The 57,671-nt window shown below is 71.7% G+C and carries 45 protein-coding genes (2 of these 45 cut by a window edge); 17 read left to right on the top strand and 28 right to left on the bottom strand.

Annotated elements, in window-relative coordinates; translation table 11 throughout:
• The 4 genes from ACGWYJ_RS08645 to ACGWYJ_RS08630 form a co-directional block, all read left to right on the top strand.
• A protein-coding gene (locus ACGWYJ_RS08645) for a fibronectin type III domain-containing protein (protein ID WP_395105155.1) crosses the window boundary here: on the top strand, positions 1-1,739 show its 3' portion. The gene continues 235 nt to the left of window position 1, outside the view; 1,739 of the gene's 1,974 nt are visible here — the last part of the coding sequence; its start codon lies off the left edge, out of view; its stop codon occupies positions 1,737-1,739.
• Between the two features lie 189 nt (positions 1,740-1,928).
• Positions 1,929-2,909: an AAA family ATPase gene (locus ACGWYJ_RS08640; protein WP_395105154.1), complete on the top strand. Its 981-nt coding sequence runs from the start codon at positions 1,929-1,931 to the stop codon at positions 2,907-2,909.
• A 5-nt stretch (positions 2,910-2,914) separates the two neighbouring features.
• The gene (locus ACGWYJ_RS08635; protein WP_395105153.1) at positions 2,915-4,114 is read left to right on the top strand and encodes a DUF58 domain-containing protein; all 1,200 of its coding nucleotides are present in this window, start codon (positions 2,915-2,917) and stop codon (positions 4,112-4,114) included.
• On the top strand, positions 4,105-6,264 hold the full coding sequence (locus tag ACGWYJ_RS08630; protein ID WP_395105152.1) for a transglutaminaseTgpA domain-containing protein: 2,160 nt from the start codon (positions 4,105-4,107) through the stop codon (positions 6,262-6,264). Before ACGWYJ_RS08635 ends, ACGWYJ_RS08630 begins: the two co-directional genes overlap by 10 nt.
• A 26-nt stretch (positions 6,265-6,290) precedes the next feature.
• On the opposite strand, the gene ACGWYJ_RS08625 is transcribed toward ACGWYJ_RS08630, so the two are convergent.
• Both ACGWYJ_RS08625 and ACGWYJ_RS08620 read right to left on the bottom strand, forming a co-directional pair.
• Positions 6,291-8,408: a protein kinase gene (locus tag ACGWYJ_RS08625; RefSeq protein ID WP_395105158.1), complete on the bottom strand. Its 2,118-nt coding sequence runs from the start codon at positions 8,406-8,408 to the stop codon at positions 6,291-6,293.
• 168 nt (positions 8,409-8,576) lie between these two features.
• Positions 8,577-9,710 (bottom strand): hypothetical protein, encoded by a 1,134-nt coding sequence (locus ACGWYJ_RS08620; protein ID WP_395105151.1) that lies wholly within the window; start codon positions 9,708-9,710, stop codon positions 8,577-8,579.
• 208 nt (positions 9,711-9,918) lie between these two features.
• Here ACGWYJ_RS08620 and ACGWYJ_RS08615 point away from each other — a divergent pair, with 208 nt between their 5' ends.
• Positions 9,919-10,917 (top strand): hypothetical protein, encoded by a 999-nt coding sequence (locus tag ACGWYJ_RS08615; protein WP_395105150.1) that lies wholly within the window; start codon positions 9,919-9,921, stop codon positions 10,915-10,917.
• Between the two features lie 106 nt (positions 10,918-11,023).
• Positions 11,024-11,479: a hypothetical protein gene (locus ACGWYJ_RS08610; RefSeq protein ID WP_395105149.1), complete on the top strand. Its 456-nt coding sequence runs from the start codon at positions 11,024-11,026 to the stop codon at positions 11,477-11,479.
• A gap of 18 nt (positions 11,480-11,497) precedes the next feature.
• Here the strand turns inward: ACGWYJ_RS08610 and ACGWYJ_RS08605 are convergent, their stop codons facing one another.
• Positions 11,498-12,658 carry a hypothetical protein gene (locus ACGWYJ_RS08605; protein WP_395105148.1) on the bottom strand — a complete coding sequence of 387 codons (1,161 nt, stop codon included), beginning with the start codon at positions 12,656-12,658 and terminating at the stop codon, positions 11,498-11,500.
• Positions 12,659-12,699: 41 nt separating this feature from the next.
• Positions 12,700-14,253, bottom strand: coding sequence for a CpaE family protein (locus ACGWYJ_RS08600; RefSeq protein ID WP_395105147.1), 1,554 nt, complete (start codon positions 14,251-14,253; stop codon positions 12,700-12,702).
• 139 nt (positions 14,254-14,392) lie between these two features.
• Here ACGWYJ_RS08600 and ACGWYJ_RS08595 point away from each other — a divergent pair, with 139 nt between their 5' ends.
• Together ACGWYJ_RS08595 and ACGWYJ_RS08590 are read left to right on the top strand one after the other, a co-directional pair.
• Positions 14,393-16,903: an ATP-binding protein gene (locus ACGWYJ_RS08595; RefSeq protein ID WP_395105146.1), complete on the top strand. Its 2,511-nt coding sequence runs from the start codon at positions 14,393-14,395 to the stop codon at positions 16,901-16,903.
• Between the two features lie 98 nt (positions 16,904-17,001).
• Positions 17,002-20,058, top strand: coding sequence for a hypothetical protein (locus ACGWYJ_RS08590; protein WP_395105145.1), 3,057 nt, complete (start codon positions 17,002-17,004; stop codon positions 20,056-20,058).
• A 31-nt stretch (positions 20,059-20,089) separates the two neighbouring features.
• Here the strand turns inward: ACGWYJ_RS08590 and ACGWYJ_RS08585 are convergent, their stop codons facing one another.
• Positions 20,090-23,392, bottom strand: a complete 3,303-nt coding sequence (locus ACGWYJ_RS08585) for a hypothetical protein (RefSeq protein ID WP_395105144.1) — start codon at positions 23,390-23,392, stop codon at positions 20,090-20,092.
• A 93-nt stretch (positions 23,393-23,485) separates the two neighbouring features.
• The gene (locus ACGWYJ_RS08580) at positions 23,486-24,157 is read right to left on the bottom strand and encodes a hypothetical protein (protein WP_395105143.1); all 672 of its coding nucleotides are present in this window, start codon (positions 24,155-24,157) and stop codon (positions 23,486-23,488) included.
• 78 nt (positions 24,158-24,235) lie between these two features.
• Here ACGWYJ_RS08580 and ACGWYJ_RS08575 point away from each other — a divergent pair, with 78 nt between their 5' ends.
• From ACGWYJ_RS08575 to ACGWYJ_RS08555, 5 genes are all read left to right on the top strand, one after another.
• Entirely contained in the window at positions 24,236-24,814 is a 579-nt protein-coding gene (locus ACGWYJ_RS08575; protein ID WP_395105142.1) for a hypothetical protein, read from the top strand.
• Between the two features lie 75 nt (positions 24,815-24,889).
• Entirely contained in the window at positions 24,890-26,155 is a 1,266-nt protein-coding gene (locus tag ACGWYJ_RS08570) for a hypothetical protein (protein WP_395105141.1), read from the top strand.
• Between the two features lie 21 nt (positions 26,156-26,176).
• The gene (locus ACGWYJ_RS08565) at positions 26,177-26,530 is read left to right on the top strand and encodes a hypothetical protein (RefSeq protein WP_395105140.1); all 354 of its coding nucleotides are present in this window, start codon (positions 26,177-26,179) and stop codon (positions 26,528-26,530) included.
• Positions 26,531-26,554: 24 nt separating this feature from the next.
• Entirely contained in the window at positions 26,555-28,444 is a 1,890-nt protein-coding gene (locus tag ACGWYJ_RS08560; protein ID WP_395105139.1) for a TraM recognition domain-containing protein, read from the top strand.
• On the top strand, positions 28,441-29,013 hold the full coding sequence (locus ACGWYJ_RS08555) for a hypothetical protein (RefSeq protein WP_395105138.1): 573 nt from the start codon (positions 28,441-28,443) through the stop codon (positions 29,011-29,013). Before ACGWYJ_RS08560 ends, ACGWYJ_RS08555 begins: the two co-directional genes overlap by 4 nt.
• Here the strand turns inward: ACGWYJ_RS08555 and ACGWYJ_RS08550 are convergent.
• On the bottom strand, positions 28,958-29,404 hold the full coding sequence (locus ACGWYJ_RS08550; protein ID WP_395105137.1) for a hypothetical protein: 447 nt from the start codon (positions 29,402-29,404) through the stop codon (positions 28,958-28,960). The two genes, ACGWYJ_RS08555 and ACGWYJ_RS08550, sit on opposite strands and share 56 nt — an antisense overlap.
• A gap of 42 nt (positions 29,405-29,446) precedes the next feature.
• Positions 29,447-30,343, bottom strand: coding sequence for a sigma-70 family RNA polymerase sigma factor (locus tag ACGWYJ_RS08545; RefSeq protein WP_395105136.1), 897 nt, complete (start codon positions 30,341-30,343; stop codon positions 29,447-29,449).
• A gap of 458 nt (positions 30,344-30,801) precedes the next feature.
• Here ACGWYJ_RS08545 and ACGWYJ_RS08540 point away from each other — a divergent pair, with 458 nt between their 5' ends.
• Positions 30,802-31,578 carry a hypothetical protein gene (locus ACGWYJ_RS08540; RefSeq protein WP_395105135.1) on the top strand — a complete coding sequence of 259 codons (777 nt, stop codon included), beginning with the start codon at positions 30,802-30,804 and terminating at the stop codon, positions 31,576-31,578.
• A gap of 21 nt (positions 31,579-31,599) precedes the next feature.
• Entirely contained in the window at positions 31,600-32,415 is an 816-nt protein-coding gene (locus ACGWYJ_RS08535) for a hypothetical protein (protein WP_395105134.1), read from the top strand.
• Here ACGWYJ_RS08535 and ACGWYJ_RS08530 read toward each other — a convergent pair.
• Positions 32,342-33,073 carry a response regulator transcription factor gene (locus ACGWYJ_RS08530; protein WP_395105133.1) on the bottom strand — a complete coding sequence of 244 codons (732 nt, stop codon included), beginning with the start codon at positions 33,071-33,073 and terminating at the stop codon, positions 32,342-32,344. The genes ACGWYJ_RS08535 and ACGWYJ_RS08530 overlap by 74 nt on opposite strands.
• 53 nt (positions 33,074-33,126) lie before the next feature.
• Here ACGWYJ_RS08530 and ACGWYJ_RS08525 point away from each other — a divergent pair, with 53 nt between their 5' ends.
• Positions 33,127-33,483 (top strand): response regulator, encoded by a 357-nt coding sequence (locus ACGWYJ_RS08525; protein ID WP_395105132.1) that lies wholly within the window; start codon positions 33,127-33,129, stop codon positions 33,481-33,483.
• Positions 33,484-33,514: 31 nt separating this feature from the next.
• Here the strand turns inward: ACGWYJ_RS08525 and ACGWYJ_RS08520 are convergent, their stop codons facing one another.
• The 15 genes from ACGWYJ_RS08520 to ACGWYJ_RS08450 all read right to left on the bottom strand — a co-directional run bounded on the left by ACGWYJ_RS08520 (position 33,515) and on the right by ACGWYJ_RS08450 (position 52,046).
• The gene (locus ACGWYJ_RS08520; RefSeq protein WP_395105131.1) at positions 33,515-34,966 is read right to left on the bottom strand and encodes an ATP-binding protein; all 1,452 of its coding nucleotides are present in this window, start codon (positions 34,964-34,966) and stop codon (positions 33,515-33,517) included.
• A gap of 193 nt (positions 34,967-35,159) precedes the next feature.
• The gene (locus tag ACGWYJ_RS08515) at positions 35,160-36,350 is read right to left on the bottom strand and encodes a hypothetical protein (protein ID WP_395105130.1); all 1,191 of its coding nucleotides are present in this window, start codon (positions 36,348-36,350) and stop codon (positions 35,160-35,162) included.
• Positions 36,351-36,622: 272 nt separating this feature from the next.
• A complete protein-coding gene (locus tag ACGWYJ_RS08510; protein WP_395105129.1) occupies positions 36,623-37,624 on the bottom strand; it encodes a hypothetical protein in 1,002 nt (333 codons plus the stop codon).
• A gap of 535 nt (positions 37,625-38,159) precedes the next feature.
• Positions 38,160-39,242 (bottom strand): hypothetical protein, encoded by a 1,083-nt coding sequence (locus ACGWYJ_RS08505; RefSeq protein ID WP_395105128.1) that lies wholly within the window; start codon positions 39,240-39,242, stop codon positions 38,160-38,162.
• A 156-nt stretch (positions 39,243-39,398) separates the two neighbouring features.
• The gene (locus ACGWYJ_RS08500; RefSeq protein ID WP_395105127.1) at positions 39,399-40,454 is read right to left on the bottom strand and encodes a hypothetical protein; all 1,056 of its coding nucleotides are present in this window, start codon (positions 40,452-40,454) and stop codon (positions 39,399-39,401) included.
• Between the two features lie 180 nt (positions 40,455-40,634).
• Entirely contained in the window at positions 40,635-41,687 is a 1,053-nt protein-coding gene (locus ACGWYJ_RS08495) for a hypothetical protein (RefSeq protein ID WP_395105126.1), read from the bottom strand.
• A 211-nt stretch (positions 41,688-41,898) separates the two neighbouring features.
• Positions 41,899-42,531 (bottom strand): hypothetical protein, encoded by a 633-nt coding sequence (locus ACGWYJ_RS08490; RefSeq protein WP_395105125.1) that lies wholly within the window; start codon positions 42,529-42,531, stop codon positions 41,899-41,901.
• 268 nt (positions 42,532-42,799) lie between these two features.
• Positions 42,800-43,789, bottom strand: coding sequence for an NlpC/P60 family protein (locus ACGWYJ_RS08485; protein WP_395105124.1), 990 nt, complete (start codon positions 43,787-43,789; stop codon positions 42,800-42,802).
• A 232-nt stretch (positions 43,790-44,021) separates the two neighbouring features.
• Positions 44,022-44,981, bottom strand: coding sequence for an ABC transporter ATP-binding protein (locus tag ACGWYJ_RS08480; RefSeq protein ID WP_395105123.1), 960 nt, complete (start codon positions 44,979-44,981; stop codon positions 44,022-44,024).
• Positions 44,982-44,983: 2 nt separating this feature from the next.
• Positions 44,984-45,751, bottom strand: a complete 768-nt coding sequence (locus tag ACGWYJ_RS08475; RefSeq protein ID WP_395105122.1) for an ATP-binding cassette domain-containing protein — start codon at positions 45,749-45,751, stop codon at positions 44,984-44,986.
• On the bottom strand, positions 45,748-46,647 hold the full coding sequence (locus tag ACGWYJ_RS08470; protein ID WP_395105121.1) for an ABC transporter permease: 900 nt from the start codon (positions 46,645-46,647) through the stop codon (positions 45,748-45,750). The genes ACGWYJ_RS08475 and ACGWYJ_RS08470 overlap by 4 nt, the downstream gene beginning before the upstream one ends.
• Positions 46,644-47,660 (bottom strand): ABC transporter permease, encoded by a 1,017-nt coding sequence (locus ACGWYJ_RS08465; RefSeq protein WP_395105120.1) that lies wholly within the window; start codon positions 47,658-47,660, stop codon positions 46,644-46,646. Before ACGWYJ_RS08465 ends, ACGWYJ_RS08470 begins: the two co-directional genes overlap by 4 nt.
• Positions 47,661-47,663: 3 nt before the next feature.
• Complete coding sequence (locus ACGWYJ_RS08460; protein WP_395105119.1) at positions 47,664-49,250, bottom strand: ABC transporter substrate-binding protein; 1,587 nt, start codon at positions 49,248-49,250, stop codon at positions 47,664-47,666.
• A 146-nt stretch (positions 49,251-49,396) separates the two neighbouring features.
• Positions 49,397-50,971: a hydantoinase/oxoprolinase family protein gene (locus tag ACGWYJ_RS08455; protein WP_285700553.1), complete on the bottom strand. Its 1,575-nt coding sequence runs from the start codon at positions 50,969-50,971 to the stop codon at positions 49,397-49,399.
• Positions 50,964-52,046, bottom strand: coding sequence for a DUF917 domain-containing protein (locus ACGWYJ_RS08450; protein WP_285700554.1), 1,083 nt, complete (start codon positions 52,044-52,046; stop codon positions 50,964-50,966). Before ACGWYJ_RS08450 ends, ACGWYJ_RS08455 begins: the two co-directional genes overlap by 8 nt.
• 90 nt (positions 52,047-52,136) lie before the next feature.
• Between ACGWYJ_RS08450 and ACGWYJ_RS08445 the strand changes: the two genes are divergently transcribed.
• A complete protein-coding gene (locus ACGWYJ_RS08445; RefSeq protein ID WP_395105118.1) occupies positions 52,137-53,597 on the top strand; it encodes a PucR family transcriptional regulator in 1,461 nt (486 codons plus the stop codon).
• Positions 53,598-53,827: 230 nt separating this feature from the next.
• On the opposite strand, the gene ACGWYJ_RS08440 is transcribed toward ACGWYJ_RS08445, so the two are convergent.
• The 4 genes from ACGWYJ_RS08440 to ACGWYJ_RS08425 form a co-directional block, all read right to left on the bottom strand.
• Complete coding sequence (locus tag ACGWYJ_RS08440) at positions 53,828-55,621, bottom strand: feruloyl-CoA synthase (protein ID WP_395105117.1); 1,794 nt, start codon at positions 55,619-55,621, stop codon at positions 53,828-53,830.
• 107 nt (positions 55,622-55,728) lie between these two features.
• Positions 55,729-56,904, bottom strand: coding sequence for a thiolase family protein (locus ACGWYJ_RS08435; protein WP_395105116.1), 1,176 nt, complete (start codon positions 56,902-56,904; stop codon positions 55,729-55,731).
• A gap of 247 nt (positions 56,905-57,151) precedes the next feature.
• A complete protein-coding gene (locus ACGWYJ_RS08430) occupies positions 57,152-57,298 on the bottom strand; it encodes a hypothetical protein (RefSeq protein ID WP_395105115.1) in 147 nt (48 codons plus the stop codon).
• A protein-coding gene (locus tag ACGWYJ_RS08425) for a 2-hydroxyacyl-CoA dehydratase (protein ID WP_395105114.1) crosses the window boundary here: on the bottom strand, positions 57,295-57,671 show its end. It continues 898 nt past the right edge of the window; the window shows 377 of its 1,275 coding nt (coding positions 899-1,275); its start codon lies off the right edge, out of view; the stop codon is at positions 57,295-57,297. The genes ACGWYJ_RS08430 and ACGWYJ_RS08425 overlap by 4 nt, the downstream gene beginning before the upstream one ends.

Genomic DNA, 57,671 nt, shown 5'->3' with positions numbered 1-57,671 from the left:
GGGTCACCTCGGTGGACCTGACGTCCCTGGGCTTCTCCGGCCGGCTGGACGTGGGCACGCGGGGGAGCTTCCATATCGCCCTCAACGACAAGGACGCTTTTCTCATCGACCGGACGAACGGGGAGATCCGCAAGCTCGACCCGGCCACCCTGCAACCGGCGGGGCACGGGCTGCGCCTGCCCGGCCCGCTGGTCGGCGGGGAGTTCGACGGCAAGGGGGAACTGTGGGTCGCCTCACCGGGGCAGGGGACGGCCATCGGCGTCCGCCTGACCGAGGACGTACCGAAGGTGACCCACACGGTCCCGGTCAGCCGGCCCGGCGGTGATCTGGCGTTCACCGTGCTCGACCGGGGCGCGTTGGCGGCCGACCGCAAGGGCGGCCGGCTGGTGGTGGTCGACGGGGAGAAGAGCCGTGAGATCACCTCACCTGTGACGCTGACCGATGCGACCGCGCCCGATCGCACGGAGGGGTCGCTCGCCGCCGTCACCGTGCCGTCCGCGCGTGCCGTGGTGACGATCGACAATGTGCTGAGCGGTGGGACCACGGCGCGGAAGACGTCGGTGCACAGCCGGGTCCCGGGCCCCGCGGTGCCCTTCTCCGGACGGCTCTACGTGCCCGACTCCGAGGGACGCCGGGTGCGGGTGTACAAGCCGGGCGGCGCCCAGGTGAGCGTGATCACCATCCCCGGTGCCGGCAGCCGCGGCGGCGCCGGCCTGGAACTCCGGGTTCAGGACGCCAACCTGTTCATCAACGATCCCGACGGCCCCAACGCCGTCACCGTCACACCGCAGCACCAGGTCAAGGTCGTCGACAAGACAGAGGGGCCGTCCACCATCGGCGGCGAAGAGAAGCGCGACCCCGACCCGCCCGACAATCGCGACACTCCCTCCGGACCGCCGCAGTCGTCCGAGCCCCCACCGGAGACGCCCTCCACGCCCCCGGCGCAGCAGGGCAGTGATCCGCCAGGGGCGCCGGTACCGGTGGTCGCGTTGGCCGGTGACCGGCAGGTCAGGCTGTCGTGGGAGGCGGCGTACTCGCCGGACGCCCCCGTCACCGGCTACCGGGTGACGTGGGACGGCGGTGAGCGCACGGTGGCCGGTGACCAGTTGAGCACCACGGTGACAGGGTTGACCAACGGCCGTGCGTACCGCTTCCGGGTGGCCGCGACCAACCGCTTCGGCACCGGCGCCTTCGCCCAGTCGGGGCAGGTCACACCGGCTGCGGCACGCCTCGACACCCCCACCAGGGTCAGCGCGGAGGTAGTGGCGAACGGTGCCGTCGAAGTGTGCTGGGACCAGGTCACCGGGGCCGACCAGTACGTCATCACCGCGACCAACCACGCGGGCGGCGCGAGCTACCCCTCACGCACCTGGGGCACCTCACCGGTCGTCTACGTCGACGGGCGGCCCAAGGTGCAGATGACCATCGCCGACATGCCCGACGGGTCCTGGACGTTCACCGTCGTCGCCCGTAGCGGCTCCGGAGTCAGCAGCGGCACCAGTGCCCCGAGCAACAGCGTAGTGATCTCCTCGCCGAGGGCCCCCAACCCCGGCGGTGGCACCCCCAACCCCGGCGGTAGTGCCCCCGACCCCATCGAGATCGGCGGTGGGGACACCACCCCCATGCCCGAGAAGACCATCGGTCCCGGGGTCGGTGGTGGGGACGTCATCTCCGTCGACCCCGGCGGTGGTGGCTCCGGCGCCCCCGGGCAGATCCCCGGACACCTCCCCGGCGAGTGATGGTCGACGGTGGCGATCGGCCCGCCGTCTCACGATGGCGGGCTCGGGGGGATTCCGGACGGTCCCACCGTGCCCGGACGGCGCGTGACGACGGGACGGCCGGTCATCGGGACGACAGTGGACGCCCCGCGGGCAGCGGGGCGACGTGAACGCCAGAGTTGGGACTCAGTGAACGACACTTCCAGACCGTTGACTCCGAACGAGGCCGCCATCGCATCCGACGAGGCGGACCGGATCGCCACCGCCATCGAAACGGTCGTCCTCGGCAAGCCCGACGTCGTGCGGCTGGCACTCACCGCACTGTTCAACGAAGGGCACATCCTCTTCGAGGACGTGCCCGGAGTGGGCAAGACGACCCTGGCCCGCGCCATCGCCGCGGTGATGACCGGTACGTGGCGGCGGATCCAGTTCACCCCCGACCTGCTGCCCTCCGACGTCACCGGCGTCACCGTCTTCGACCAGGCGACGGGCCGGTTCGAGTTCCATCCCGGTCCGGTGTTCGCGAACGTGCTGATCGCCGACGAGATCAACCGCGCGTCCCCCAAGACCCAGTCCGCGCTGCTGGAGGTGATGGAGGAGCGGCACGTCACCGTGGACGGCAGGCGGCACCCCGTGCCGAGGCCGTTCCTGGTCGTCGCGACGCAGAACCCGGTGGAGATGGACGGCACCTACCGGCTGCCCGAGGCGCAACTCGACCGCTTCATGGTGCGTCTGTCACTGGGCTATCCCAACGCGGCCGTGGAGGGGGCGCTGATGCGCGGCGCGGCGCGGCGTTCCGCGGACGAGGTGGAGCCGGTGACCGACGCCAAGGGGATCTCCCTGATGGGCGAGCTGGCCAAGCGCGTGTACGTGCACGACTCGGTGTACGACTACGTGCTCAAGATCGCGCGGGTCACCCGGGAGCATCCCGCGCTGCGGCTGGGCGTGTCCCCGCGCGCCACGGTCGGGTTGATCCGCGCCGCGCAGGCGCATGCCCTCGCCGACGGGCGGCCGTTCGTGCTCCCCGAGGACGTCAAGACGCTGGCCGGGCCGGTGCTGGCGCACCGGCTGATGCTGACCTCCGATGCGGCGCTGCGTGATCTGACCGCCGACGCACTGCTGGAGCAGATTCTGGAGACGACGCCGGCGCCGCAGCCCGGAGCGGCGTACGCGGCCGCCGAGCGCGTCTGAACGCCATGCCGACCCAACGGGGACTGCTGGTGGCCGCAAGCGGCGCGGCGCTGCTGGCGGTGGGCCTGCTCCTCGGCTACAGGGAGCTGGCGCTGCTCGGCGCCGTGGCCCTGGTCGCCGTCGCAGCCGGGATCGTGCAGGCCGGGTGGCCCGCCCGGCTCCGGGTTCGGCGTCTGGTGGCCGACGCCCGGGTGCGTGAGGGGGACATGATCAAGGTGACGCTCGATGTCGCGGCCGAGACGCGTGGCCGCAGGCCACGGCGCGTCCTGGTGGCCGCGGAATGGGTCGACGGTCCGGACGGCCTCGTACGGCGGCCGCTGCCGGAGCTGCGGGCGCTCCCCGCCCAGGCCGGCTACGAATTCCGCGCGGGCCGCCGGGGCGTGTTCGACATCGGCCCGCTGGAGGCCGGTCGGGTCGACGCGCTGGGCTTGGCGAGCAGCGTCCGCCGCCACGGCGAGACCACACGGGTGCTGGTGCACCCACCGGTGCACCCGATGCGCGCGGTCCCGAACGGCGCGGTCGTCGACCCCGATGGGCGGCGGGACGCCGCCGACTCGGGCGGCCTGACCTTCCATGGGTTGCGGGAGTACGTCCCGGGCGACGACCTGCGGCGGGTGCACTGGCGCAGCTCCGCGCGGCAGGGGCGGCTCATGACGCGCGAGCACGTCGACACCTCACGGCCCCGGATCGTCGTCCTGGTGGACCGGCGGGTGACCGGGCTCGGCGAGCTGGACGAAGTGGCGGCCGCCGCCGCGTCGGTACTCGTCGCGTCGTGCCGGGCCGGGCTCGGCGTCGAGCTTCAGCTGATCGGGGGGCGCCGTGCCGACGGGAGGACCGGTCTCACCGCCATGCTCGACCTGCTCGCCGAGATGACACCGGCGACGGCCGCCCCCGCCCGCCCGGGTGACCGACACGAGCCGTCCGCGGACCCTCCCACCGCCGCGGGTTCCGCGGACCCCGAACTGGTCACCGCGTGCCGGCTGCTGCGGCTGCGCCCGGCCGGAGACGTCGTCGTCCTGATCAGCGCCGCCGCCGATACGGCGGACCTGGTGGTGCTCGGCGAGCTGCGCAACTGCTACGCCGCTCTCGTCGTGGGTCTGATCGGCGCCACACGCGATGTGGCCATGCCGGGGCTGCTCGTCCTGACGGCCGCCGATGCCGGGGAACTGGCCCAGCGCTGGGACAAGGTACGAGAGTGGCGGTGAGGGCCGGCGCCGGTCCGCCGGGAGGCCGCGGCGGTGCCATCGCGGCGCACACGGCGCTGATCATGGCGGTGGGCGCCCCGGCGCTGGTGTTCGCCCCCGGCTACGACGAGCCGGCGCCGGTGCTCGCGCTGCTCGGATGTGCGGCGGCGCTGTCGGTGGCCGTCGCGGCGGGTCTGGCCGCGCGTCTGTCCGCCGCCGGCGCCCTCCTGTGCGGGCTGCTGGTGCCCCTGGCCTGTGTGACGGCACTGGCGGCATGGCGGCCGGGGCCGGTTCCGGGCGCGATCCCCGGGGCGGCCGACGCGTTGCTGCATTCGGGCGCCCGCATCCTGACGACGACTCCCCCGGCGCCGGCGACCGTGGACACCCTCACCCTCCCGCTGCTGGCGACGTGGCTGGCCGGCGCGGCGTCGGCGTCGGCGTTGCGCAGGGCCCGCCCGCTGACCGCGCTGCTGCCACCGGTGGCCCTGCTGACCGGTGCGGTGGTGCTGGCCGGTCCCACCGACAGGCCAGGCCATGGCGCCGTGGCCATCCTGGCGGCCACCGCCGCGATGCTGCTGGGCACCGTGGCGCCCGCAGGCTCCGGCGGTGGCCCGTTCAGGCGTCCCGACACCCGCACGGTCATGCGGACGCTGGCCTCGGCCGCCGCGCTCGCCGCGCTCGCCGGGCTCGCCGGACCACCGATCATGGCGGACTGGTCGCGGCGCCCCCCTGACCCCCGGTCGGTGGCACGGCCGCCCACGGTTTCGCAGGACCTCGTCAACCCGCTGAGCTACCTGCCGGCCTGGGGGCGGCGGCCGAACGAACGGCTGCTGCGGGTACGCGCCGACCGGCCCGTCGAGCTCCGGTGGGTGACGCTGGCGGAGTTCACCGGCCATACCTGGCTGCCCGAGGCGGCGTACCGCCCGGCCGGCGTCCGGCTCCCGCCACCGAGTCCGGTGCCCCGGCGCGCCACCGCTCACACCGCGGACATCACCGTAGGGGATCTGCCCGGCCCCTGGCTGCCGACCACCGGATACCCGCGCAGCGTGCGGGGCCTCGCGGTGGCCTACGACCCGAACTCGGGCACGCTGGTGACACGCGGCGGGCAGAGCGCCGGACGCCGGTACGCGGTCACCGGTTCGGTGCCGGACTGGCGGCCGGCCGACCTGGCCGGCGCGCTGGTGCCCACCGACCCGGCGTTGCAGATCTATCGAGAGCTGACCCCGGAGCCGCCCGCGCGCATCAGGGACCTGGCCGTGCTCGTTGCCGGAAGGGGCGCCCCGTACCACCAGGCGGCGCGGCTGGCCGAGTACCTGCGCGAGCACTACGTCCTCGACAACCGGGCCCGGGGCGGCCACGGGTACGCCAGCCTCGCCTCGTTCCTGGTAGCCCCTGGCGGGGGGCGGCAGGGGGCGGGCACCGCCGACCAGTTCGCGAGCGCGTTCGCCGTTCTGGCACGCGCCGCCGGGCTGCCCAGCAGGGTCGTCGTGGGATTCGGGCAGGGGCGGCCCGACGGATCCGGCCACCGGTGGATTCACACCGGCGACGCGGTCGCCTGGGGTGAGATCTACTTCAAGGACGTCGGCTGGGTGCCGTTCGACGTCATACCAGGCAGCCGGACCACCACCGGTTCGCGGGCCGCCCCCGAGGGGGCCGTACCGAGCACGAGGCCGAACAGCCGGCCGTCCCAACGGCCCTCAGCCGGGCAGCCGGCCGGACCGGGCGTGTCGGAACACGGCACCCGGGACGGCGATCGCGGCACCCGGATGTGGGCGCCGATCCTCGTGGCCGCCGGAGTGGGACTCCTCGTGTCGCCGCTGCTCGCCGTGCCGGCGCTGCGCCGTCGCCGAACTCGCAGACGGCTGCGCCGGGGTGCGCCCGCCGAGCGGATCCTGGGCGCCTGGGCGGAGGCGCTGGACGCGCTTCGCCTGGCGGGACGACCCGTTCCCGCGGCCTACACCGCCCAGGACGTCGCGACCCGGTATCCCGATCTGGCGTGGCTCGCCGGGCAGGTGAACGCTGCCGGCTTCGGGCCGCGGCCGGCGGCCGGTCCGGGCGACGCGGCGGCGGCGGCCGACCTCATCAGCACCTATTCCCGGACGCTGCGCAGGTCACAACCGCCGCTGCGCAGACTGCTGTGGTGGCTCGACCCTCGTCCCTTGTTCTGGTGATCGCGGCCGCCTGATGACGCGAGAGGTCACGGGGTGCGCGTGGTGCAGACGGGCTTGGTGGCGGCGACCTGGTCGATCGAGAGGATCGCGACCACGGCGAAGCAGTAGTCCACGGTCGGGTTCAGCCCGCTGATCTCGGCTTTCGCGGTACCGGCCGCCGCCTCGGCCAACCTGGTGGGCGTCCGCCCCCGGGGGCCTCCCACCACATAGTGGGAGGCCGCGCCGTCACTGGCGTCCTCCCACGTCAGCACCACCGCGATCTGGCGGTCGACGATCCGGACCCGCCGCGGGGTGTGGCCTCCCGCTTTTCGCACCGTGACCATCGTGCTCGGCGAGGCACCCGTCTTCATGGACGCCTTGGCCCCGCCATCGGACGGGGGCGGCCCCCCGCGCAGCCCGAAGACGGCGTACAGGATCAAACCGAGCACCGCTCCGCCGATCGCGGCGGATACGTACGCCGAGCGGCGGCTACGGGGATAGGCGGGCTGGACGGGCGGGACGCGGTGTCCCGGCGGGACGTCGTCCTCATGGTGCCGTAGGGGGACGTGATCGGGCTCGGGCGGCGCCTCCGCGCTCATTCCCGGCGTGCTCGCGGTCGCGATCGGGCGGGGCTCACCGGACACGGCCGGCCGGTGCTCCTCCGCCGCGAAGGGCTGGAACGCGGGAGCCGGGGAAGGCGGGGCTTCGGACGCCCCGAACGGCTGGGGATCCGGCGCCGGGACCTCGGACGCGCCGAACGGCTGCGGATCGGAAGCCGGGAAGAGCGGGGACTTGGACGATGTGCGGGGCCGGGACGCGGGCGCCGGCGACTGCGACTGTGACTGCGACTCCGGAGCCTCGGACACCGCGAAAGGCTGGGGCGCGGGCGCCGGTGACTGCGACGGCGACTGCGACTCCGGAGCCTCGGACACCGCGAAAGGCTGGGGCGCGGGGACCGGGGAGACGTCGTCGGTAGGCGGCGCTGCCGGCTGGACCCGATCGCCCTCGGCCTCGCCTTGGCCCGGTTCTCGCCCGGTCGCCTCGTCCAAGTCCAGGATGAGTTCGGGATGGCGTTCCGGCGGCCGCGGCTCCCCGTCCGGGTCGGGATCCGGCGCGTGCCGGTCCGTGAACGTCAGCCACTCCTCGTCCAGCCAGGACTCCCCGGACTCGGGCGCCGGTTCGGGACGCGCCGGTTCGGCGGACTCCGCCTTGGCGGGCGCAACCGGATCCGTCTCCGGAGGCTCGGGCGATGGCGACGCGTCGGGCTCCACGTCGAAGAAGCCCCATCCCACCGTCGTCCCCGGTTCGGGCCGGGCGGCCTGCTTCGGTTCCGCCGCGGCCGACCATGCGGCCGCCGACAGCGCCAGGGCGAACTCCTCACCGTCGCCGAAACGGCGGTCGGGGTCGCGGGCCATGGCCCTCGACAGGACGTTCTGGAGTGCGTCCGGCACGTCCCCGCGCCGGATCATCGGCGCCGGGTCCCTCAGTACCCGTTCCCGGTAGATGACGACATCGGGCTCGGCGCCACCGGGGTCGGCGAAAGGTGGATAACCGGCCAGCAGTGTCCACATGGTGGAGGCGAGAGCGTAGATGTCGGACGCCGGTGACGCAGGGGATCCCTCCAGGATCTCGGGCGCGAGGTGACGGATCACGCGGACACCCAAGGCGTCCGAAAGCTCCTCCGGCGCGCGGCAGACGGGGAAATCGGCCAGCAGGGCCCCGGCCTCACCGCGCAGTACGTTGCCCGGTGTCACAGCCCTGTGCAACTGGCCCGCCGCATGCGCCGCCGTCAGCGCCGTCACCACCGCGGTACCCATCTGGACGACCTCATCCACCGGCAGCGGGCCGCGGGCGGCCAGGATGTCGGCGTAGGACCCGTCGGGGCAGTACTGCATCGCCACATAAGGCCGGCCCGTCGAGGTGACGCCCGCGTCGAAGATCTCGAGGATGTGCGGATGTGCGCCGAGGCCGAGGGTGACGGCCCATTGCTCGTCGTTCACCGGCGCGGCCGATCCCGGCCGGTTTCGCCGGAACACCTTGAGAGCCGCCGGCGCGTCGGTGCCGTCCCGCAACGCGCGGTAAACAACGGCGGTTTGCCCCCGACGCAGCACGGAAAGCGAGTCATAACCGGGAACCAGGCGAGTGACGACGTCGTCACCCTTCATCCACGACATATCGGAGACTCCTCCCCCGCGCTTCCCAGTTTCCGGAACCCTTGAGGAAATGCGGCACCGCCCGGCATACCGCCCTAGAATACGGCTTCTGTCCGCTTTTATGGCTCAATCCGGCCGGTCGTTCGCTTCCCTGACCCGTGACGCGGGAGGGCGGGCGGCTCAGACCGGCTGTACCGGCCGTATCTCGGCCGAGCGGGGCGTGGCCTTCAACCCGGGCAGGCCGGTGGTAGCGGCGCGCAGGCGGGCCACCGCCTCCTCGCCGAGATCGGACAGCATGATGTCGTAAGCCATGTCGTTCACCGCCTCCGGGCCCAGCAGCCTCTGGACGACGGCGGCAATGGTGTCGGTCAGCACTCTCTCATAGGCGGGGAACGCCACCGTGCCCGCCACCGCCGGGTTCCATTCCATGTCCGCGCCCTCCGCGAGGTGGAACTGGAGCGCCCCGGTCACCGGGTCAAGGTGGTCCAGGTCGATCTCCGCGGCCACATGGCCGCGCGCCGCCAAGGTCCCCTCCTCGGTGAAGAGCAGCACCGGAACGGTGAAGCCCACCCGCTCGGCGGGAGTGCGCAACCGGGGAATGGACGGCAGAGGCGGGACGTCGACATGGGCCAGGGCGGACAGCATCCGGAACGTCGCCAGGCCGAGCACGCTGTTGAGCGCCATCGCCGTGGCCCGGGTCACCGTCTCCGCCTCTCCGGGCTTGCGCGTGAGATAGCCGGCGAAACCGTACGCGAGAATCCGGTCCCGGACCGGGGAGCGCAGGAAGACGCGCAGGCGGACGCCGGTGACGGGAAGCTCGAACCATACGTCCGGGTCGTCGATCGCGGTCCAGACGTATCGGTCCTCGACCCGGCTCAGCTTGGCCGTCAGGCTCAGCCGGTCCTCAACGCCGGTCCGGGTCAGCGTCAGGACGTACAGCTCGCCGTCCAACTCGACGATCACCTCGTCGCGGAGCACCACCGCCAGCGAACGCGCCGACTCGTTCAGGCTGTGCAACGTCTTGCGGGGCATCCGGGTGACCAGCAGGTTGCGCGCGCCGGCCTTCCCGTCTCCCCCGGACGCGACGTGCTCGATCTCCTTCTCGGCTTGCCTGGCCGTGTAGTTGCGCAGGCTGAACGCCACCACCTCGTCGTCGGTGCGCACACCGCAGGTGGCCTTCAAAGATTTCTTGGCGCTGAGCGGAAACGGCAAGTTCTGCCTGACGTACTTGGTCGCGTCCACGAACAACGGGACGTCGTCATCGAAGAGACGCAGAACATAGAACTCTTCCTTGATGTGCGTACTTCTAGCCAACGTCCACCTTCTTCGTGTCCCCTCCACCGACCGTCGGCCAATCGCCGGTTATGTTGTAAGCCTGGCCGGGTTCGGCACCGATCCATCGTCATGACCGTTCGGGAGCGCGCCGATTCGGCAAGCGCCGAATCGAGCGGGTGCGGATCGCCTCGCGGTCAGGACGGTAAGCATGCAATCCACGCTGACGGACCTACGGAGGCAAGGACACATGAACAAGCTGACCGACTACGTGCTCGCCGTCCGTACCGCAGGGTCGCCGCCGGGGCCGGAGGGCATCAAGACCGTGGACCTCGTCCCCGGCGAGGGCGACATCACCTCCTCGACACTCGACGGGCTGCGGACCAGCGGACTGACCCCCGAGGACTTCCGGTCACGGGTGATCTTCCTTGCGCCCGAAGGCCCCGGCTGTCTGGTGCCGTACACCGCGCTGTGCGGGTTCGCCGGGCGGCGTGTCGACGCGTACGCCGGCGGCGCCGTCCTGGAGTTCTCCCGGCTCGACCAGGAGGACCTCCCCGATGCCGGCAGACCTCCGGGGCATCTGATGTGGGCGCAGGTCGGCGGCCCCGCGGCCGAGGGCATCCCGACCGTGCACCTCGACCCGGACGGAAGGGCCACCCCGGAGGCGGTGAGCGTGATCCGCTACGCGGCGCGGCTTCGGATGGTACCGCCGGAGTCGGCCCATGGCGCGCTGGTCATGCTCATGATCGTGGCCGCGATTCGCCGCCGGACCGAGGACCGGTTCCCGTACCTGTCCACCGGGGCCGAGCCCGCTCCGGTGACCAAGGCCGACCCGAACCAGGGCATCGACCTGGAAAAGATCCGGCGGGGCGCGGCGCGGCACCGGCAACTGCTGCGGGCCGGCCGCCGCGGCGCCGAGGTGGTGCCGCCCGTCCCGGTCTCCGACCGCAACGAGCGCCTCACACGGGCCAACAAGGTGGACATCCGTGTCGTGCTGAGGCGGCTGGGCTCGGCGCCCGAAGCCGGCGACGCCGGCCACTGGCACTGCCCGCGCTCGAGCCGGCATCGCCACGGCGACAGGAATCCGTCGATGACGGTGTACAAGGACAACCGCGCCAGATGCCAGCGCTGCGACGCCGAGAAGATGGGCCCGCTCCGGCTGATCGTGGATGTGCTGGGACTGACGCCGGACGAGGCGGCCACCTTCATCCTGGAGTCCGACCGTACGATCAAGGCGTACGCCGGCTGAGCGGTAGGGTTCGGACGAGGTTGCCGCCGGGGTGGAGAAAGCGCCATTGCATGAATCGCGACCAGCACGGGACCGGCCGGACGAGCCGGCCAGGACGCTGGGTTTCATGGTGCTCACCGTCGACGGCCAGGACGTCGGTGTCCTGCATCGCAGCGTGCTGGACCTGGTCGCGGAGATCGCCGGTCGGCTGGGCGGCGGCCACGCCACCGCGCTCGGTTCCCGGCCGGCCGCGTTCGACGCCGACCAGATGCCGCGGCTGCGGCGTGAGCTGGAGCAGGTCGCCGCGTTCGCGGACGCCACCCGGCGCCACGGGTGGTCGCTGGGGGAACTGGCCGCCGCCCCGGCGGAGCGGCCGGTCCCGGTGCTGGAGACCGAGCAGGGCACGGTGTGGGTGAATCCGGTCCGCGGGTTCGAACTGCACGGCACAGCCGGTGTGCGGCCGCTCACCGAACTGGCCGGGATGCCGGGTACCGTACGCCGGACGCCCGTGACCCGCCTCATGGGTCCGCTGCTGGCGGCGGCGGCGCGCGCGCGTCGACTGGAGATCCGAGAGCGGGACTGACCGGCGCCGCGGCGCCGGTCAGCGAGCGGTGACCTTGCCGGGCGCCGCGAACCGCCCGGAGACGGCGTACCGCACCCCGGTGGTGAACGGCGACCGCGGGTTGGCGATCAAGGCGCCGAGTTGCCCGGCCGCCGCCATCTCCTCCGCCTCCCCACCCACGCGGACCCCGACGACGTAGTCGGCGCACAGCGGGCTCACCGCCGCGACGCACCCCCGGGGGAGCAACCCGAACGGGCCCAGGAAGATCCGGCTGCCCGGCGGGATGAGCGAAGCGAAGGCCCGCAGGACGACCCGAGCCGCCGGCCCTTCCAGCGTCACGGCGTTCAGGTCCCGCAGCGTCCGCTCGACCTCGGAGATCTGCTGGCGGGTGACGACGCCGGCCGCGACGAGCGCGGCCGCGTCCGTGGGCCCGAGATTGCGGCGGCTCACGATGATGGAGCCGCCGGACTCGGTCAACACGGCGCCCGCGTCGTCCGAGGAGACGATGACCGCCTCGACGGCCCGTCTCGCGGCGTCGGTGGCCGGGAAACCGGGAACCTCCCGAACGCCGGACGAAGTGCAGACCATCACCTCGGTGCCGCGGATGTGAATCTCCTCCACATCCGGGTCGCGCCACAGTTCCCCCAGGAGATGCCATCCGTTCAGCAGGTCGTGAACCTTGGCGGCCAGGCCGCCGTCTCCCTGAGCCGGCCCGGCCAGCGCTTTCAGCCCGGCCGCCCGCTCCGGACCGTCGACGACGTCGGCCGGCCGCGCCGTGAAGTGCCCGCGCAGCGAGTCGCACAGCCGCTCGGCGGCCTCCCAGGACGGAGCGGACGCGGCCGTGGGAGGGGCCGGCCACTGCGCCGGCCGGACGGACGCCGGCTCCGACGACGCATCGTTCGCCGCGGGTGCGCCTTTCGCCGCGGGCGCGCCGTTCGCCGCGGGCACGGCCGCCCCGGCCTCCGTGGATCCCTTGATCTTCCCCGCCTTTCTCTCTTCCCTGACCTCGTCGGCCTCCCTGGGCGCCTTGGGTGGTTTAGGCGCCTTGGCCCGGGGGGCGCGCCCCTTTCCGGCCGCCCGTTCGCCCTGCGGCGCCTGATCCGGTTCGGGGGCCGCCCCGTCCCCGTCCCCGTCCGCGCCGGTGACGCCGATGGACGCCCAGAAGTCCATGCCCTGATCGGAGTCCTGGTCACTCGCCATGATGGTCGGTCCTTCCCTGAGAGATTCGTCGGCGGCGCTGATCACACTCGGTTCAGTCCGAGCACCTTCTTCCACCGATGCGCGCGGCCGTTCCCCGGCGGGTCGAGAGTCGCCGTGCCGAACGCGGTCTCACCGGTCACGGCCTGAAGGATCTCGCGGAACGTTTCGTCCAGCCCGGAGCCGACGTGCATGCCGACCAGCCGGTGTTCGTTCACCGCCTGCATCCACTCCTCGTCGTCGGGGATCACCCCGACGAGCCGCCAGCCGGACAACAGGTCCATCACGTCCTCCGGGCCGCAGTCCACGTCGCCGCGGGCCCGGTTGAGCACCAGCGACAGCTTTCGCGGATCCACGCGCCCGTCCCGGGAGTGCTGCGGCAACGTGATCGCCCGCAGCCAGGCTTGGGCGGCCTCCAACGTCACCCGGTTGGGCTCGACCGGGACGAGTATCGCGTCGGCCTCGGGCAGGACCAGCTCGGTGAAGGTCGTGTGGTACAGCTCCGCCACCGGCGTATCGACGAACACGAAGTCGAACGCGTCCCGCAGCGCCGCGATGATCCGCTGGTACAGCTTCGCGTTGATCACGGCCGGGTCGGCGGCCACGATGTCAGGCGGCCCGAGCAGCGCGTAGAGGTCTATCTCGGCGATGCGCGCCATGTGGCCGCGCAGGGCCTGCGGGTTCAGGGCTCCGGGGTGCTGGAACACATCGAGAATCGTCGGGGAGTCCAGGGAGAGGTAGCGCCCGACGTCGGCTTGCTGGAAGTTGGTGTCCACCAGGGCCACCGTGCCCGCCCTGTCCACCGCCTGCAGCAGGCGGGCCGCGTACACGGCCAGATTCACCGCCATGCTGGTCTTGCCGACCCCGCCCTTGGCCGCGGTGACGGCGATGACCTTGCCGCGGCGGCCGGCGGATTCCGGCGTCTCGGCGGCCACCGGCCGTCGCGCCGGCCACGCGAGCGAGGCAGCGGGCCTGGACGGCTCGGCGGTCGCGGCGCCCGCGACACGAAGGTCGGGCATGGACGGCTTGGCGGCCGCAGCGCCCGCGACACGCAGGTCGGGCATGGACGGCTTGGCGGCCGCAGCGCCCGCGACACGAAGGTCGGGCATGGACGGCTTGGCGGCCGCAGCGCCCGCGACACGCAGGTCGGGCATGGACGGCTTGGCGGCCGCGGCGCCCGCACCGCGGGGGGTGGCCGCCGTGTGCACTGCGTGGGGCTCGGCCGCGGTCATCCCGTCCGGTTTGCGGGTGGCGCCGAGCATCGTCAGCAGTTCCGACAGCCGCACCCGGCCGCCGGTGACGCACACCCCGGAGCCGAACTCGTCCCCCCGTTTCTTGAAATGGTCGTGGACCAGCACGGTGAAGCCGTTGCCCGCCAGCCCGTTCGCCAGGACGCTCACGCCGGCGCCCGGAAGGTCCTCGATGAACCCAGGCGCGAACATGAACGCGGCCGGGCGGCCGACCCGGCCGCTTCTGGACAGGGTGCGAAGTTCGGCCGCCGAGGCGACGTCGAACACGGCGGGGAACCTCCCGGTCTCCCGCAACTTTCCCGCGACGCTCGGATCCCCCGCCACGACGAGGTTCGGCGTAGTTGCCATCTCTGGTCCCCAGGTTGTCCGCCAACCGGTGCAGGCGGTTGGTCCTCTGCTGCGATCGTGCGGACAAGGGCGGCTGCGGCCACCACCGATTCCCGGACGATCCCCCCCGAGACCTTACGCAAACCGGGAGATGACATACATGGCGCACCTCAGGGCGACGCTCCGGCGGCTGGCAGGAGTCGGCCGAGCAGGCCGGTCGGAGGCCGATACCGCCACCATGTGGACGACGCCGTACGCATGGCGCACCGCCGACGGCATCTACGTCGGCCACAACGGCGAGGTGTGGATGTACCGCGCCCTGCCGCTGTCGCCGATGAAATGGGAGGACCCGGAGCAGCAGCTGACGCTCGCCCTGCCGCTCGCACGGCTGCTGAGCGAGCTCGGGGGAACATCCCGGCAGCCCATCGGCGGCCTGGCCACGCTGTCCAGCAACCGGAACATCCACGTCATCTCGATCACCTGGGACGACCAGGTCGTCCCACCGCCGGAGAACGCCGCGGCCCTGCGGTCCTACCAGGCCGGGGCCTTCGGGTTCCTGGCCCCCCGGCGGGCCCTGCTCGTCGGGGTGCTGCTCCGGTCGTCACTGATGGACAAGGCGTCCAGGACGGATCGGAACGCGAGCGGCGCGGCGAAGTTCAAGGCGCTCACGGAACTGGTCAAGGAGTCCATCGCCGAGGACGTGCCGAACCTGGAGCTCTACCGCAAGGACATCGAGCTCCTCCAGGTCATCTTCGAGCGGGCGAACGCGCGGCCGCCCACCCGCCAGGAACTGGACCACCTGGAGTCCTGGTACAACCTCGGGCGCGGCCCGGACGCGGTCCTCGAGGAGCTGCCCACCCGGCTTCGCGTGCACGGTCTCGGAGAGCTGGAGATGTCCGCCGTGATGCGCTTCGACCAGCCGATCCTGGAATCCCCGCACTCGCAGTGGGCGATGGAGGCGGTCAGCCTGCCCGGTGACGCGCCGCACGTCATCTCCATCCGCGCCGAGCTGGAGCCGGCGAACCTGACGCGGGCCCGAGCCCGCAGGGCGCAGCGCCGGATCATGGCGAACATGCAGGAGGAGCGGAAGACGCAGGACCTGGAAAAGGTCGAGCTGTCCAAGACCTTCCGGCAGGCCAAGGAGGTCGAGGACTACCTCGCGGGCTCCAACCAGCCGATGCTCGCCAACTGCAGCATCGTCATGGCACGCGAGGTCAGTGGCGCCGCCCAGACCTACATCGACTACCTCAGCCAGGTCTACGGCATCCAGATGAAGCCGCTGGAGCACCGGCAGATCCAGGCCCTGGAGGAGACCCTGCCGTGCTCCTCGGTACGGGTGAACCCGTTCCTCCAGGACGTCAACGTGCCGATGATCTCGCACGCCGGCCTCCAGTCGTTCTCCCACCTGGGCGACGGCACCGGGGTCTTCGGCGGCCTGATCGACCCGGACGGCACCCCGTTCTTCGTCGACCCCCTCGGCGCCCCGCGCCGCAACCTGCCGCCGGTCTTCGGGATCTTCGGGGACCCCGGCAGCGGAAAGACGTTCTTCGCCCAGTCGGTCGCCCTCCAGTCGGCGCTGAACGGCCTGCCGGTGATCTTCGTCAATCCCAAGGGCGGGGACTCGCTCTACGGGATGGTCGACTACGCCCGCAAGCTCGGGCTGCCCAGCGGCCGGGTCTCCATGGCCGCCCTGGAGGAGTCCCCGGGCGCCTTCGACCCGTTCCGGTACGCGCCGCCGACGATCGCCGCGGAGATCGCCAACGTGCACATCCTGGCTGCGCTGGACGACCACCGGGACGGACTGACACTGCCCGAGCGGCTGGCTCTGGGGTCGGGTCTCAAACGCGGCGCGCTCAACGGCGCGCGCTGCGTGTGGGACGCCCTGCGGTACGTGCCCGGCGAGGAGGCCGAGCGGCTGCGCGGCCTGGTCGAGCAGCAGATGGAGGCGTCCAGCATGTTCGCCCTCGGCATCGCCCTCAAGCCGCTGCCGCGCCTCGACATGACGCAGCTCCTGACGCTCGTCGACTTCGACCGCGATCTGGGCCTCCCGGAGGGCAAGTCCCCCAGCGAGTACTCGGTGTCGGAACGGATCGGACTCGCCGCCGTGCGCCTGGTCATCCGGGCGTCGCTGGAGATCCTCATCTCCAACCGGTCCGGGGTCCTGGTCGTGGACGAGGCGTGGACGTTCCTGTCGCAGGCGGAGGGCCTGGCCTCGCTGCAGCGCATCTCCCGGGAGGGCCGTTCGCTGAACATCCTGCCGGTCTTCCTCACCCAGCGGATCGCGGACGTCGTGACCAAGGACCTGGAGTCCTACCTCAGCCGCGTGCTGGTGCTGAAGCTGAACGAGCGGAAGGAGGCGGAGGCGGCGCTGAGCCTGTGCGGGCTCCAGCCGACTCCCGAGCGCATCGCCGATCTCCGCGAGTTCGGGCCGCTGCCCCCCGAGAACGGCGAGCCCGGCCGCTGGGCGCGCGGCATCTTCCGCGATCTGGCGGGGCGGCACGCCCAGGTCGTCCTCGGGCCGACGCCCCCGGAGGCCGCCGCGGCCTACAGCACGCACCCCGAGGACCGCCGGAAGCGCGAGGAGCGGCGGGCGGCCGCCGCGCGGGCCGAGCACGGCGCCGCCGCCCCCTCCGAGGCGAACGTCGAGGGAGACGCGTGGCTCAGCACCTGAGCCGACGTCGGAGTGGGCTGGGTCCGGCAGAGCGCTCCCGCCCGGTGCGGGCATCCGGCGATGCGGCGACGCGGCCCCGGCGAGGTCTCCAGATCCTCGTGTGGGCGCTGGTCCTCACGGTGTTCTCCGGCCTGGCCCTGCTCTCGGGACAGTACTCCGGTTCCGATGACGCCGACACGGCGCCGATGATCATCGCGATGGCCGCGTCCACCACGGCTGGCGCGCCGCAGGCCGGTTCACCGGCCGCCGCCACGCTCGGTTCCCCGGCCCACGCGCCCGCCGCACCACCCAATGCCGCACCACCCGACGCCGAGCCACCCGACACCGAGCCACCCGACACCGAGCCACCCGACGCCGAGCCGAGCTCCCGGCCGAGCAACTGCCAGACGTACAGCGAGGTACGGGACTACCTGCCGCTGAACCGGTGGACCTCTTTCGAGCTCTTCGTCGTCGACAACGCCAGATTCATCCAGACCCGGGCGTTCATGTCGATGCTCGCCAGCTTCCTGTTCATGGCGGCGGCGCTGGCATGGCGCATCATCGGCATGGCCATGGGGTTCAGCTACAGCTTCGACATGGTGTGCCTGGCCGCCCCTTCGATCAACTCGGCCGCCCGGACCTTCGCCCTCTACGCGTCCTGGTTCCTGATCCCGGCATGGCTGTTCGTGCTGGCCGCCGCGGCGCGGCGCTGGAACAGCGGCAAGCGGAAGGGCGGGCCCGCGGCGGCCATGCGGATGCTGACCGCGTTCCTGGCGGCCACCGGACTGATCTTCTTCATCGCGGACCAGTCCGACGAACCCAGCGATCCGACCGGCGCCTACACCGTTCCCTGGATGGCCAAGACGGTGCAGGACTGGTTCGGCCGGGCGTCGGAGTCCCTGCTGGACCTGTCCGACCTCGCCGACCTCAGCCGCCGGCGGGAGGAGAGCAACGTCTTCTACGACCATGATGAGGCGGTGGCCGGGAAGGCCACGTGTGCCGCACTGGAAAAGGCGCTCTACGACAAGTACCGGGCCGACAACGAATCCGCGGGGTTCGACGAGGGCGTCGCGGCCATGGACCAGGTGAGCAGGATGTGGGAGACCACGCTCGTCCGGTCCTGGATGCTCGCGCAGTTCGGGGACGGCAACGCGAAGAACCCGTCGCCCGCCCACGCGGCATGCCGGCTGCTCGAAGCGCGCGCCGATGTCGACGTCACGCAGAAACTCGCGGCCTACGACCTGTCGATCGGACAGGCCCCGGGTACCACCACGCCGGAGATGCGGCGCGGGGTCGCCATCACCGCCCGGACCGGCGAACAGACCCTGATCGTGGCGTGGGGCGCCTGCCGGAGCGACGACGGACTGGGCGGCGGGCAGCCCCTGCCGCAGTGGGACGCCGCCGGCATGAGTGGAACGTCCGAGGCTTGCGAGTTCCTCTACAGCAGTGACGGGCTCGGGATGAACTTCGGGGAGTTCGTCGACTTTCTGCTGGACAACGCGCTCCCCGGACGAACGAGAGGCGAAAGTCTGGGGGCCTTCTACTTCAACGGCGACGACGAGCTGAACGGCAAGCTCGGGGAGTGCGCGATCACCTCGGAGGCATGCCGCGCCAACTGGGCGTTCGTCGCGTCCTGGCTCGGCGGCAACGAGGCCGAGCGGATCAGCCAGGGGCTCATGTCGCTGATCATCGCCGCCATCTTCCTGCTGGTGCTGGGTCCCCTGGCGATCGGCCTCACGCTGGTCAGCGTGGCACTGGCGGGGCTGGCCATGATCCTTCCCATCTCCTTGATCATGTTCGCCGCCCGGCTCGAACAGGGCAAGCGGCTGCTGAAGTTCACCGGTGCCGCCGCCGCCGGAAAGTTCGTCCTCACCCTCGCACTGACCGCCATGTTGATGCTCATCGTGGTGACGACCGGGGCCATCCGGGCCGCGATCGGCACCGACACCCCGAGCTTCTTCGAACAGATCGCCGAGGCCGCGGCCCCCCTCGCCGCGCTCTGGCTGTTCAAGAAGGTCACCAAGGCCATGGGGCTCGGGAACATCACGAGCATCAACGGCGCGGTGGGCTTCGCGGGCGCCGCGGCGCTGAAGGCGGCCGGTGACGGGCCGGCCTCCCGTAACGTGGCCGACCGGGCGAGCACGGCGCCGGCGGAGGGACTCGCCGCGTTCAAGCGGGGCTTCGGCACGCTGAACGAGCGGTTCCTGAAACACCGGGGGACCGCCGACGGGACCACCGACGATCAGGCGGACACCTCCAAGGACAAACCGGACTCGGCGGACACCGCCAAGGACAAGCCGGGCCCAACGGACACCGCCAAGGACGGGACACAGGGGACCACGACGCAGCCGGCCTCGTCCCAGGCACCGGATGACGGACCGATCTCGGCGGAGCAGCGCGCAGCCGCCTACCTGAAGGTGCTCGAAAGGATGGACGGACCGTCCCCGCGGGGCGGCACGAACGCCCCCGGCCCGGACGAGGGCGGCACGCCGCCCGGTCCGGCATGGGTGGGGCACGCCGCCCTCAGCGAGATCCGGGACATGAAGAACGCTCCCGCCCGGCTTCCCGACGGACGGCCGACGACCGCCGGGGTGATCGGGGAGGAACTCGACCACGCGTTCGGCGCAATGGAGGACGTCGCCGAGCGGATGCGCCGCCTCTTCGAGCAATGGGACCGGCTGCCGCCGGAGGAGGCGCGGACCCGCCGCGATCGGCTCATCGCCGAGCACGGCGCCGGTGTCAAGCGGATCGACGGCCTGACCACGAGCCTGCGGGACTCCCTGCTGGCCTCGATGTCGGCGCGCAGCCTGGTCGACCTGCGCACCGACGAGCTCGGCCGTCCCGGCGGCGCGCGGAACACGGGGGAACGCCTCAGGGATCTGCACGTCCAACGGACACAAATGAACGAGCTGTTCGACCGTGGGATCGGGGCTCTGTCCGTCCTACCGGGCGACGCCGGCGCAGCCGAGAAGCTCGGTGCCAGTGTGGAGGAGTTCAGGTCGGCGGTGGCCACGCTGATCAGGAACGAGTTCTTCGCCAACCAGAATTCGGTCCGCCTGCACGACGAGGCGCAGCGGATCGCGGACGAGGCTCAGCGGACGCGCGAGTCCGATCCCAGGCAGTCGGCGACGCCGAACTCGCGCGCCATGCTGAAACGGATGTACCGGCGGGAATGACCGCGAGGCGAATCCGCGCCGGAGGCCCCGTTCAGACCTTGGAAGGGTCGACCCAGCCCACCCAGGTGGCCGACGAGTAGGCCCGAGTGACGTGGGCGACGTCGCCGGGCCTGTTGGTGTGCACCTTGTAGCCGCCGGCGAGCTGCATCGCCACATGCCCGGGGTGCGGCTCCACCAGGTCACCGGGTTTGGCTTGCCCGAGGGAGATCTGCCGCATCCAGCTCAGCCGGCGCAGGGTGTGCGTGGTCGGCGCGTTGCCCGTGTAGAGACCGGGGATCGCGTCCCGGTAGGCACGGGACACGAAGCTGGAGCAGTCGGCGTAGCCGGGGTCGTTCCTATGGGGCTGGCTGTACTTCATGCCGAGATGCGACAGGGCCCATTTGATGGCCTTGGCGGCCTCCGGGGTGCGGGCCTTGGCCACCGCGTCGGCGCACAGCTTCGCGATGCCGATCTTCTCGGCACCCTGCCGGAGCGTGCCGCGCGGCGCCTTGGTGGGGCAGCCATCCGGCCCGGCCTCCTTCTGCTTGGGTGCCGGTGGCCCGGATTTCTCCGGGTCGTCGTCGGCTCCGGACCCCTCCGGGTCATCGTCGGCTCCGGAACCCTCGGGGTCATCGCTGGGCCCGGAACCCTCGGGGTCATCGTTGAGCAGGGTGCCGATCCGTTCGCCGGCGCTGTCGAACGGTTCGATCACCCCGCCGAAGAACCAGGCGAAGTCCACGGCCCGCCGCGCGGCCGGCAGGTTCACGCCCTCGCCGGTGCCGGCCCGTGACCAGGCCTCGGTGGCGTCGGGAGCGATCGGGGCGCCGACGTCCTCCAGCGGACGTACCGCCAGCCTGGGGATGACCAGGGTGTCCTTGCCGGGAACCGGCTTGGTGGGACGGATCGCGTCCTCTTTGCCCTGGTAGTAGTTACCCAGCCCGACGAGGTTCGGGCCTCCCGCAGGGTCGGCGCCGGCCAGCTCGGTGGCGTGTTCGGCCAGCGCGGCGTTGAAGCCCCGCGCCCAGGAGCCGACCGCGCAGGCCGGGTCGGACTCCGGGGCGGTGATGCCGTGCGCACCGCGCAGGGCGGTCAGCTTCGGATCCCAGACCCGCCGCAGTTCGGACGCGGTGGGCACCTCCCGCAGCGCCGCGAACTCCGCGGCGTGCGGCGCGATGGCCCGCAGATACGCGGTCAGCACCGCGGTGCAGGCCTCGGTCCCGGTGTAGTTCCGGCTGGGGCCGACCTTCGAGAACAGCCCGAGGTCGTCGCCCATGGCGATGCTCAGGCGCTGCCACCCGCCCGCCATCGGCTGGAACGGCCCGAGCCCGGCCGCCCGGCTCCGCGGCGGCACCGCCTCATCACCGAGCACCAGCCGGGCCGCCCCGGCGATGTTCGCGTCGACGTCGCAGCGGTCGGTCACCCGGGCGGCGGCGGCCTCCTGCTTGGTCATGGGGAAGACGCCCTGCCGCCCGTCCGCGTCGTCGTCGCACCGGCGGGTCTCCCAGCCCCCCGCCGCGTAGCTGACCGCCAGCGCCTCGTCGACGAGGAGCTTGATGGCGGCGGACCGGTCGGGCTCGACCTCGAACTCGACGGAGCCGTCCGCGTACCTGCCTCCGGTCACCAGATGCAGCTCCGCCGACCGGGCGCCCGCGCAGCTCCAGATGGAGATCACCTTGAAGCTGATCGACCACGGCTTGTCCGGATCATCCGGCCGTGGCACGGAACACTCCGCATCGTCGGCGGCGCCGCCGGGCTCGGTGAACAGCCCGGAGGCCCCGATGACCTTGGCCCAGTACTCGCGGGCCCGCTCCTGCCTGCCCTCTGACTCGGCGGGCATCTTGTAGGGGTTGGACGGGTCGTCCGCCATCTTCCGCGCCGCCGCCGAAAGCTTGCGTCCCACGTAGACGGAGGCTTCGCACGGGTTCTGTGGGTCAAGGCCCGCGCGGCGCATCTCGGCCGCGGCCGCGGGGCCGAGCAGGTAGGGCCCGGAGCCCTCCGTGCCCTTGCCGCCGATGGGCGGGGATGGGGCGTCCACCACGCAGCCGCCCGCGTCCGCCCGAGACGGCGTGCCGCTGGGCGAGCCGGTGGCAGCGGCACGGCGCACGGTGGGCGTCATGGTCGCCGCCGTCGGCGCAACGGCCGGTGACGTGGACGTGGACGTCGGCGTGGACGTCGGCGTCGGCGTCGGCGTCGGCGTCCGCGTGGATGTCGGCGTGGACGTCGGCGTCGATGTGGATGTGGATGTCGGGGTAGGCGTCGGAGCGGATGGTGCCGTGCTCTCGGGCGCCGGACGGCCCCCCGTCCCACCGCCGGTCAGGATCTCCTTCACCGAGCGCCCGGGGTCGCGGTCGATGGCGTCGTACGGGCTGTACCGGGCGAAGGTGGTCTGCGCCGCGGCCAGCCCGGCCAGGATCGTCCAGGGCACCGCGGCGTGCACCGGCGCTCCGGCCTCGGCACGTTCCGCGGCGTGCTTCAGCATCTGCTGCCAGCCGGGCGGGAAGTACTCGGCGACGGCCTCGTCGGACTCGGCGGGCGGTTGGGACGGCGTGGCGTCGAAGGACGCCTGCGTTCCCAGCACCAGCGTGGCGATCAGCATGACGCACAGCAGCGGCAGCAGTAGCGGCAGGGTGACGGCCAGCACCATGGCATACCGGCCGCTACCCGAGGCCGTGCCGGAGTCGCCGGGCTCGTCGTCCGCGCTCCCACCGGGGCCACCCTTGCCGCCACCCGACTTGAAGAAGCCGTCCTTCACGGATTTGGGCAGCAGCCGGCCCCCCGGCGAGCGGTCCAGCATAGCCCGGCCCGCCTTGGTGTCGAGCAGGCGTTTGGCCGCGTCGTAGACGGGCGGCGGGACACCGGCCGATGCCGCTCCCTGGCGGGCGCCTTCGTCCAGGGCCTGCCCGGCCAGATGCCCAGCCTTGTCCTTGAGCGTGTCACCCTCCGGTGGGACGAACCCGGGTCTGCCGGCCGACCCAGCAGCGTCCGCCGGACCACCGGTGCCCGCCGGACCGGCGGCGCCCGGCAGGCCCGCCGACGCGCCGGGAGCATCGCCGGCGGTCCCGGTGGCTCCCCTGCCGGCGACGGGACCGGCCGAGGGGCCGGCCGAGGGAGCGGCCGAGGGGCCGGCCGAGGGACCGCCGATCCCTTCCCGTGCCGGGGCGCCGAGCGGGTTGGCGGGGACGTCCGGACGGCCGCTTTCGGTGCCCGGAGGTGGGCCGGGCGCCGCCTCGGCCGGTGGGGTCCTGTCCGCCGTACCGGGGTCCTGGTCGGCGATGAGCGCCGAGGCGCGCCGGCGGGTCAGCCGTGACGCCGCCGCGCGCGGATCGGACTCGGCGGCGCCGTCCGCTTCGTTCATCCGCCACCTCGCGAAGGTTCGCAGGTCGAAACCGGCCAGTCGGACTCGGACCAGGGATGTCGTTGCGCCGTTGCGGGACGCCCGGCGAGGGCCTCAGGGCCGCCCGGTCTCCTGCGGCGTTCGCGAGGCCACAAAGCCGGACCGGTCGCGTTCGACGTCGATCGCGACGCGATAGGGCGGCTCCGCCGGGCCGTGTGTGATCGTCGCGCTGAACCTGTGCAGGCCGGGGCCGGTCACCGCGGGGTCCTCGACGGTGACGGTCCCGACGACGGAGCCCTCCGGCGACTTGACCACCCCGCCGGCGTCGCCGCGCACCGGTACCCCGGTCCAGTCACCGGTCGCCGCGGCGCGGGCGGCGGCCAGCGCCAGATTCCAGGCGCCCGCGGGGATGGTCGCCATACCGCCCCCGGTCCGGGGCACTCGCACCGGTGCGGTCGCCCCGAAGTCCCCGTGCGAGGGAACCCGTGGGGCCTGCGAAGGGCCGGGAGGAGCGTCCGCCCCCGCTGCCTCGGGGGACGCCGCTTCCCGCGTCGGAGCCACCCGGTGAGGGTTCACGGGCTGGATCGTGTAGCGAACGGCCCCGGCACCGGCGGTGGCGCCACCCGATCCACCACGGGCGGCCAGCCCGCTCACCACGAGAGCGACCACGACGCCGGCGAGGCCCGCCCAGATGGCCAGCGTCCACCACTCGGGCAGTTCCACCGCCTCCCACGGGCGCCGGCGGCGTTTGAAACCGGCTCGCACGTGGTCCGTCATCTTCGGCATGTATCGGACCGTCTGTGGTGACGCCGAAAAGGCAACTCCGGCTGTGGCGAGGGCCCGGTGAGCGCGGACGATCCCGGCATGAGCACCGAAGACGAAGTGCGCGGCCCGACGATGCTGGCCGCGACCAACATGCTCAAGCCGCCGCCACCCGTGATCGGCGGCATCACCAAGGAAGTCACGCTGCCGCGAACCGTCAGGCTGACCACCCTCGCCGTTGTCGCGGGCGGCGCGATGCTGGGATTCCTCGGGACCGTCTTCATCTTCGGGCCGGGACTCCGGGCGTTGATCTACGGCCCGATGCTGGGCGGCGCGGCCGGGTGGGCGGCGGCCAACTTCTCGCCGCTGCCCGGCGAGTCGCTGACCCGATGGCTGGGTCTGCGGCTCAGCACCGCCAGGACGCACGGTCCGGTGGTCGAGGGGCGCCCGGTCCGCCTGTACGTGGGGATCGCGCCCCTGCGCAGGACCGCCGCGGGGACGGTCCGGATGCTGCCCGGTGGGGTCCCTGTCGACGCCGTCGACTGGGACTCACGGGGATACCCGCTGCGCTCGGTACCGCGCGCCGGACGGCGGCGTGGCCGCTACCGGCTGGGACGACGGCCGAAGGCATCCGGCTCCGGCCGCGGGAGGCGCCGCGGCACCCGGGGACGGCGTGGCTGAGCGCCCTCCCTTGCCGATGGGCGTGACGACCGGACGGTCCCGCCGACGAGCGGAGTACAAACCAGGAGCCGGAGCATGCCGGAACCATCACCCACCCGTTTCACCATGGTCCCCGCCAGGCGGTCGAACGAGCCGACGGCCCGCAGGCGCGCCAGGCGGATCCTCTATGTGCTGTACCTGGCGGCCGCCCTCAGCGTGGCCGCGACGGCCATATCCGTGGCGAACGGACGTTCCGGCCGCGAGGCGCCTCCGGCGGAGCCCGAGGGCCGGAGCCTGGCGCACGCGGCGGCGATGAGCTACCTGTCGGGGGGTCCGCTGAACGTCCCGCACGCCGCCTCGTTCGACCCCGAGCAGGCCGCGCCTCCGGCGACCGGCCGCGCCGAGGGCGAGGGTGGTCCTCCGCTCCCCTACCGGTCACTGAGCTGGGTGGGCTTCACTCCTCAGCACTTCGGATCGAAAGAGCTCGGCTTCACCGACTTCGAGATCCATCATTTCCTGGTCATGCTGCCGGCGCCGGGGGAGCCGGACCGGGATGGGAACGAGGCCGGCACCGAGCCGGCCCCCACCGCTTCCCCCCGGGAGCGGCCGGGCACCAGGGCCTCGCGGGGGGCCACTCCGAGCGCCTCGCCCAGCAGATCGGCTGACGGCTCGCCCACCACCTCCCCCAGCGCCACGCCCAGCGCCACGCCCAGCGGCTCCCCCAGCGGCTCCCCCAGCGGCTCCCCGAGCGCCACGCCCAGCGGCTCCCCGAGCGCCTCACCGACTCCGGGCGCGGGCCCGCAGGTCCTGCGACTCGACGTTCCCGTGCTGCTCAGCGCTCAGGGCCCGCGGCTGGCCGCCGCACCCGCCTTCTCGGCCCGCGGCGACCAGCCGGGCCAGGCGGTCGGCCAGGGCGATTACACCGGCTATCGCGACCTGGTCACCCCGGTTGGCGACCGGGTGAAGGAGCAGGTCGGGCGGTGGGCGCACGCCTATGTGACCGGCGACTCGGCGGCGCTGCTGGCGCTCACCGGTGATCAGAACGCCGACCATCGCTACGTGGGGCTGTCCGGTTTCACCCTGCCCGACTCGGCCCGGTCCGTTCAGGTGCTGTCGGCGATCCGGGCGTCCGGTGGACGGCTCATCGTCCGGGTGCGCGTCCTGCTGGCCAGGGCGCCGCAGGCCGGAACGGCGCCCGAAGAGCCGCCGGAGGGCGCCACGGCCGGAAGGTTCACCGTGCACGCCGATTTCGACCTGCTCGTCGGGGCTCCTGAGGGAGTGCGGCCGCCCGTCCTTGCCTGGGGACCGGCCGGTTCCGCGGCCGGGCTGGAGCCGTTCTCCAACGCTTACACCACCCGATAACCCGAACACGGAGAAGCCGAGATGAGAATCACCATGTTGTTGGTAGCGGTACCTCCTGACGGCGCCGAAGGCGGTGCCAACAATTTCCTGGAATCCACGCTTGGCAAAGGCATCGCGGCCGGGTGCGGCGCGGTCGCCGTCATCGTCGGCCTCATCTGCATTCTTACGCTGGTCAGGCACGTTTCCGCCGGGAGGGCCGGGGAGGGATTCAAGAAGCTGCTGTTCGGCCTGACCGTCTGCGGCTTGCTGTTCAACCTGGACTTCACCGTGGAGGGCTCGAAATTCATGGGCGCCGTGGCCGGCGCGGTCTTCGAGAGCGTCACCTCGGCCACCGGCCTCGGCGGAGACGACAACGACGAAGACGGCACCGACTGAGACGGCACCGACTGAGGACCGCAGATGGTTGACTTCGGCGAGCCGATCCGCGGACGCGAGGAACCGGGCGTCGGCTATGTCGGCGCGGCCCTGATCACGGTGGCGCTGGCTCTGGCGCTGCTGCTGACGCTGCTGGCCGCCTGCGCGATCGTGCTCTTCCTGCTGCTGCGCCGCGTCCTCCGCCGCCGGGACTGGGTCATCCTGCTGGTGGCCGGGCTGGTCGGGTTCTGCTGGCGGCTGCACGAGAACACGCTGGCTTACGGCCACTGGCTGATGAGCTTCGCCGGCGTCGGCGTCGGGCACCCCGCCCGGGTGCCGGTCACCGCGGTGCTCTGCGTGGCGGTCGCGCTGGCGGGATGCGCCGGCCTGGTCCCCCGCTCCGCCCAAGCCCCCACGCTCGGTGCGGTGATGCGGTGCAAGAAGACGGTTCAGGACGTGCTGGACGGCACGTGGCTACGCCGCCTGGAGATGACCGAGGACCCGATCACCCCTCGCAGGGGCCGGCGCGAAAGGCTTCGGCGGCAGGTGTCCCGCCGGATCACCCTGGCGGACATTCCCGCCGTGCGCGGCCCGTACGCGACGGAGAAGGCGCGCGCCACCGCCCTGGCGGACAAGTCCATCCCGCTCGGGCTTGGCGGCAGGAAGCGGCCCGTGTGGCTGAGCACCGGCGAGTTGGGCATGCACGGCTGCGTGGTCGGCTCCACCGGGAGCGGCAAGACCGTCACCCTGATGTGGCTCATCGGCGCGGCGGCCGACCTCGGATACGACATCACCGTCATCGACATGAAGGAGGACACCGAGCCCGGGGGGCTGCGGGATTTCCTGCGCGGCTACTCCCTGATGCACCAGGTGCCGCTCCAGGAGATCGCGCTGGGGGACCGTCAGTCGTCCTACTGGTTCAACGTCCTCGCCGACATGTCGGCCGATGAGGCGTTCGACACGATCCTCTCGCTGGTGGAGTTCGACGACGCCTACTGGAAGGCGTTGAACCGCAAGATCCTCCAGCAGGTCGTGCAACTGTGCTACGAAGCCGCCGGGGTCGCCCCGGACCGGTTCCCCCCGCCCACCTTGCTGGAGCTGGGCAAGATCATGGAGGCCGGCCCCAAGATGCGGAACGCCGTCCGGGACCGGGTTCAGGTGATCGACACGGTCCGGCGCGCCGGTCACTGCCGGAGCCGGTACGCCAATGTGCTGGAGCCGAGCGCCGACGAGGCCAAGTCGGCGGCCGGCTTCGGCACCAAGCTGACCGGGCTCTACGACTCCGGCGCGGGCCGCGCCCTGCTGATCCCCGGGGACGGACGGCGGATGCTCGACGTCCGCGGCCACGGGCTGACCTACATCGGGCTCAACTCGCTGGGTCAGCCCGACATGGCCCGCATCCTGTCCTCCTCGGCGCTGCAGCGCCTGTCGGTCTACGCCGCGCAGCGCATCCAGGGCCGCCGGCCCAAGGATCGGCCCCGGCTGATCGTCATCGACGAGGCCAACTTCATCAACCGGGACATCGCCATGAACATGCTGGCGCGGGTCCGGTCCGCACAGTTCAGCATGGTCCTGTGCACCCAGGGGCCCACCGACTGGATCGACAAGGACGGCGACGACTGGTCCCGCCTCACGCAGAACATCAACTGGCTGTTCGCCATGGCGCAGTCATCACCGGAGTCGGCGGACAAGTGCGCCGAGTTCCTCGGGATGCGCGACACCAGCAAGCTCACCGAACGGGTCGACGGGTCCCCCGGTGCCGCCGAGATCCGTGCCCAGGACGACGAGAACTTCCTGGTGACCTCGAAGGAGCTGCGGGACCTGACCATCGGCGAGGGCTATCTGCGGGTCAACAAGCCCCGGAGCAGGGTCGCGTTCGCGACCGTGCCGCTGCGTGACCAGGAGCTGCGGTTCTACGAACGGTCACCGCTGTGAGCGGCCCGCCCGAGCCTCGCGGCGGGCTGCGGACGGCATCGGCCGAGGTCGCGATCGTCGCCGCGCTGGGCCTCGGCCTGGCGGCGGGCTCCGTGGCCCTCATGATCCTCCAGTACGGGGCACGGGTGCGCTTCGGGACCGCCGACCTGATCGGCGGACTCGCCGCCGGAGTCTGCGCCGCCGCGATCATCCGGGTGGTCGTGCGGCTGCATCGCCGCTGGAAGCGGTCGATCGGCCGGATCACCGCCGCGGCGGCGTTGTGCGGGCTCGCCGCCGTCATCGGGGCGCTGGCGGTGTTGATCCCGCCGCACTGCCCTGGCGACATCGTCGTCACCGGCCGATGCGGGGTCCGCGAGTCGGCCGCCTGGGGCCAGGTGGCGGGCCTGGCCATGGTGCTGAACTTCCTGGTGGCCGGTCTGGCGCTGGCACTGGCGCGCGGCGTCCGCGGTGTGCTGCGGGACGGCTCCGCGCAACTACTGGCCTGGGCCGCGAGACTCCTTACTCACCGTCGGCTCAACGCATCGAAGAGATCACCAGCAGCACGGCCAGGAGGGTCACGACCGCGGTGACGGCCATCGGGCCCAGATCGGGGCGGGAGGTCCGGGTGGGAAGCCCGGGCGCCGACACCGCCGGCTGAGACGGCGCGGGAGGCGCGGGAGGCGCGGACGGCGCGGGAGGCGCGGACGGCGCGGACGCTGCGGACGGTGCGGGGGCGGGAGAGCCGCCGTGGGCGGCCAAGCTGGAAGGCGGGGCTTTGGGCGGGGTGACCGACATGCCGTTCCACGTCGTCCCGGCCAAGTCCCAGCCCTCGTTGCGCCGTTCGGGTGCCGGGAGCCCCGGACGGGGGTCGGGCTGGCTCGCGTCACCCTCGTCGAGGTCGTCGACGATGATCCACGAGTGCGACTCCGCGGAACCCGCCGCGGACCCGGCGCCGGATGCCGGCCTGTGCGCGTCGTCCATCGGGCTCGTCCTCGGCTCGTCCTCGGCTCGTCCCGCTGCGTCTCACACCGCGTCTTCGAGGCGCTGGTGCAGCTTGGCCAGAGCTCTGCGGTGAATCTGCCGTACGCCCTCCCGGGACAGCCCGAGCTGCTCCCCGATGACACGGAACGGCTGCTCCGGCTCGCCGTCCAGGCCGAACCGTCGCGTCAGGACGTACCGTTCGCGGGAATCGAGGGCCGGCAACCCCTCATAGCGGATGACCCCCAGCTGGAACCGCAGGAGGACCTGTTCCTCGATGGACGGGACGGAATCGGCCATCCGCTCCTCCCGGGAGTCGTCCTCCTCGTCCGGCGCGGCGCCGCCCGCGTACAGGCTGTCGAGCCGCGGCGGCGCCAGCACCCGCCGGACCTGGGCGACCGACACCCCGGCGCGCTCGGCGATCGCGGCGAAGTCGAGGACGGCGTCCGCGCCGGCCTCCTCCAGCAGGGCGCGCTCGGCCGCGAGAATGATCGGGCGCTTCTCGAAGTCGCCCGGGTTGAGGTTCGGGTGGTCGGCGTCGCGCACCGCGCGCAGGATCTCCCTCTGGATCGGCTTGAACGCCCAGCTCGCGAACGAGCCGCGGGCGGGATCGTAGGTCGAGATGGCCCACAGCAACCCGACCTTGCCGGCGCTCTCGAAGTCCTCACAGTGTTCATAGGACTTGGAGGTGAACAGTGCGACGTAGCGCCGCACCAGGCCGTAGTTCTCCTGCACGAGCTTCGCGGTCACCTCGTCGAGCTCGCGTTCGGCCCGGCGCAGCACCAGTTCCGGCAGCGCGCCGAACTCGCCGGTGGCGACGCGCTCGCGAAGCCGATCGATCCGCTCCAGGAGTTCCCGGCGCCGGGCGAACAGCCGGGCGTTGCGGTCGTGGAACCCCGTGACGTCAGGCTGCCGGCCGGCCGGCCGGAAGATACGGTCCATCGTGCCCCTCCGTTCGATGCCCACCCGGACAGCATGGCCTGTCCGCGGGGTACCCGTCCTGTCGAGCCGAAGATGTTGACGGGCAGCGGCGACCGCCGCGGCCCGCGTCCGGACACCGGGCCGGCATACTCCCGGGCGACTTTCTCCCAGGTCGGTGGGGGTTTGCGCCGGTGGTGGCCCGGTGCGGGCGTGAGCCGTCGCGCCGCGGAGGCGTTGACACGGTGTTGAACGATCGGTGTGCCGGTGTTGCGGTGCTGGTGACGGCGTCATGCGCGGACGGTGACACGCGCGGACGGTGACACGCGCGGACGGTGACACGCGCGGACGCCGGGCGGCCCAGATACGACGTTGCCATTCCCACGGCGGAGCGGACTCTATAGGTGAGCGGGACCGTACGTACATAGGATGCGGGTAGGGGCCGGGGCCGCAGTGCGCCCGCACGGATGGAAGGATCACCGGTGCGAACGATCTTGAGTGATCTCGGGCTTGAGTCCCCGATGGTCGGGACGACGGTGACCGCCCACATCAAGTCCAGCGGGCCCGACGGGTTCCGCTGCGCCGTCTACGACCCCGCCACCGGCCACGCCATGGACGCGCAGTTGCCCCGCGCCGACGCCTACGACCTCCCGGACGGCGCCGCGCCGCCGGAGCTGGTCGCGGGAGACACGCTCATCGCACTGGTCGTGGGGGTGCACGCGGCGACACCCGGCGGAGACCAGCGGCTGCTGCTGTCCGTCACCGCCCCCGAGCTGGTGGAGCGCCTCCTGTCCGGGTTCGTCGACGAGCTGCGCACCGGCGAAGTCGTGATCAAGAGCATCGCCCGGGTCGCCGGAAGCAAGGCAAAGATCGCTGTGGCGCCCACGAACGGCCGGGTCGACGCGCGCGGCGCCTGCATCGGGCGCGGCGCGAGCCGGCTCAAGGGCGCCGAACGCCTCCTGAACCGGGCCTTCGGCAAGGAGCGGCTTGAGATCATCGAGTATTCGAGCGACCGTGCCGTCTTCCTGGCCAACGCGATGAACCCGGTGCACGCGATCGACGTCCTCGTCGAGCGCGACACCGCGGTCGTCTCGGTCGAGGAGCACCAGTTGTCCGGCGGCATCGGCGAGGGCGGCCTGAACGCCCAGCTCGCCGGGCAGCTCACCGGCCTGTACGTCCGGGCGGTCAAGGACGGCACCGACCTGCGGGCGGCGCTGCGTCAGGCCGTGGCCGACCGGTCCGCCGCACGGGCCGTCTGAGGGGTTGGTGGCCCGTTGCCGATGCGCGCGTTGACCATGCCGCCTCTGATCGTGCGCGCCCGAGGCGGAACCCAGCCACGCGACGTCGGAGACGTGCTGGGCGGCTCGCCGCGCCTCAGCAGGGAGGCGCTCGTGGCGGCCGGGCAGGCACTGACGTGGCAATGGATGTTCACCCACGGCCGGTTCACCGCGATTCCGCTGGACCGGGCCGTCGCGGTGCTCCTGGCCGATTCCGGCGGCGGGGGGCCGGAGAGCTGGCACGAGCGGTTCACTCGGGGGCTCGCCCATCGGGTGGCGGGTGAGCTGACCATCGCGGCCGTGGCGGCCGGGCTGCTGTCGGAGCGCTCCGCCCAGGGGTCCGGGGACGGGGCCGACTACGCCGACGATGCCGAGCTGCTCGGCTCGGCGATCGGCGGGCTGTTCGACGTGTGCACCGACCTCGGTGAGGACGGGCACGGCGAGAACCTCGCCGAGCGGATCGTGCGGGACGCCGCCCGAACCCACGAGGCGCTGATGGGCACGCCGCTGCGCCAGCGGATTTCGGTCCGGAGGCAGGACGGTTTCGCGGTCCACACGGTGCGTTCGGTCTCCGCGAACCTCGGCCGGGCCGCCCTGGAGGAGATCCGCGGCCGGATCGGGCTGCCCTGGCCGTCCCGCGACGGCGACCAGGTCGGCCCCGACCTCGGGGTGGTTCGCTGGCGCGCCGCGATGCAGGCCCGCGGCGAGCAGATGTGGTGCCGGCTGGAGGGCGAGGACGCCCTGGTCACGGAGTTGTGGTTACGGAGTCCAGCGAGGTCGGAGCCGCCGGGATCAGATACCCGAACCCCGTCTGCGTGATGATCACGTCGTCGCCCAGTTTGCGGCGCAGCCGGGAGATGTGCTCGGCGAGCGTCCGGGAGGCCCGCCGCTCGATCCCCCACACGTGCAGCATGATCTCCTCCTTGGCGACCGCCCTGCCGCGGTTGACGGCCAGGAACTCCAGTACCGCGTACTCCATGGGGGCGAGCCTGACGGCCACGCCGTCCTTGAAGACCTGCCGGGCGGTGAGGTCTATCCGCACCGTCGGCAGCTCCAGCACGTCCTCGCGGGTGGCCGGGGGCCGCTCGGCCGGGCCGGAGGACGGGCCACCGACCGCGGTGCGCCGCAGCACCGCCTGCACGCGGGCCACCAGCACCTCCGCGTCGAACGGCTTCGGGATGTAGTCGTCGCCCCCCAGCCGCAGGCCCAGCGCCTGCTCGTGCGCCCGGCCGTGGACGGTCAGCAGAATGACCGGGGTATGGTTGCCCTCGTCGCGCAACTGATGGAGCAGGGACAGCCCGTCGATGTCGGGGAGGTTGACGTCCAGCAGAGCGATGTCGAAGTTGCCCCGGCGCAGCGCCCGAAGGGCCGACTCGCCGTCGAGCACGGACTCCACCTCGTACTTGCGTCCGCGCAGCAGCCGCACGATCGCCCTGACGAATCTCGGATCATCGTCAACCACCAGGACCCGTGCCACAACCAGATGATATCCGTGTTCGCCGCGCGGCGGTCCTGATACCTTCTGCCGCCATGCGGGTGCTGATCGTGGACGACGACGCGGGAGTGGCCGGGCTGCTGCGCACGATCCTCGTGCGGGGCGGGCATGAGGTGAGCGTGGCCGCGGACGGCGCCGCGGGGCGATCCCGCCTCGCCCTCCCGCCGCCGCCCGACCTGCTGATCCTTGATCGCATGCTGCCGGACATGGACGGCGCCGACCTGCTGGCCCAGGTGCGCGCCGATCCGCGGACGGCGCGGCTGCCGGTTCTCGTGATCAGCGCGGACCGGACGCCGGTGGACGCCTACGGCGGAGGCGCCACCCGGGTCCTGGCCAAGCCGTTCGACCTCGCCGACCTGCGCGCCGCGCTGTCCGCCCTGCGCACCCCCTGACCGGCGGCCCACCCGGCGAGGCCGGGCGCCGTCAACGAGGTTCGGCGGACAGCGGCAGCCACAGGACGACTTCGAGCCCGCCCGACGGCGCGGCGGCGAGCCGCATCCCGCCCCGCATGGCCCGCATCGTCACGTCGGCGATGTGCAGCCCCATTCCCGAACCGGGGCGGGAGCGGGTCGCGGGCGACCGGTAATACGGCTCCGGGGCCCGGCGGCGCTCGCTCGGCGAGAGGCCGGGCCCGCTGTCCGCGATGCTCACCACCGCGTGCCCACCCTGGGCGCGCACGGTGATGGCGATCTCTCCTTCCGGCGCGTACTTGTCGGCGTTGGTGAACACGATCAGCAGGCACTGCCGGAGCCGGACGGGGTCACCGAGCACGGTCAGCTCCGGCGGTGTCGCGACCGTGGTCCGGGCCGCCACCGCCGGAACGCCGCGCAGGGTCCGGCGCAGCAGCGGCGGCAGGTCGACGACCTCCGTCCGCGCGGTGGGGACCGCCGCGGCCGCCCCGGTACCGGCGGTCCGGATCAGGTCCTCGGTGACCCGGGCCATGATCTCGGTGGCGTCCAGGATCGCCTGCGGCGAGCCCGTTCCGGTCACCCCGGCCTCCAGCAACTGGGCGTGCCCGCGGATCGTGGTGAGCGAGCCGAAGAGCTCATGGCGGACGGAGTTCAGCAGCAGGTTCCGCGTCCGATCGGCCTCGCCCTGCGCGGACCGGTCGACGAACACCGCGGTGAGCACACCGGACGCCGTCGCCTGCGCGGGGCTGGAGGACGTGACCTCGACCCGCAGCAGCCGTCCCGTGCACGTGGCCAGCCTGGCCCGGGCGCGCAGCCCCATGGTGAGGGGGGTGGGGGCGCCGTCCTCGGCGACCAGCTGGAAGAAGTCAGTGGCGAAACCGCCGATGGCGTGCTCCCGGGGCACCCCGACCAGTTCGGCCATCGCCGCGTTCCAGACGACGATCCGGCCGTCCGGGTCGACGGCCACGATCGCGGCGCCGCACTGGTCGATGACCGAGCCGAGCCGCGGCCTCGACAGCCGGGTGCGCAGGTACAGCACGCCGACCGGGACCAGCGCGAGAAGCAGCCACAGCAGCTGCCCGGTGTGCACGCCGCGCAGCGTCAGCAGCGCGTAGGCGACGCCGCAGCCCACCGCCGCCAGCGAGTCGATCGTGATCGCCCGGCTCACCAGCCCGTACACCACGACGGCCGCGACCGCCAGCACCGCGACCTGGGCCGCGTCGGCGGTGCCGTTGGCCAGCGCGGCGGCGGCGACCAGCAGGCCCGCGCCCGCCAGCGGGAACGCGGTGAGGGCCGCGTCGACCCCGGTCCGCCGCCGGTTCCGCTGCACCAGCGCGTCGCACAGCAGCAGCCCCGCCAATGCGCCCGCCGACACCGGGAAGGGAAGGGCGGCCAGCCCGTATCCCAGCGGCACCGCCGAGACCAGGATCGCGGGAAGGACAATCGCCCGCGGGAGCCGTGGCATGCCTGGACCGGTAGGGCTCATGGGGACCCTCTCGCGCGACAGACAGGGCATCCGCCCAGAAATCTATCACTGAGAGCCGAAAAAGGATCTTCCTCCGACGCTCCACTCGATCAGAGAATGCCCTGGTGGAACGGCGATCGCCGGTCCAACCAGGGCATCGTCTCGCTACGAGGTCACTGTGGTGACCTCACCTTCAAGACGGGTACAGCCGCCGGAGCAGCTCACGCATCTCGATTTCCCGCCCCTTAGGGGTGAGGAAACGATGACCCGGGTCGTTGTGGTACGTCCCGGGCCGCTCGTCCTCGCTGCCCTCGGTGACGGCGATGAACGACTCGGCCGACAAGACCGCGATGGCGTTGATGGGCAGACGCGGGTTCTTCTTCGCCACCCTCGCCACGTTGTCGTAGATCTTCGCCTCGGAGCCGGTGTCGTGCTCCAAGGCGAGGCGACTGGTCCTCCTGCCGGACAGCGCCAGCCTGAGGAGAGCAGCCGAGTAGGCGTACCCGTTGACCTGCTGGACCGTCTGGGGAGTTCCCAGCGAGTCGAACAGGAGGCGCCAGACCGGGTCCTTCGTCCCGAAGTCCACGATCTCTCCCAGGGGCGGGACCTCGTCCTGGAGCAACTGCTCCAGGATCCGGGGGGCCACCCGCTCCAGTTCGCGGCTCCGGGTAATGGCGCGCGGGGCACCACTCCGGTTGGAGAAGAACTCGTTGAGCCGTCCCAGGTTGTACTCGACCATCATCGAGCTGTGGCTGAGCACGCTCTTACCCCAGTACTGCCGAAGGCGGAGCGGGATGAGTCCCCGACGCGCGGCGTCATGGATGTAGAGGAGGTAGTGCTCCCTGGGGACGTCCAGGGTCACCGTGAGCCGCGGACCGCGGGCTCCCCGCACGAGGGCGGCGAGACCGTGGTTGAGGCGCTCGGAGATCTCGGCCTCGTAGCCCGTGGGCCCGTCGGCGCACCTGATTTCCCTGACCTCTTCGTTCAGCATGGCGCTGGATGCCTGGCCGACAAGGTCGAAGCCACGGCCGCTCGCGGTGGTGACCTGGGCCCCCTGAGAGCTCCAGAGGCATCCGCCCGTGACGGTGTTCAGCTCGTCGAACGCCGTGAGCGGCTCCTTGGGGAGGTTCCCGAGCACCGTCCAGAAGTGGACGGCTCCCGCGACCTCGCACCCCACGAAGGCCCGCAGGGAGTTGCCGTCGACGCGCAGCAGGGCCTCGTCGAGCACGCCGGCGCCAGGAACCTGGAGGTAGCTCACCAGATCCTGAAGCTTCCGGTGCTGCTTGGCCGCCGCCTTGGCGAACCAGCGCGCAGTTGGGTCGGCACTGCGCTGGACCTGAGCGATCCCACGGAGGTGGAACCAGTCGGTGGCCAGCTTGACCACTTGCCCCTCCCCCGGTGCGGGGAGAGTCATGATTCTCGTCGGACCCCCATGCGGGGATCGGACGGTCTTAAGGCGTGACGCCATAAGACACTCCTCTTGATTGTTGTTCGCCCCGGCCGAGCCGGAGCGGCGTGGCATGTGCCCGCGCATCAGGGACCGTGCCGACCCGATGGGAATCGGCAATGGCCGAAGAGACACCGTTTCCGCGAAGGGGAAGGCGGGGAGGATCACTCCTCCCCGCCGTTGTCATTGGGCCGCGGACTCCGCCGCCGTCAGGTGATCTGCCCCTGGCGGGGCGGATCGTCGGGCATCAGTGTGTTGAACACCGATGCGATGGTGAGGATGGCGATCCCCGTCCACACGAGGGGTGAGGGATGGTGGGACGCCGCGATCAGCCCCAGACCGGACCCGATCAGGCCGACCACCGCCGCCATCGCCGAGTCGGACAGCAGCCACAGGCCGAGATCCCCGGCCGACAACCGCGCCGAGCCCCGGACCTGGAGGAGCATGGGGATGAACAGGATGAACAGGCCCGCAACCAGCGCGAGTCCGATCTGCTCCGGCGGCAGCCAGGTGTCGCCGGCGATGCCGGACACGAAGCGGCCGAGCCAGGGAATGGCGCTCAGCGAGTCTTCGATGGCCCAGAGCAGCAGCAACAGACCCCAGATAGCGGGGGTGCTCAGCCACATGGCCGCGGTTGTTCCCTGGTCGCCCAGACCCTTGCGGGTCATCTTGTTGATGACGACCGTGAAATTCCAGAAGCAGAAGCAGCTGAGGACCGCTGCGACGGCTCCGGGAACGGTGGCTTCCCCGTTCCACGGCTCGTTGGCCAGGAGGATCGCGGCGAGCGCGACCACCCGGATGCCGATCTTGTAGCGTCCCCAGGACGTGGTCCGATGCCTCCAGAACTTCGCCCCGTCGACCATCAGCAGGCCGAAGGAGACGGCCGCCGCGGCGGGTCCGATGTCCAGATCTTGCACGGAGTAGAGGAAGCTCACCGAGATCACGGCGTCGCTGACCGCCATTCGCACGATCAGCCACCACATGCCCAGGCCCATCCCCCGCTTGGGGAGTCGTCCGGCACGCATGTTCCACAGGGTCAGCGCGACGGCGCCTCCCGTGGCGTACCACGCGGCCGCCTGCAGGGCAGGCAGTTCCGCGATCGCCGCGTATCCGACCGACTGCAAGAGCAGGGCGGAGAGGATGAAACCTCCCCCGATCAGTCTGTGGATTCTGCCGGTCAGCCGGCGAAAGAATCCGGAGTTCGGTGACATACGTCACCCTCCTTTGGTTTGTCGTCACCCGGGCGCTACGCCCGGGTGGTCGGCTCCGAGAACCGACACCGATGACCGTGCCGAGCAGCGCGACAACGACAACGGCGGATCGGGAGCAGTGAGCAACGGTCCCGCGCGCCGGACGGGAGGCGCCGGACACAAAAAACGTCCCGGGGTACAGCACAAGGGCCGTACCACCGGGACGCGGTATCGAAAGTCAGCGACGGAGCACCGCAGCTGACCGTGGACTGGCCGCTATACGCGGACCGAATTATTTGTGTCACCCAGGCGCTACGCCCGGGTGAGTCGACTCCGAGAGCCGACACCGACGACCGTGCCGAACAGCGCGACAACGACAACGGCGGATCGGAAGCAGTTTTCAACGGTCCCGCGCGCCGGACGGGAGGCGCCGGACACAAAAAACGTCCCGGGGTACAGCACAAGGGCCGTACCACCGGGACGCGGTATCGAAAGTCAGCGACGGAACGCCGCAGCTGACCCTGCAGCCGCCGTCACGGCGGCCTTTGGACGGCCGCTATGCGCGACCACCGTCCCCATCGTCTTCGTCGTCTTCGTCGGGCTCATCGGAGTCCTCGATTCCCAACCCGAGCTCGTCCAGTGCCTTGATGAGTGCGCTGGAAGAGTCGGACGGGGTGAGGAGACGGTCCGCGGCGCAGGCCACGAGAACGCAGCCGATCGCGATCTGCCAGACCAGCTGGCTCGAACCGGCGATACCCGGCCCGTCGACGACCATCCCGGCCCAGACCGCGGCCGGACCTAGCAGGGCGAAGAACAGGCCGAGATTCCGGGTCCGCATCCGCGGAGCCGCCGCGGACAGCAGGATGGTCGAGACGGCCAGCACCAGTCCGGCCAACACGGGTGTCCAGAGACGCGCGAGCGTCAGACCGAACCCGTCGCCGCACTGCTCGGAGAACAGGTCACCGAGCATGGGCAGCCCGCTGTTGCAGGCGCCCAGCGACATTCCGAGCAGCAGCCCGGACGCCAGCACGTAGGCGATCCCCGTTGCCGTGAGGACGGACCCTCCAGCCTTGTGGATCCGCGCGAAGCAGACCAGCATGTGCCACACGCAGGCCCCGACCACCAGGGCCGCGGCCCAGGCCAGGAGGTCGAATCCGGTCCACGGAGTGACGACCACCAGGGCCCCGGTCCCCAGCGTCCAGGGAAAGAAACCGATCTTCCCTCGGATCGTGCGGCGCTGCGCCCAGATCCGGCAGAAAGCCATGGTGAGGGGGCCGAAGGCGACCAGCGCGCCCACGGTTACGGGCTCGATTTCCGGCGTCACCGCGTACACCAGCGCGAGGACGCCGATGCCGGTGGTGAAGGCGAGCCGCACCACCAGGAGCGCCACCCGCAGCCTTCGACGTTCGCTGGTGTATCCGGAGCCGAGTCCCGTACCGCGGGACACCAATCCCTTGCAGAACTTCCATCCGAGGATGTTGATGCCACCGATGAGCGGCACCACGAAGGCTTCCGGCAGTCGTAGATCCACGACGCCGAAGATTCCGAACGCCAGGGCGAACAGCGCCCCGGTCGCCATCGTCACGCCGGCGAGCCACCCGCCTAGGGCCGGTGCCCGGCCGAACCTGAGTCGTGACATGAGTCACCTTCCTCTTGTTTGAGTCGCGTGGGCGCTGCGCCCGCGCGGTCGGCTTCGAGAGCCGACATGAAGACCGTGCCGATCGGGACGGCGATGACAAGAAGAATCCCGGCGGGTGCGGCCTGAGCCGCCCCGCCGGGATCGAAGTGGTGCGCCCTACCCGGCCCCGCCCGGGGCCGCGCGCGGCGCGTACGCTCTGCGGTACAGGTCGCCGAGCCTTATCAGCCGGCCGCCGTCGTCAACGTACGGTCGGGCGAACGGGTCCCGGCCCTGCTCCCCGGATAGGCCCTCGATCCTGAACCGCACCATGCGCAACGGCACCAGCCCCTCGGCCCCGTCCGGGATCGTCCTCAGGATGGTCCTGACCTCATCGGCGTCGCCGATGAAAATGCCCGGGTTCTGCCGCAGGGGGCGCAGCAGTTCCCCCGAAGAGATCCGGCAGGCCCTGGGCAGCTTGGCCTTCGCCCACCAGTTCACCCAGCGGTTGAACTCCTGCGCCCGCAAGTCGGCGCCGAGCCGCGCGAGGGCGCGTGGGTTGCCGGAGTCGCTGTTGCGGGCGACATCGATCGTCGGGTCCAGGATGTGGTATCGCTCCACCTTGGCTTCGAGAGGGGTGACCGCGCGCAGGACGGAGTTGAAGCCGCCCACCAGCCGCCGCGCCCCCGCCTGGGTCTCTTTGAGAGCCGCTTTGATCTCCTCCGCGATGGGATGCCTCGTCCTGGCCGCGGCCTTGGCCGCCTTGATCATCACGAGCTGACGCCAGTCCGGGAGGAACACGACCTCGATCGGGCTGTCCTGGCGGCCCCGGTGCAGCGCGGCGGCGACCGAGGCCATCTGCCACACGCTCGCCCACCTGAGCGGGGAGACCGGGTCTCGCGACCAGGACCTGACGCGCAGGACCAGCCGCAGGACCGGCAGCCACGACGGATTCCGGCCCGTGATCGGGCACCAGAACTGCCGGTTGCCACCGGGTTCGATCTTGACCCCGGCGTACCTGAGCTCCCGTCCGGCGTTGCTGACCGTCACCAGGTCACCCGCGGCGGAAACGCCGTGGGCGTTGAACCGTTCGAGCAGTTCGTTCAGTTTCCTCTGGACGTCGGTGCGCGCCGTTGGGTCGTAACGCATCCCCGCGGGTGGCCGGTTCGCCAGGTCCCAGGTGTTGAGCAGCAGTGGTCCGCCGGACCGCGCCACCACCTCGTACACGGATGGCATGTCGTCATCCCTTCTGGTTTGTACGGTTCGCCCGCGCGCGTCGCGCGGGCGGTCCGGCTCGAAGGCCGGACACCTGAGACCGTTCCGAACCACCGCGCGGGTGCCATGGCCCACGCAGAGAAAGATGTCCCGGTGACGCGACCGAAGGCCGCGTCACCGGGACATCAGTTCACCCGCGGGTCACGGCGTGACCCACGGCGCGTAGAACCCGCGGAAAATCGCTTCCCACTGGGGGGGCGTGTACCGCCCGGCGTAGGGGTCCCGAACCTTGCCGGCGCTGTAGATGCCGCTGGGTTCGTGAAACCACACCATGGGGAGTGGCGCTATCCCCACGAGGTCGTACCGCCTCTTCTGCCGGGCGCTTTCGAGGAGCGGACCGGCGATCCCGCTGTCGCCGATGACGAACTGCGGTCCGGATCCGAAAACCGCGGACGCCCCGACACTGCCGTTGCCGATGCTCTCCGCCACGCTCTCCGCCACGGTGGAATCCCATTGCCCCGGCGCCACCGCCGGGAGCAGATCGGGCAGCCAGTCGAGCGAACCCTGCTGTCCCTGCCAGCTCATCACGGGCCGGTGCGTGGGGTCGAGGATGGAGTAACCGGCTACCGGGTGCTTTCCGATCCGTCCATCGATCCGGGAGAGGATCTTGTTGAACTCGCGGCCCAGCAGTGCGGCGCCGCGGTTCGCCTCCGCCGTTATCCGTCGCGCCAGCCCCAAGGTCGGCGCCTGCGCCTGCGCCAGCCTGACGCCGGCGAGCAGCGGCAGGTGGGGGACGAAGGTGAGGCGAATCTTCGGCTTCCGCCAGCGGTGCAGGGCGGCGGCGACGCTCGCGAAGCGCCACAGCGACTCCAGAAACCGGGGCGGAATCCCGTCCGGCGACCAGGAGCGCACGGAGACCATCACGTGGATCTCGTGACGCCTCCAGAAGTCGGCGCTGACGGTGTCCACCTGCGGGTCGATCGACCAGAACTGCTCGCTGGCCTGATCGGTGGTGACGCCGGTGCGGACCCCGACGTAGTAGCGGGGCAGCGGGCCGTCGGTCACGACGACGCCGTCGGCGTCAGAGATTTGCACGCCCCGCATCACGCGCACCAGCCGCAGCAGCCGCAGCCGAGCCGCCGCGTACGCTCCTGACTTGGGCGAGCGGGGGTAGTAGGTCATCCCGGGAGGATGCCGCAGCAGTTGCGCCGCCCTCCCCTTCACGGGGAACACCTCGAGAAAGGTGCCGTCCATTCTGTTTGCCCTTCTTGTTTGCGTGCTGCTCACGTGCGTCACGTGAGCGGCCCGGCCATGGAGACCGGACGGTGAGAACCGTCCGCAGCCGATGACGGGCGGCAACCCGGCTCCCCGAGCCGGGAAGGGAAGCGCAGGAGAAACGCCCCGCTCAGGTGAGCGGGGCGTTTCGTTCCAAGGACCCGTCAGCGGCCGGATGGAAGCCGGCGGGTCATGCGGCGCATGCCTTCATCGCAGCGCTCAGATTGAAGCCGGGCGCATAGAGCTCGGCCGCTTCGAGGGCCTGCCGGGCCAGCTCGCCGGCCTTAGGGTCGGGCTTGGTCGCGTTCGCCTGGGCTCCCCCGGACGAACTGTGCGCCTGGAAGCGCGACGCGACGGTCGCGATGGAGTCCTCCGGGGTGAGGAGGTCGATCACACCGTTCTCGTCGCCGTCGACCTCGTTGCCCTCCCCGGTCGCGGGGCGCACCGGAACGCCACCCGTCACGGTGTCAAGCCGGATGCGCATGGGCCCGACGTGCTCGCCGTCGGTGACGGCCACGCGACCGTGGTCGCTCTGGACCTTGCCGATCCCGGCCAGCACGGGCCACGGGACTTGGTAGCGCTCCCCCGCTCGCTTGTAGGCCGCGAGGAAGTCAGGGGGGATGTCGACCGTGGCGTGCCGGCTGGCAGCCGGCTGACAGGTCGCGGCCTGGGCGCCCCCGAACTGGATCGGGGGGACGGCGAGCGCCAGGAGGATGCCGCAGAGGATCGCGGCGAGGGCGATCAGGATGTCCCTCGCCCTCTTGAGATAGGGCCTGAAGGACTTGGTCGTGCGCTCGAAGCGCTGCTGAATACTGTGTGACACGGTGTCACTCCCTCTGGTTTGTGTGTGCGCCGCGCGCGTCGCGCGTAACGGCCCGGCCTGGAGACCTGGCGTAGGGGACCGTCCGGTGCCGCCGCCGGATGGCCACACCCGCCATGCCAGGGGCCAGAAAAAGATCGCCCCGCTGCGAGAGCGGGGCGATCTGTTCGGTGGCCCGTCATCGGCCGGAGAAGTTCCGTGGCGGTGGCCGCCACAGCGCCTCCACTGGCCGAGAACGTGCGATTCACGAAGCGGATGCCTTCGGCATCGCTCATTTGGGCCGGGTGAACCCCTCGAACGCCGCCTTGAAGCTCCCCGCGGTGTAGGACTGGATCCGCACGTAGCTCCCGCTGTTGGGCGCGACGATCATCCGTCCGTAGCCGGCGACGATGCCGACGTGGCCGGGATGCCCCGGGCGGCTTCCGGGCCCGAGGTCGAAGAAGACGAGATCGCCCGGTTCGGCCCGGTCGATTCGGGGGCCCTTGGAGTACTGGTCCCAGGAGACGCGGGGAATCTGGATTCCCGCCGCCTGGTAGGCCCGCCAGGTGAGCCCGGAGCAGTCGAAGGCGTTCGGGCCTTCGGCGCCCCACAGATAGGGCTTGCCCTGCTGGGCGAGCGCGTAGCCGATGATGCGCCGCACGCGCTTGCTCGCGACCTTGTCGCAGTCCGGTTTCTTCGCCTCGTTGATGAAGGCGCCGCCGATCCCGTATGCGACGGCTTGGTCGAGGACCTTGTCAACGTATTCCTGTGAGTGGTTGTAGGCGAAAACGGCTTTCCGGACGTCCCCCGGGAGGCCGTGGGCCTTGAGGTACCTGGCGGCGGCGAGGATCGCGTCCGCGGGATCGTAGACGTCCTCCCAGCCGTCGCCGTTTCCGTCGGCGCCGTACGGGGAGTCGTCCGCGCGGTGCTTCGGGGCGCCGCCCCAGGTGTTCCCCGCCCGGCCCCCGATGCCGAACTGCATCGGCCCGGCCGCTCCGGCGGAGTTGCGTCCCGAGCGGACCCCGGGCAGGGTGGAGCGCCCATGGTCGCTTTCGATCTTGCCGATCGCGGCCAGCAGGTCCCAGCCGATCCCCTCCTTGGCCGCCGCCTCTTGATAGAGAGCGAGATAAGCGTCCGGTATATCGGACTTCGCCTTTTCGGTGGCGGCGGGCCGGCAGTCCGCCCGGCTCTTGCCGGGAGGCTCGGCGGGGGCGTGCGGCATGCCCAGCGGATTCAGTGGCGACAGCGCGACACCGGCACCCAGGATCGCCGACAACAGCACGCCACGAATGGTTATGTTCCGCTTGCGTTTTTTGTGTGCGGTGCTCCCGCGATTACGGCGCGGCATCGCGACCCCTTCTGGTTTGTCGTTCGCTCCACGCGCGTCGCGTGGAGCGGCCCGGCATCTGGTGCGGGCGTAAACGACCGTCCGGAAGAGGGCGCGTTCGGCAATACGGCCCCCGCCGAGCGGCGGAAGCCGTATTCCGTTCGTACGGTCTGGGGTTACCCGGCCGCTACGTCCTGCTGGACGGCGAGGCGGCGGCCGTGGCGACGTGGCAGGCGACCTGGTGGCCGTCGGCCACGGGCCGCGCCGGGGGCATCTCGGTGGCGCAGCTGTCCACGGCGATCGGGCAGCGGTGCCGGAACGGGCATCCGGTGGCGGCGGGCAGCGCCTCGGGGGTGCCGCCGACCGGCACGGGCGGCCCGCCCAGCCTCGGGACGGCGTCGCGCAGCGCCCTGGTGTACGGGTGCACGGGGGCGGCGAGCACCGTGGCGGCCGGGCCGGACTCGACGACGTGCCCGGCGAACAGGACGTGCACGTACTGGCAGAGCCGCTCGACGATGGCGAGGTTGTGCGTGATCAGCAGGTAGCCGAGGCCGCGCTCGTCGCGTAGGCCCGCCAGCAGGTCCAGGACGGCGGCCTGCACGGTCACGTCCAGCGCGCTGGTCGGCTCGTCCAGGATGAGCAGCCGCGGATCGACCGCCAGGGCCCGCGCGATGATGACGCGCTGCCGCTCCCCGCCGGACAGCTCGTGGGGACGCCGGTCCGCCAGGCCGGGGTCCAGCAGCACCGCCGCGAGCAGGTCCGCCACCGACGGGGTCGCCCTGGACATCGCCCTCGGGCCCGCGCCGGGGCCGCGGCGGCGCCGGATCCGCAGCGCCTCGCCGATCGAGGCGCCGACGCGCATCCGCGGGTCCAGCGCCTCGTCGCCGTCCTGGAACACCGGCTGGACCTCGGAGCGGTAACGGGCCCGGCCCTCCCTGCCGAGCCGGGCGATGTCCTCGCCGCGGAACAGCACCCGCCCGCTCGTCGGCCTGACCAGCCCGAGCAGGGCGCGGGCGATGGTGGTCTTCCCCGATCCGCTCTCGCCGATGACGGCCACCCCGCCCGACGCGTCCGGCAGGTCGAGGGTCACCGCCTGGACGACCCGGTTCCGGCCGAAGCTGACGGTGAGTCCTTCCGCGCTGAGCATGGTCACCTCCTGATCGCCGGGACGGCGGCGAGCAGTTCCCGGGTGTAGTCGGCCGTGGGACGGTCGAGGACCGCGGCCACGGGCCCGGATTCGACGACCCCGCCGTCCCGCATGACGACGAGCCGGTCGGCCACGCCGGACACCGCGGCCAGGTCGTGGGAGACGAAGACCATGGCGATCCCGTACTCGCCGCGGACACGGGCCAGCAGGTCCAGCACGGCCGCCTGCACGGTGACGTCCAGCGCGCTGGTGGGCTCGTCGGCGAGGATGACGCGCGCGCGCAGAGCGACGGCCATCGCGATCGCGAAACGCTGCGCCTGGCCGCCGGAGACCTGATGCGGATAGCGGCGCAGCAGCCCGGGGTCGAGCAGCACGCTGCGGAGCGCCGCCTCGGTCCGTTTCCGGGCCGGCGCGCCGTGCAGCCCGTGCCGGGCCAGCGCCCGCCGCAGCAGGGTTCCCAGCCGCATCGTCGGGTTGAGCGAATGCCGCGGGCTCTGGCTGACCAGCGCGACCGCCGAGCCGCGAAGCCGGCGCAGTGCCCGCTCACCGGCCGTGACGACGTCCACGCCATCGATGACGATCTTCCCGGTGACGCGCAGGCCGTCGTCGGTGAGGCCGAGCATCGCGTTCAGCGTGGTGGTCTTGCCCGAGCCGCTCTCCCCGACGATCGCCGCGCACTCGCCGGGTCCGACCTCCAGCGCATCCAGCGAGGCGAGCAGCCGGTCACCGGCGCGCACGCGCAGGTTGTCGACGGTCAGCACGGGGCTCATCGGGTGATCTCCCGTCGGGGGTCGAGTGCGGAGCGCAGTCCCTCGCCGAGCATGTTGAAGCAGAACGCCGTGATCACGATGGCGAGCCCGGGGAACACGACGACCCACCAGTCGGTGGTGAACAGGCTCTGGCCCTGCTGGACCATCAGCCCCCATTCGGCTGTGGGCTCGCGCGGTCCGAGGCCGAGGTAGGACAGCGCCGAGACCGTGATGATGACGCCGGCGGCGTCCAGGGAGAGCTGCACCAGCACCGGTGTCAGCGAGTTGGGCAGGACGTGCCGCAGCGCGATCCGGGTCCGGGAGACGCCCAGGCAGCGGGCCGCGTCGATGAAGCCGCGGGATCTGATCGAGGTGGCGGTGACGGCGCTCATCCGCGCGTACCAGGGCCACCAGGAGACGGTGATCGCGAGGATGGCCCCCTGGACGCCGGGCGGCAGGACCACCGCCAGCGCGACCGAGAGCAACAACGCCGGGAAGGCGAGGAACACGTCGGTGATCCGCATGATGACGTCGCGGACGGCCCCGCCCGCGTACCCGGCGGTGACGCCCAGCAGCACGCCGACGACGCAGGACAGGGCCAGTACCGTCACCGTGATCGTCAACGATGTGCGCGCCCCGTACAGGACGCGGCTGAGCAGGTCACGGCCGACGCCGTCGGTACCGAACCAGTGGTCCGATCCGGGCGGCCGCAGCGCCTCCGCCGGGTGGGTCGCGTCGGTCCCGTCGCCGGGGTACGGGGCCAGCAGCGGAGCCGCCACGGCGGCGAGCACGATCAGCGCCAGGACCACCGCCCCGCAGGTGGCGAGGCGGTCCCGGCGGGCGAGCCGCAGCAGCCTGCGCACCGTGCCATAACGGTGTCCGGCGGCCGCCGCCTTGGCGGTCATGGTGTGGGTCATGTGAGCCTCACACGGGGGTCGAGGGCGGCTTGCGCGAGGTCCACCAGCAGGTTGAGGAGGACGTACGCCAAGGCGACTGCGATGGTGACGCCCGCGATGGCGGGCGCGTCGGAGGAGCGGATCGAGTCGGCGGCGTAGCGGCCGAGCCCCGGCCAGTTGAAGATGGACTCCACCAGGAACGCGTTCACCAGGGAGAAGGCGAAGACCAGGGCCAGCAGCGCCAGTACCGGGCCGAACCCGGGCCGCAGCGAGAAGCGCGTCAGGACCTGCCATTTGGAGAACCCGAGGGCGCGTTCAAGCCGCGCGTGGTTCTGCGTCATCTCCTCGATGAGAGCGGCGCGGGTCATCTGGGCGACCACGCCGGTGGGGTAGGCGGCCATCGCCAGCGACGGCAGCACCAGGTGCCCCAGGGCGCTGCTCAGGACGGGCCAGTTACCGGTTAGCAGCGCGTCGACCACCGTGAGGCCGGTGTAGACGCGCAGGGGGCTGGTGCTGTCGAGGGCGGGATCGTACTCTCCGGCGACGGGCAGCCAGCCGAGCTGGGTGGCGAACACGTTCTGCGCGATGAGGGCGAGCAGGAACACCGGGCACGACACCGCCAGCATGGAGGACAGCCGAACCGCGGTGTCGGCCGGGCTCCGCCGCAGCCGCGCGGCCAGCAGCCCGAGCGGCACCCCGGCCAGCACCGCGATGAGCATCGCGGTGCCGACCAGCGACAGGGAGGCCGGAAAGGCGGTGGAGATGTCCGACAGCACGTCCTGGCGGGTGTGCAGGCTGGTTCCCCAGTCGCCGCGCACGAGCGAGGTCAGGTAGTCCCACAGCTGGGCGGCGATCGGCCTGTCCAGGCCCAGCTCTTCGCGCACCCTTTCCAACTGCTGGGCGGAGGCCCGGGGGCCGGCGTAGGTGACCGCCGGGTCCCCGGGCACCAGCCGCATCACCACGAACGTGACGACGACGACCCCGGCCACCACGAGGGCCGCCTGGCCCACCCGGCGGAGCATGTAGCGCGCCATGGGTCAGCCGGTGGGACGCAGGTTGTGGACGAACACCACGTTGGGGTAGGCCGGGTTGTCGGTGTAGCCGTCGATTCCCGCCCGGTAAGCCCGCTGGTACTGCTGGACGTACAGGGGGGCAGCGACGGCCTGGTCGACCAGCAGGGTGCGTTGCAGGGACTCGTACGACCTGCTCGCCGCGGACCGGTCCATCGCGGTCGTCTGCGGCAGCTTGTCGATCAGGGCGTCGACCTTGGGGTCGTCGAGGTAGGTGAGGTTGAACGCGACAGGGTCGGCGGAGCGGAACAGGTTCAGGAACCAGCTGTAGGCGTCGGGGTAGTCCGGGAACCAGTACATGACGAAGATGTCCTGGCGTTCGCCGGGGTCACCGGACTTGCCGCGGGACCACTGGGCGTCCCACTGCATCGGCTTGGCCTGAAGCGTGATGTTCAGTTGCTTGAGCGCCGAACTGAGCAGCGTCACGAACGTCTGCTGGTTGTCGTCGCCCTGCGCGTAGGTGAGGTCCAGCGTCAGGGCCTTCTTGCCGGGTCCGTATCCCGCTTCGTTCAGCAGCCTGGTCGCCGCCGCGGTGTCCCGGTGCCGCGCGAGGCCGGGGGCGTGTCCGGTCAGCCCCTTGGGCACGATGCCTTCCGCCGGGACCGCCGAGCCCTTCAAAGCCGACACGAGGCCGTCGTAGTCGATCGCCGCCTGCACGGCCTTGCGGACCTTCAGGTCCGCGAGGGGCCCGGACGCGGTGTTGAAGAAGGCGATGAGGTTCTGGAAGGAGGGCGTCGACTGCGTCTTCAGGTCCTTGATGCCCTTCGCCTGGGCGAACAACTGCGGGTTGAGCCGGGCCACGAAGCTGACGTCGCCGCTTCGCAGCTGCTGCCACGCGGTGGTGACCTCCGGAACGACGCGGTATTCGACCTGGGTGTAGTGAGCGCCCGCCCACCCGCCCCAGTACGCCTTGTACTGCTGGAGCCGCAGTTCGACCTCCTGCCCCTTGCTCCAGGTGCCGACGGTGTACGGGCCGCTGCCGGTGTCGTGTCCCTTGGCCAGGTGGTCCGCCAGGGAGCCACCGCCGGGCGCGGCCGTGTCATAGATGTAGGCGCCATAGTCCGAGGCGGCGATGAAGTCCATCGGCGCCGCGTGCTTGAGGCGGAACACGAGCGTCCGCGGATCCGGCGTTTCGATCTTCTCGACGGGGCTCCAGATGTAGGCGGCGCCGCCCTCCATCTTCATGGTGCGCTCGATCGCCTTCTTGGCCAGGGTGGAGGTCAGCTTGGCGCCGGTGTGGAACGTGACGCCGTCGCGGAGCGTGAACGTCCAGGTCGTGCCGTCCCCTGAGGACGTCCACTTGGTGGCCAGCAGCGGCTTGACCTTCTGGGTGGCGGCGTCGTAGCGGGTCAGGGACTCGTAGATGTTCTGCATCGCGATGATCTCGTTGGAGTACGAGGTCGCGGGATCCCACTCGGTGACGATGTTGAGGTTGTAGGCGTAGGTGAACGTGCGCGCGGCGGAGGCGGGCTCGCGGACGGATCCGCCGAAGCAGCCCGCGACGGTGACGGCCGCGGCCGTCACGATCGCCAGGACTCGTATGTGCCTGAGCATGGCAAGGGTCTCCTGCGGTGAGAGGGGTTCGCAGTCGAGGGTGGACGGGGCTCGCGGGAGGGGTGGACGGGATCCGCGAGTGGGGTGGGAGGGGTTCGCGGGAGGGGTGGACGGGGTTCGCGGACGGCGGGCCGTTCGGGACCCGGTCAGAGCTTGCCCAGCGGACCGGCGGCCTTGACGCGCAGTCGCAGCGCGGGTTCCGGCAGGTAGCTCATCGGCACCTCGGTGACCTCCACCACCTCCACTCCGGTCGGGTCGGCGCCGGCCTGCACGGCCCGCCGCCGGGCGTACTCGATCGCCGCGTCGATCGCTCCGCCGCGGCCGTCACCGGCCGGGACGATGGTCTCGACGGTTCCGCTGACCAGTGCGATCGCGGCACCGACGGCGTTGGCCACGTCGCCGTCGGAGGGGCGGATCACCTCGGCCACGCCGGGCAGCCCGTCGGGCACCAGGAACGCCCCGCCGCCCACGACGACCAGCGGCAGGTCGGTCTTGCCGAGCGTCATGCGGTCCACCGCGTCTGTGAGCATCCCGTCGGCCCGCCGTACCGCCGTGGTCAGCGCCCCGTGCAGGTCTTCCGGGATGGACCCGCCGTGCGGCCGGGTCCGTCCCGCCAACACGCCCGCGTCGGTCATGGTGGGGGTGCTGCCGCCGAAGGAGAGCGCCAGGTCGGTGATGTGATGGCCGACCGACCGGGTCCCGACCTCTCCGGCCGGGCCGACGATCGTGCCGCCGCCCAAGGCGAGCGACAGGACGTCGGGCATCCGGAAGTTGGTCCGCACGCCGCCGATCTCGATCCCGGCGCTGGACTCCCGCGGGAACCCGGCGGTCAGCACGCCGAAGTCGGTGGAGGTGCCGCCGACGTCGGCGACCACCGCGTCGCTCAGGCCGGAGAGGAACCCGGCCCCGCGGATCGAGTTGGCCGGGCCCGAGCCGATCGTGAGCACCGGGTAGCGGGCGGCGTAGTCGACCGCCATCAGAGTGCCGTCGTTCTGCGCGAAGTACGTGGTCAGGTCCAGACCGAACGCGGCGAGCGTCGTGTGCAGCGCGCTCGCCACGTCGCCGACCACCTGGTAGAGGGCCGCGTTGAAGATCGTGGCGCCCTCGCGCTCCAGCAGCCCCAGCGTCCCGATCTCGTGGCTCATCGAGATGGGAACGTCCGCGCCCAGCTCCGCGTGGACGATCGCCGCCGCATCCAGTTCCTGCTCGTCGAACGCGGGACTGAACACGGCGGTCAGCGCGACGGCGTCGACCTCGCCGGCGACCTCGCCGAGGAACGCCCGCAGCCTTCCGGGGTCCAACGGTGAGATCGGCGTCCCGTTGATGTAGTTTCCGCCGGGCAGCACCGTCGCACCCCCGATGATCTCCTTCACCAGTTCCGGCGGCCAGGACTGCAACGGCGGCACCGACGTGGTGGCCGGGCCCCCGAGCCGGATGGCGGCGACCCTTCCGAGCCCGCGGCGTTCCAGGATCGCGTTCGTGGCATGCGTGGTGCCGAGCATGACGCGGTCCAGCCGGTGAGCGTCGTCGCCGATGGCGGTGAGCACCGCCGTCAGCGCGGCCTGGAGGCCCGACGTGACGTCGGAGCTCGTCGGGCGCTTGGCCTTGGTCAGCACCGTGCCGTTCTGGTCGAGGACCACCGCGTCGGTGTTGGTCCCGCCGACGTCGATGCCGATACGCAGGCCCCCTTCGGCATGGCGCCTGTTCTTGGGGTCAGGCATGGGCGAGCTCCTCCACGGGGGTGTAGTCGATGTCGTAGCCGAACGCCCGGGGGCCGACCGTCGCCAGGCCCCGCTCGGTACGCCAGATCGGGTCGCACGGCCAGGACAGGACCGACACCCGCTGCCCGTACCGGAGCGACTCGGTGGAGATGGCGTCCGCGGTCTTCTGGTCGACCACGGTGATCAGGTCGGGAACGGACGCGCGCAGCCGGCCGTCCTCGAAGGCGATGAGGTTCTCGTTCTGGATCTCCACGCGGAGCAGCCGGCCCTGATGCTCGCCGGTGCCGTCGACGACGAGGCTGCCGCGGACGAACCCGCCGGTCGTCCACCGGTCCACATCGATGACCTTCCCGTGGAGCAGCACCGTGGCGCCGAGCGTCTCGCACAGGCCGGCGACCGGCTCGGCTCCCTCCCGGACCGCGCGGCCGATGGCCAGCGCGGAGCTCACCGAGCCCTCGATGACCGCGCCGCGCGCCTGCGCGGCGGTCAGCACATAGTCGGCCATCAGCGCCGACCCGCCGCAGGCGACGCACACGGCGCGGCCGATGCGCTCGGACCACATCGCGTCCACCGGGCGCAACGCGATGACGTTGCCCTGCACGTCGGCGAGGACCACGATGTCCAGCGGCCGGTCCGCGATGTACATCGCGACCATCTGGACCTCTGGGAAGGCGCGTCCCATCCCGTCGGCGTCGACCAGCGGCAGCCCGAGCCGCGCCGCCCAGGCCACCGGACCGACGCCGTTGGAACCTCCGATCTCGGAGGCCATCACCGCGGCCACCGGGCGGCCCAGCAGCCGCTCGACCTCGTCGCGGATGAGGACCGGTTCCTCCCCGCTCATGGGCATCTCGTGGGCGACGGTCGGGGCGCCGATGCCCGACAGCGGCAGGATCAGCCCGTCATCGGGCACCTCCGACAGCGGGATCAGCGGTACCTCGCCGTACTCGGCGATCGCCTTGGCCGCGGTCAGCGTGCCCGTCTCGACGTTGCCTCCGCCCCCGGTGCCGAGGACGGCGCAACCACGCGCGAGCGCCGGGAGGTCGCCGAGCGTGAGACATTCGGTCGTCGTCTGCATGTAGGAAGAATCCTTGAGCGGTCGGCCTGCTGAGAAGTCGCCGCATCTCAAAGTTCCGCCGCCGATTGTGCTGATGACACAATCGGACCCATGCCCTATGTGTCCGATCTACTCCGCTCTGGGGCTCGGATCACCGTCAACCTCCTCGCCGGCCCTCCGGACGCCGCGCCGTTGACCTCCGTGACCGCGGTCGAGACCTTGGAGGGTCTGAAGGACGCCCCCTCGGGGGCGCTCACGGTCGTCACCGGCCGGGCGTTGAACGCCGCCGCGTACCAGATGGACATCGCGATCAGGACCGCCGCCGACCGCGGGCTGCCCGCACTGGTGCTCATCGGCAGTGGCCCGCTGCCGATCACCACGACCCGGCTGGCCGAGCGGGCGCGGCTGGCGGTGCTGAGCACGGAGGCGGGCTGCGACGTCGCCGAGGTCGTGCTCTGGCTGGACCAGACCATCCGCGGCGAGGCCGCGGACACACTCGCGCAGGCCCAAGCGGCGCTGGGGATCCTGCGTGAGCAGCGCGATTCCGACGGCGACCCGGCCGAACTGCTGGAGCGGGTCGGCGCGGCGCTCGGCCACACCTTGACGATCACCGAGGCCGCCGGCGAGGAACCCGCCGGCGAGCCGATATGGGTGGCCGGGCGGCGGCACGGCACCGTCATCGGCCCGCCCGACGACGCGGTACGGCTGGTGCTGCCGGCCGTGGCCGCGGCGATCGGCAGACTCAAGGAAGCCGCGCTGGCGCGCGAGACCGCCCCGGGCCAGACCCGCTCCGACATCCTCACCGAGCTGATCGTCGCCGAGCGCGTTCAGGCCGGGCTGCTGGCCGATCGGGCCCGCATGCTCGGCCTGGCCGTCGACGACGTGCACATCGTCATCTGGATGACGTCGGAACGTCCCGCGGGCGCCGACCCCGGGGAACTCACCGAGCAGCGGCGGCTGTTCGACACCCTCGCCCTGCACACCCACCAGTTCGAGCATCCCCCCGGGGAATCGTGGAATCTGGCCCGGCTCGCGGCCGACATCGTGGTGGTGGGGACGGCCCGCACCGAGATCATGCAGGGGCGCGCCCACCAGATGATCGCGTCGCTTCGGGAGGCCATGGCCGGCGAGCATCCGGGCATGGTGCCGCGGTTCGGGATCGGCACCGCGCGGCGGGGCATCGACGGGCTGCGCGAATCCGCCATGGAGGCGCGCGCCGCGGCGGAGATCGCCGTCCGCTCCCGGGCGTCCGTGCACGTCTTCGACGCCACAGGCATCAACCGTGTCCTCGCCGCCATCGCGGGCACGCCGCTCAGCCGACGCGTGATCGACGACCTGCTCGCCCCCCTCGACGAGCTCGGCCCGGTCCGGGCGGCCACGGCGATCGAAACACTCGGCGCCTACCTCGACGCCCGGGGCTCCCTGAAGGGCGCGGCCGTCCGGTTGCGGCTGCACCCCAACGCGGTCAACTACCGGATCAGAAGAATCGTCGAACGGCTGGACGCCGACTTGACCGATCCGGATATCTCGTTCGCCCTGCACCTGGCCTGCCGGGTCCGGCTCAGCGACTGACGAGGACCCGGCGGTCGCCCGCGTCGGCACGTCGGGATGGCGGCTCGACGTCGCCGTGGAGTGGTGTCCTCCTTCAGAACCAGCGCCCCTTGGGGTCGCTGGCGCGGTGACCACGACCTCACCACCCGGGACCTCGCGCCGGCAGCTCCCGTGACCTACCGGAGCTACGCGGCTCGGCCACCGAGCCCGAGCGGTAGGGCGATCGCGCGGAGCCCGCGGCGGCCGTCGGCTCAGCCGCCGAGCTGAGGCGCTGGGAGGATCACTTCCTCTGGGACGGGTTCGGTGTGCAGGAGATCGACCAGGTGTGCTCTGCGGTCGAGGACGGCGCGCTGGTTGATGTAACCCTTGTCGGTGATCTCGCCCTCGGCCAGGGAGGCGGGCTCGTCCAGGATCAGGGCCCGCTCGATGCGGCGGGAACTGCCGGTCACGCCGGTGTTCAGCCGGGCCAGCGCGGCGGCGAGCGCGTCCCGGACGGCGCGCGAGGAGGCCACGCCCTCCTCGGTTCCGGCGAGCTCGCGGGCGACCGCGGGGGTGAGCCAGCACAGCGCGCCGATGTGGTCGCGGTCGTGGCCGGTCAGCACCGCGTCCGAGATCAGCCCGTGCGAGCAGGCCAGCAGGGCCGCGCGCAGGGTGCCCGCGCTGACCCAGGTGCCGGTGGACAGCTTGAAGTCCTCGCTGATACGGCCGTCGAACACCAGCCCGGCCCCCGCGTCGTCCGGGTCCACCATCTGGACGGCGTCGCCGGTGCGGTAGTAGCCCTCCTGGTCGAAGGCCGCCGCGGTCGCCTCGGGCGCCCGGTGGTAGCCGGGGGTGACCGAGGGCCCCTTCACCCGGATCTCCAGCTTCGGCCCGACCGGGGCCAGCTTGATCGACACCCCGGGCAGCGGGACACCGATGCAGTCGCTGCGGCCGGAGGGGAAGTAGGCGGAGGTGGCGGCCGGTGCGGTCTCCGTGCAGCCCCAGGCGGTGGTCATCGGCGCCGCCGACCCCATCGACGCGGCGAGCTTCGACAGCCCGTCCCACAGGGGCTGCGGAAGGGCCGCCGCGGCGAAGAACACGAATCTCATCCGGGCGAAGAACGCCTCGGCCAGGCCGCGGTCGGCCTCCAGGTGCGGTAGCAGCGAGGCGTACCCGGCGGGCACGTTGAAGTACACGGTGGGGTGGACGTCGGCCAGGTTCCGGATCGTGCGTTCGATCATCTGCGGTCCGGGACGGCCGTCGTCGATGTGGATGGTGCCGCCGTTGGCCAGGGCCAGCCCGAGGTTGTGGTTGCCGCCGAAGGTGTGGCTCCAGGGCAGCCAGTCCAGCATCACCGGTGGTTCCTCTTTCAGGAACGGCCAGATGCGCTGGAGCATCCGCTGGTTGGCGCACAGCATCCGCTGGGTGGTGATGACGCCTTTGGGCAGCCCGGTCGAGCCCGAGGTGAACAGGATCTTGGCGACGGTGTCGCCGTCCAGCGCGGCGAGCCGTTCCGCCACGGCCGCCGTCGATGGTGTCGACGCCCACCGCGCGAACTCCTCGCGACCCGCGATGACCTGGGCGCCGGTCATGCCGCGCACGACTTCGAGCGCGTCGTGGTAGGCGTCCGGGTCGTCAGCGAACACGACGGCGGGCTCGGTCAGGCCGGCCATGTGGCGCAGCTTGGCGTGCGAGCCGTCCAGCAACGAGTACGCCGTGCTCACCGGCACCACCGGCGACCCCGCCGTGTAACAGGCCAGCGTGAGCAGCAGGTGCTCGACGGAGTTGCCCGACAGGATCATCACCGGGCGGCCGGCGGCCTCGCGGTCCAGCAGGGCCTGGGCCAGCCCGTCCACCTGCCGCGCCGCCTCACCGTAGGTCACCCGCCGCCAGCCGTCCCCGGCACGGTCGGCCGCGAGCAGCCGGTCCGGATGGGCCACGGCCGTGTCACGGAAAGGCTCGACCATGTTCGTCCAGTACGGCCCCAACGGCAGGGCCGAGGTCAGCACGACCGAGCCGTCATCCCGCCGTTCGGCCAGCGTCTCGGGTACCGCGAACAGGTCCATCACTCACCTCCGGGGGGTGCCCGCCAGGTCGGCGGTCCGCAGCGATATTGACGCCCGCTAAGGAATCTGTCTCATATGGAAGGGTCCGGACCTGTCCCGGTCACGGGTCAGTCCCGCACGCGCAGGACGAGCGCTCCCGCGGTGTCCCCGGCGGCGCAGCCGGTGAACAGCCCGACGCCGCCGCCCCTGGCCCGCAGGATCTCGATGAGCTCCGCGACCGCCCGCGCGCCCGTGGGGCCCTGCGGATGCCCGTAGATCAGGCTGGAACCGGCCACGTTCATCCTGTCCAGGGCGAAGCCCGTCGCGCGCGAGAAGTAGACGTCGTTCACCGCGAACGGGTTGTGGGTGACCACCGCGTCCACGGCATCGAGCTTCACCTCCGCGTCGGCCAGCGCGGCCAGCGCCGCGGGCACGGGGGCCTTCGGCATCCGGGCGGCCTCCACCCGGGCGAAGTTCACCGACAGCAGCTCGGCGATCCCCTCCCCGCTGAGGTCCCGCGCCCGGTCCGGCGTGGTCAGGACCATGCCCGCCGTGCCGTCGGCGGGGTGGGTCTGGGTGCCGTAGGTGACGACACCGCCCGGCTTGACCGGCTTGAGCCCGGCGAGTCCTTCGGCGGTGGTGGGACGCACCCCGTGGTCGGCCTCGATCACCGTCGCGGACTTGCGTCCGGGTACGCGCACCGGCACCTGGCAGCGCTTGCGCACGTCCTCGCCGGCCACGTACTGCTCGTAACGCAGCACCGCGACGGCGTCGAGCTCTTCCCTGGAGATGCCCTCTTCGGCCGCGACGTTCTCGGCCGTGTCCAGCATGGACTGGCCGGTGGCGGGGTCGCGTGCCATGGGGTCCAGCACCCAGTGCTCGGTCAACGGCGCCCCGCCCGGACGCGACGGCGCCGGGTAGAGCAGCGTGGGGCCGTTACTGGTGCGGTCGGTGGCCACGGCCAGGGCGATATCGTGCGCGCCGGTCTCGACCTGGACGGCGGCGGCCTGGATCGTCGCCGCCGAGGTGGCGCAAGCCTGGGCGATGGCGGGACCGGTCACCGCGGCGGCTCCGAGCCGGGCGGTGAACGTGGGGACCAGGTAGAAGGAGCCGAGCTGCGGCACCGTCGACCCGAGCGCGGCGAAGGAGATCGACTCGGGATCGAGGCCCCGTTCGCGCAGTGCCCTGGCGGTCACGTCGACCGCCAGGTCGATGGAGTTCAGCTCGGAGAGGGGCCCTTGCCAGCGCACGAAGGGCGAGGTCCAGGCGTGGCCGAGGGGTATCGCGACCGTGGAGAGCCTCATGGCGTGAAGTTATACACCTTCGTTGAGTAGCGTCAATGAATTGTCGAAGATTCTGAAGGCCGGTCACGGACCCGCCGGGCTATCCGTCGATCGCGATGGCCTGCATGGGACACACATCGACGTCCACCGTGACCCTCATGGCGTTCCCTCCGGTCGGGCGAGGATCGCATTGTCCTCACTTACCTTAACGACAGTCATGGTTATTGACATCTCATCGAGATCGGCGCCCCGAACCCGCTCGACGAGTTCACGACCGAGCATCACCCAGATGTCCCCGTACACGTCCGTCCGCGCGATCGGGCACCGTGCGCGCTTCGTCGTAGGCGGCGGTGGCGTCGGGCACCGATCCGTCGATCACCGGTTCCCGGGCGGCGTTGGGGTTCCCGTCGGTCATCGCGGGGCCTCCGCTCGTTCCGCCCTCGGCAGGACCTCCGATTCCAGCCAGCCTTCGATCCGGTCCGTGATGGCCGCTCTGTCGTAGGTACGGGCGTCGACGTTGCCGGCGTGGATCTCGATGACGGGGATGCCGGCGCGGCGCAGCGCCTGGGTGGTGAAGTAGCCGCCGCGGGCGTCGTCCTCGATCAGGTGGACGACCCCGTCGACGCCGTGCAGGCGGGCCTCCTTGACGTACCACTCCGATGACCACGGGGGCGTGTAGAGCTGATCGGTGAAGGCGGCGAACCAGGCGGCCAGGGCGCGCAGCGGGTCGTCGCCGTACCGGATGTAGCCGTCGGCGGCGATGGCCAGGTACATCGACCAGACGAACA

The organism is Actinomadura sp. SCN-SB (assembly GCF_043906805.1).
Classification (GTDB): domain Bacteria; phylum Actinomycetota; class Actinomycetes; order Streptosporangiales; family Streptosporangiaceae; genus Spirillospora.
Note: the sequence above shows the minus strand (reverse complement) of the source record. Positions and strands in the feature narration are given on the sequence as shown.

What these genes read in the sequence shown, in the direction of transcription:
- ACGWYJ_RS08430 (WP_395105115.1), bottom strand. Translation starts at nt 57,298, where the DNA reads ATGACCGACGGGAACCCCAACGCCGCCCGGGAACCGGTGATCGACGGA.
- ACGWYJ_RS08450 (WP_285700554.1), bottom strand. Translation starts at nt 52,046, where the DNA reads ATGCAGACGACGACCGAATGTCTCACGCTCGGCGACCTCCCGGCGCTC.
- ACGWYJ_RS08580 (WP_395105143.1), bottom strand. Translation starts at nt 24,157, where the DNA reads ATGCCGAAGATGACGGACCACGTGCGAGCCGGTTTCAAACGCCGCCGG.
- ACGWYJ_RS08480 (WP_395105123.1), bottom strand. Translation starts at nt 44,981, where the DNA reads ATGCTCAGCGCGGAAGGACTCACCGTCAGCTTCGGCCGGAACCGGGTC.
- ACGWYJ_RS08510 (WP_395105129.1), bottom strand. Translation starts at nt 37,624, where the DNA reads ATGTCACCGAACTCCGGATTCTTTCGCCGGCTGACCGGCAGAATCCAC.
- ACGWYJ_RS08595 (WP_395105146.1), top strand. Translation starts at nt 14,393, where the DNA reads ATGGCGCACCTCAGGGCGACGCTCCGGCGGCTGGCAGGAGTCGGCCGA.
- ACGWYJ_RS08535 (WP_395105134.1), top strand. Translation starts at nt 31,600, where the DNA reads ATGCGCGCGTTGACCATGCCGCCTCTGATCGTGCGCGCCCGAGGCGGA.
- ACGWYJ_RS08525 (WP_395105132.1), top strand. Translation starts at nt 33,127, where the DNA reads ATGCGGGTGCTGATCGTGGACGACGACGCGGGAGTGGCCGGGCTGCTG.
- ACGWYJ_RS08635 (WP_395105153.1), top strand. Translation starts at nt 2,915, where the DNA reads ATGCCGACCCAACGGGGACTGCTGGTGGCCGCAAGCGGCGCGGCGCTG.
- ACGWYJ_RS08475 (WP_395105122.1), bottom strand. Translation starts at nt 45,751, where the DNA reads ATGAGCCCCGTGCTGACCGTCGACAACCTGCGCGTGCGCGCCGGTGAC.
- ACGWYJ_RS08435 (WP_395105116.1), bottom strand. Translation starts at nt 56,904, where the DNA reads ATGAGGCTCTCCACGGTCGCGATACCCCTCGGCCACGCCTGGACCTCG.
- ACGWYJ_RS08565 (WP_395105140.1), top strand. Translation starts at nt 26,177, where the DNA reads ATGAGAATCACCATGTTGTTGGTAGCGGTACCTCCTGACGGCGCCGAA.
- ACGWYJ_RS08575 (WP_395105142.1), top strand. Translation starts at nt 24,236, where the DNA reads ATGAGCACCGAAGACGAAGTGCGCGGCCCGACGATGCTGGCCGCGACC.
- ACGWYJ_RS08465 (WP_395105120.1), bottom strand. Translation starts at nt 47,660, where the DNA reads ATGGCGCGCTACATGCTCCGCCGGGTGGGCCAGGCGGCCCTCGTGGTG.
- ACGWYJ_RS08500 (WP_395105127.1), bottom strand. Translation starts at nt 40,454, where the DNA reads ATGCCATCCGTGTACGAGGTGGTGGCGCGGTCCGGCGGACCACTGCTG.
- ACGWYJ_RS08625 (WP_395105158.1), bottom strand. Translation starts at nt 8,408, where the DNA reads ATGAAGGGTGACGACGTCGTCACTCGCCTGGTTCCCGGTTATGACTCG.
- ACGWYJ_RS08600 (WP_395105147.1), bottom strand. Translation starts at nt 14,253, where the DNA reads ATGGCAACTACGCCGAACCTCGTCGTGGCGGGGGATCCGAGCGTCGCG.
- ACGWYJ_RS08550 (WP_395105137.1), bottom strand. Translation starts at nt 29,404, where the DNA reads ATGGACGACGCGCACAGGCCGGCATCCGGCGCCGGGTCCGCGGCGGGT.
- ACGWYJ_RS08585 (WP_395105144.1), bottom strand. Translation starts at nt 23,392, where the DNA reads ATGAACGAAGCGGACGGCGCCGCCGAGTCCGATCCGCGCGCGGCGGCG.
- ACGWYJ_RS08505 (WP_395105128.1), bottom strand. Translation starts at nt 39,242, where the DNA reads ATGTCACGACTCAGGTTCGGCCGGGCACCGGCCCTAGGCGGGTGGCTC.
- ACGWYJ_RS08570 (WP_395105141.1), top strand. Translation starts at nt 24,890, where the DNA reads ATGCCGGAACCATCACCCACCCGTTTCACCATGGTCCCCGCCAGGCGG.
- ACGWYJ_RS08610 (WP_395105149.1), top strand. Translation starts at nt 11,024, where the DNA reads ATGGTGCTCACCGTCGACGGCCAGGACGTCGGTGTCCTGCATCGCAGC.
- ACGWYJ_RS08545 (WP_395105136.1), bottom strand. Translation starts at nt 30,343, where the DNA reads ATGGACCGTATCTTCCGGCCGGCCGGCCGGCAGCCTGACGTCACGGGG.
- ACGWYJ_RS08455 (WP_285700553.1), bottom strand. Translation starts at nt 50,971, where the DNA reads ATGCCTGACCCCAAGAACAGGCGCCATGCCGAAGGGGGCCTGCGTATC.
- ACGWYJ_RS08520 (WP_395105131.1), bottom strand. Translation starts at nt 34,966, where the DNA reads ATGCCACGGCTCCCGCGGGCGATTGTCCTTCCCGCGATCCTGGTCTCG.
- ACGWYJ_RS08470 (WP_395105121.1), bottom strand. Translation starts at nt 46,647, where the DNA reads ATGACCCACACCATGACCGCCAAGGCGGCGGCCGCCGGACACCGTTAT.
- ACGWYJ_RS08495 (WP_395105126.1), bottom strand. Translation starts at nt 41,687, where the DNA reads ATGGACGGCACCTTTCTCGAGGTGTTCCCCGTGAAGGGGAGGGCGGCG.
- ACGWYJ_RS08440 (WP_395105117.1), bottom strand. Translation starts at nt 55,621, where the DNA reads ATGGACCTGTTCGCGGTACCCGAGACGCTGGCCGAACGGCGGGATGAC.
- ACGWYJ_RS08560 (WP_395105139.1), top strand. Translation starts at nt 26,555, where the DNA reads ATGGTTGACTTCGGCGAGCCGATCCGCGGACGCGAGGAACCGGGCGTC.
- ACGWYJ_RS08615 (WP_395105150.1), top strand. Translation starts at nt 9,919, where the DNA reads ATGAACAAGCTGACCGACTACGTGCTCGCCGTCCGTACCGCAGGGTCG.
- ACGWYJ_RS08460 (WP_395105119.1), bottom strand. Translation starts at nt 49,250, where the DNA reads ATGCTCAGGCACATACGAGTCCTGGCGATCGTGACGGCCGCGGCCGTC.
- ACGWYJ_RS08445 (WP_395105118.1), top strand. Translation starts at nt 52,137, where the DNA reads ATGCCCTATGTGTCCGATCTACTCCGCTCTGGGGCTCGGATCACCGTC.
- ACGWYJ_RS08605 (WP_395105148.1), bottom strand. Translation starts at nt 12,658, where the DNA reads ATGGCGAGTGACCAGGACTCCGATCAGGGCATGGACTTCTGGGCGTCC.